This is a genomic window from Phenylobacterium soli, from assembly GCF_003254475.1.
Taxonomy (GTDB): Bacteria; Pseudomonadota; Alphaproteobacteria; order Caulobacterales; family Caulobacteraceae; genus Phenylobacterium; species Phenylobacterium soli.
Genome location: NZ_QFYQ01000001.1, coordinates 3,190,001 through 3,247,671, shown reverse-complemented (window position 1 = coordinate 3,247,671; position 57,671 = coordinate 3,190,001). Strand labels below are relative to the sequence as shown.

At 67.3% G+C, this 57,671-nt stretch carries 43 protein-coding genes (2 of these 43 running past the window's edge); 29 read left to right on the top strand and 14 right to left on the bottom strand.

Translation table 11 applies throughout. The features are described 5' to 3' along the window. Positions 1–744, bottom strand: partial view of an SIR2 family protein gene (locus DJ017_RS16035; RefSeq protein WP_133255472.1) — the start only. The gene continues 1,638 nt to the left of window position 1, outside the view; only the first 744 of its 2,382 coding nucleotides appear in the window; the start codon lies at positions 742–744; the stop codon falls past the left edge of the window. 438 nt (positions 745–1,182) lie between these two features. On the opposite strand from DJ017_RS16035, the gene DJ017_RS20855 reads away from it, so the two are divergent. The 6 genes from DJ017_RS20855 (at position 1,183) to DJ017_RS16010 (ending at position 7,681) form a co-directional block, all read left to right on the top strand. After that, positions 1,183–2,202, top strand: coding sequence for a DUF6998 domain-containing protein (locus DJ017_RS20855; protein WP_227000169.1), 1,020 nt, complete (start codon positions 1,183–1,185; stop codon positions 2,200–2,202). A 445-nt stretch (positions 2,203–2,647) separates the two neighbouring features. Continuing rightward, positions 2,648–2,818: a hypothetical protein gene (locus DJ017_RS20470; RefSeq protein ID WP_165830653.1), complete on the top strand. Its 171-nt coding sequence runs from the start codon at positions 2,648–2,650 to the stop codon at positions 2,816–2,818. Between the two features lie 574 nt (positions 2,819–3,392). Further along, on the top strand, positions 3,393–4,661 hold the full coding sequence (locus DJ017_RS16025; protein ID WP_111529655.1) for a phospholipase D family protein: 1,269 nt from the start codon (positions 3,393–3,395) through the stop codon (positions 4,659–4,661). Positions 4,662–4,976: 315 nt separating this feature from the next. Then, the gene (locus DJ017_RS16020; RefSeq protein ID WP_111529654.1) at positions 4,977–5,288 is read left to right on the top strand and encodes a DUF736 domain-containing protein; all 312 of its coding nucleotides are present in this window, start codon (positions 4,977–4,979) and stop codon (positions 5,286–5,288) included. A gap of 68 nt (positions 5,289–5,356) precedes the next feature. Beyond that, positions 5,357–6,271, top strand: a complete 915-nt coding sequence (locus DJ017_RS16015) for an ArdC family protein (RefSeq protein ID WP_111529653.1) — start codon at positions 5,357–5,359, stop codon at positions 6,269–6,271. A 150-nt stretch (positions 6,272–6,421) separates the two neighbouring features. Further along, on the top strand, positions 6,422–7,681 hold the full coding sequence (locus tag DJ017_RS16010; protein ID WP_193540004.1) for a tyrosine-type recombinase/integrase: 1,260 nt from the start codon (positions 6,422–6,424) through the stop codon (positions 7,679–7,681). Here DJ017_RS16010 and DJ017_RS16005 read toward each other — a convergent pair. The 3 genes from DJ017_RS16005 to DJ017_RS15995 all read right to left on the bottom strand — a co-directional run bounded on the left by DJ017_RS16005 (position 7,668) and on the right by DJ017_RS15995 (position 9,839). Then, complete coding sequence (locus DJ017_RS16005) at positions 7,668–9,242, bottom strand: type IV secretory system conjugative DNA transfer family protein (RefSeq protein WP_111529651.1); 1,575 nt, start codon at positions 9,240–9,242, stop codon at positions 7,668–7,670. The two genes, DJ017_RS16010 and DJ017_RS16005, sit on opposite strands and share 14 nt — an antisense overlap. Continuing rightward, positions 9,239–9,493 (bottom strand): conjugal transfer protein TraD, encoded by a 255-nt coding sequence (locus tag DJ017_RS16000; RefSeq protein ID WP_227000168.1) that lies wholly within the window; start codon positions 9,491–9,493, stop codon positions 9,239–9,241. Before DJ017_RS16000 ends, DJ017_RS16005 begins: the two co-directional genes overlap by 4 nt. 64 nt (positions 9,494–9,557) lie before the next feature. Then, complete coding sequence (locus DJ017_RS15995; RefSeq protein ID WP_111529649.1) at positions 9,558–9,839, bottom strand: conjugal transfer protein TraD; 282 nt, start codon at positions 9,837–9,839, stop codon at positions 9,558–9,560. A gap of 167 nt (positions 9,840–10,006) precedes the next feature. Here DJ017_RS15995 and traA point away from each other — a divergent pair, with 167 nt between their 5' ends. From traA to DJ017_RS15955, 8 genes are all read left to right on the top strand, one after another. Beyond that, positions 10,007–12,490, top strand: a complete 2,484-nt coding sequence (gene traA / locus DJ017_RS15990; protein WP_111529648.1) for a Ti-type conjugative transfer relaxase TraA — start codon at positions 10,007–10,009, stop codon at positions 12,488–12,490. Between the two features lie 206 nt (positions 12,491–12,696). Further along, the gene (locus DJ017_RS15985) at positions 12,697–14,274 is read left to right on the top strand and encodes a type I restriction-modification system subunit M (protein ID WP_111529647.1); all 1,578 of its coding nucleotides are present in this window, start codon (positions 12,697–12,699) and stop codon (positions 14,272–14,274) included. Further along, entirely contained in the window at positions 14,271–15,473 is a 1,203-nt protein-coding gene (locus DJ017_RS15980) for a restriction endonuclease subunit S (protein ID WP_133255471.1), read from the top strand. The genes DJ017_RS15985 and DJ017_RS15980 overlap by 4 nt, the downstream gene beginning before the upstream one ends. 7 nt (positions 15,474–15,480) lie before the next feature. Further along, positions 15,481–16,158 (top strand): hypothetical protein, encoded by a 678-nt coding sequence (locus DJ017_RS15975; RefSeq protein WP_111529645.1) that lies wholly within the window; start codon positions 15,481–15,483, stop codon positions 16,156–16,158. Beyond that, positions 16,145–19,036, top strand: a complete 2,892-nt coding sequence (locus DJ017_RS15970) for a type I restriction endonuclease subunit R (RefSeq protein ID WP_111529644.1) — start codon at positions 16,145–16,147, stop codon at positions 19,034–19,036. Before DJ017_RS15975 ends, DJ017_RS15970 begins: the two co-directional genes overlap by 14 nt. 259 nt (positions 19,037–19,295) lie before the next feature. After that, positions 19,296–19,640 (top strand): DUF2958 domain-containing protein, encoded by a 345-nt coding sequence (locus tag DJ017_RS15965; protein ID WP_111529643.1) that lies wholly within the window; start codon positions 19,296–19,298, stop codon positions 19,638–19,640. A gap of 203 nt (positions 19,641–19,843) precedes the next feature. Next, the gene (locus tag DJ017_RS15960; protein WP_227000167.1) at positions 19,844–20,743 is read left to right on the top strand and encodes a restriction endonuclease; all 900 of its coding nucleotides are present in this window, start codon (positions 19,844–19,846) and stop codon (positions 20,741–20,743) included. Positions 20,744–20,973: 230 nt separating this feature from the next. Further along, on the top strand, positions 20,974–21,765 hold the full coding sequence (locus tag DJ017_RS15955) for a helix-turn-helix transcriptional regulator (protein ID WP_111529641.1): 792 nt from the start codon (positions 20,974–20,976) through the stop codon (positions 21,763–21,765). A gap of 378 nt (positions 21,766–22,143) precedes the next feature. On the opposite strand, the gene DJ017_RS15950 is transcribed toward DJ017_RS15955, so the two are convergent. The 5 genes from DJ017_RS15950 to DJ017_RS15930 form a co-directional block, all read right to left on the bottom strand. After that, positions 22,144–24,144 (bottom strand): protein-L-isoaspartate(D-aspartate) O-methyltransferase, encoded by a 2,001-nt coding sequence (locus DJ017_RS15950; RefSeq protein WP_111529640.1) that lies wholly within the window; start codon positions 24,142–24,144, stop codon positions 22,144–22,146. A gap of 91 nt (positions 24,145–24,235) precedes the next feature. Continuing rightward, positions 24,236–24,919, bottom strand: a complete 684-nt coding sequence (locus DJ017_RS15945; protein WP_111529639.1) for a superoxide dismutase — start codon at positions 24,917–24,919, stop codon at positions 24,236–24,238. A gap of 229 nt (positions 24,920–25,148) precedes the next feature. Further along, on the bottom strand, positions 25,149–25,604 hold the full coding sequence (locus DJ017_RS15940) for a nuclear transport factor 2 family protein (protein WP_111529638.1): 456 nt from the start codon (positions 25,602–25,604) through the stop codon (positions 25,149–25,151). Positions 25,605–25,746: 142 nt separating this feature from the next. Next, entirely contained in the window at positions 25,747–27,906 is a 2,160-nt protein-coding gene (gene scpA, locus DJ017_RS15935) for a methylmalonyl-CoA mutase (protein ID WP_111529637.1), read from the bottom strand. Continuing rightward, a complete protein-coding gene (locus DJ017_RS15930; protein WP_111529636.1) occupies positions 27,903–29,318 on the bottom strand; it encodes a methylmalonyl-CoA mutase family protein in 1,416 nt (471 codons plus the stop codon). Before DJ017_RS15930 ends, scpA begins: the two co-directional genes overlap by 4 nt. 167 nt (positions 29,319–29,485) lie before the next feature. On the opposite strand from DJ017_RS15930, the gene DJ017_RS15925 reads away from it, so the two are divergent. The 4 genes from DJ017_RS15925 (at position 29,486) to DJ017_RS15910 (ending at position 38,565) form a co-directional block, all read left to right on the top strand. Continuing rightward, positions 29,486–30,490, top strand: a complete 1,005-nt coding sequence (locus tag DJ017_RS15925) for an NAD(P)H-dependent flavin oxidoreductase (RefSeq protein ID WP_111529635.1) — start codon at positions 29,486–29,488, stop codon at positions 30,488–30,490. Positions 30,491–30,609: 119 nt separating this feature from the next. Next, positions 30,610–34,446 carry a family 16 glycosylhydrolase gene (locus DJ017_RS20670; RefSeq protein WP_111529634.1) on the top strand — a complete coding sequence of 1,279 codons (3,837 nt, stop codon included), beginning with the start codon at positions 30,610–30,612 and terminating at the stop codon, positions 34,444–34,446. Positions 34,447–34,692: 246 nt separating this feature from the next. Further along, positions 34,693–38,229, top strand: coding sequence for a family 16 glycosylhydrolase (locus DJ017_RS15915; protein WP_111529633.1), 3,537 nt, complete (start codon positions 34,693–34,695; stop codon positions 38,227–38,229). 69 nt (positions 38,230–38,298) lie between these two features. Then, complete coding sequence (locus DJ017_RS15910; RefSeq protein WP_133255470.1) at positions 38,299–38,565, top strand: hypothetical protein; 267 nt, start codon at positions 38,299–38,301, stop codon at positions 38,563–38,565. Here the strand turns inward: DJ017_RS15910 and DJ017_RS15905 are convergent. Then, positions 38,562–38,795, bottom strand: a complete 234-nt coding sequence (locus tag DJ017_RS15905; RefSeq protein WP_111529631.1) for a hypothetical protein — start codon at positions 38,793–38,795, stop codon at positions 38,562–38,564. The genes DJ017_RS15910 and DJ017_RS15905 overlap by 4 nt on opposite strands. 320 nt (positions 38,796–39,115) lie before the next feature. Here DJ017_RS15905 and DJ017_RS15900 point away from each other — a divergent pair, with 320 nt between their 5' ends. Further along, on the top strand, positions 39,116–39,352 hold the full coding sequence (locus tag DJ017_RS15900) for a DUF5961 family protein (RefSeq protein ID WP_227000166.1): 237 nt from the start codon (positions 39,116–39,118) through the stop codon (positions 39,350–39,352). Between the two features lie 34 nt (positions 39,353–39,386). Here DJ017_RS15900 and DJ017_RS15895 read toward each other — a convergent pair whose 3' ends face one another. The 3 genes from DJ017_RS15895 to DJ017_RS15885 form a co-directional block, all read right to left on the bottom strand. After that, complete coding sequence (locus DJ017_RS15895; protein WP_111529630.1) at positions 39,387–40,859, bottom strand: MFS transporter; 1,473 nt, start codon at positions 40,857–40,859, stop codon at positions 39,387–39,389. After that, entirely contained in the window at positions 40,856–41,296 is a 441-nt protein-coding gene (locus DJ017_RS15890) for a MarR family winged helix-turn-helix transcriptional regulator (RefSeq protein ID WP_111529629.1), read from the bottom strand. Before DJ017_RS15890 ends, DJ017_RS15895 begins: the two co-directional genes overlap by 4 nt. Before the next feature lie 108 nt (positions 41,297–41,404). Beyond that, entirely contained in the window at positions 41,405–42,172 is a 768-nt protein-coding gene (locus tag DJ017_RS15885) for a PhoH family protein (protein WP_111529628.1), read from the bottom strand. A gap of 314 nt (positions 42,173–42,486) precedes the next feature. On the opposite strand from DJ017_RS15885, the gene DJ017_RS15880 reads away from it, so the two are divergent. The 8 genes from DJ017_RS15880 (at position 42,487) to DJ017_RS15845 (ending at position 53,469) form a co-directional block, all read left to right on the top strand. Continuing rightward, positions 42,487–43,014 (top strand): gamma carbonic anhydrase family protein, encoded by a 528-nt coding sequence (locus DJ017_RS15880; RefSeq protein WP_111529627.1) that lies wholly within the window; start codon positions 42,487–42,489, stop codon positions 43,012–43,014. A 64-nt stretch (positions 43,015–43,078) separates the two neighbouring features. Next, positions 43,079–43,861 (top strand): enoyl-CoA hydratase-related protein, encoded by a 783-nt coding sequence (locus DJ017_RS15875; protein ID WP_111529626.1) that lies wholly within the window; start codon positions 43,079–43,081, stop codon positions 43,859–43,861. Positions 43,862–43,954: 93 nt separating this feature from the next. Then, positions 43,955–45,613, top strand: coding sequence for a choline dehydrogenase (locus DJ017_RS15870; RefSeq protein WP_111529625.1), 1,659 nt, complete (start codon positions 43,955–43,957; stop codon positions 45,611–45,613). Between the two features lie 197 nt (positions 45,614–45,810). Next, complete coding sequence (locus DJ017_RS15865; RefSeq protein ID WP_133255469.1) at positions 45,811–47,982, top strand: TonB-dependent receptor; 2,172 nt, start codon at positions 45,811–45,813, stop codon at positions 47,980–47,982. Between the two features lie 72 nt (positions 47,983–48,054). After that, complete coding sequence (locus tag DJ017_RS15860) at positions 48,055–49,662, top strand: AMP-binding protein (protein WP_111529623.1); 1,608 nt, start codon at positions 48,055–48,057, stop codon at positions 49,660–49,662. Positions 49,663–49,709: 47 nt separating this feature from the next. Continuing rightward, positions 49,710–50,384, top strand: coding sequence for a TetR/AcrR family transcriptional regulator (locus DJ017_RS15855; RefSeq protein WP_111529622.1), 675 nt, complete (start codon positions 49,710–49,712; stop codon positions 50,382–50,384). A gap of 173 nt (positions 50,385–50,557) precedes the next feature. After that, positions 50,558–51,847 (top strand): spinster family MFS transporter, encoded by a 1,290-nt coding sequence (locus DJ017_RS15850; protein ID WP_111529621.1) that lies wholly within the window; start codon positions 50,558–50,560, stop codon positions 51,845–51,847. Next, positions 51,844–53,469 (top strand): carboxylesterase/lipase family protein, encoded by a 1,626-nt coding sequence (locus DJ017_RS15845; protein WP_111529620.1) that lies wholly within the window; start codon positions 51,844–51,846, stop codon positions 53,467–53,469. Before DJ017_RS15850 ends, DJ017_RS15845 begins: the two co-directional genes overlap by 4 nt. Before the next feature lie 23 nt (positions 53,470–53,492). Here DJ017_RS15845 and DJ017_RS15840 read toward each other — a convergent pair whose 3' ends face one another. Next, the gene (locus tag DJ017_RS15840; RefSeq protein WP_111529619.1) at positions 53,493–56,399 is read right to left on the bottom strand and encodes a M16 family metallopeptidase; all 2,907 of its coding nucleotides are present in this window, start codon (positions 56,397–56,399) and stop codon (positions 53,493–53,495) included. Positions 56,400–56,565: 166 nt separating this feature from the next. Here DJ017_RS15840 and DJ017_RS15835 point away from each other — a divergent pair, with 166 nt between their 5' ends. Further along, the gene (locus tag DJ017_RS15835; RefSeq protein WP_165830652.1) at positions 56,566–57,288 is read left to right on the top strand and encodes a rhomboid family intramembrane serine protease; all 723 of its coding nucleotides are present in this window, start codon (positions 56,566–56,568) and stop codon (positions 57,286–57,288) included. Between the two features lie 136 nt (positions 57,289–57,424). Beyond that, positions 57,425–57,671 carry the 5' portion of a CBS domain-containing protein gene (locus DJ017_RS15830; protein ID WP_111529618.1) on the top strand. Its footprint extends 182 nt past the window's final position, so 247 of the gene's 429 nt are visible here — the first part of the coding sequence; it begins with the start codon at positions 57,425–57,427; the stop codon falls past the right edge of the window.

The window sequence follows — 57,671 nt, the reverse complement described above, 5'->3', positions numbered from 1 at the left end:
CGCGAAGCCATTGGTCCCGATGAAGGCAACCCGCCCGTATCTGGCCGTACGCCGCCGAAAGACTTCGTCAGGCGTCGGTCCCTGAATGAAGACGGTCCTGGTCGCGACCTCGGGGTCTTCTAAAAGTAAAGCGGCGATGTGATAGTCCGCAAGGCTGTAACCTATGATGTACAAAGCGCTTGCAAAAGCAATGTCGCGCTGGAATTGATCGTACCAAGGCGATTTAACAACATATTGGTTGACGTAGGATGCTTCACCTAAAACCAAGCTTTCGGTCACATTTTCAGCCGTGACCTTGCGGATGCTTCCATGAAGGTGAATCACTGCCCCTGGTGACAACCTTCCCGGCAGCGCTTCCGAGACGTCGAATGAATTCGGACTCGCCTTCCTGTTGAGACGATGAAGCTCGACCAAGTCGTCGTAGTTGGTGGTGTAGATGCGGCGCCAGGGCTCGTCGAGGATTGCCTCCTGTGATCCGTCCAGGCCTCTCATGCGAAATGTGCGGTATAGTTCCTCGGCCAGTTTCCCGGCGTCGTTTTCCGCGAATTCCTCGGTCAGGACCTGTAGGTCATAGGGTGTGTCGACCGGGAGCTTCAAACGCCGGAGAAAATGCCGACGAAGCTCAGCTCCATTTGGGGGATTTTCCCCGTCGAGGTTGCTGGCGCCCAGGCTGAAGCCCGAGCCGAGAAAGAGAACCGAGGATTCGGGGTCTATCGCCTCAAAACCTTCGAAATTTTTCGTCACGATTGCCCCCGCTCAACGCGCCCCCAAACAAGCATAGCAGCTTCGCCGGGGCGCCCGCAGATCCTTGATTGGACCCGCCCGGAACTGCCCTGATCCCTACTTTCGCTGGTGATGCGAGACCTCAGTGCGGAGCACGAGGATGACCAGATATCTGTAAACCGTCCGAGCTGCGGGGCGGGGGCGCCTCAGTTCGGATGAGATCGCCTAGAGATCTGCTGCCACCGACGGGACTACAGCCGTCAGCCGTGCGACTGGAGGCCTTATTTGACATGTGAGGACCCGCGAGCTCGCAATAACTTCTGAACTCAAGGCGCGTCAGCATCCCAGAAAATTGCTGTTTGGGGGGGGGTGGGTTTGCGTGAGGATGAATTTCGCCGCTTCCTAGCTGGCCGGCTGGGTGCTCGCACAATCGATAGCTACGTGTCCAATTGCAGGCGCGTGCGCAAGACGGCTGCTGTCGATCTCGACGAGTGTGATCTCAGCGAGGTCGGCCTGTCGAATCTCCGCCGAAAGCTAGAACGAGAGGGCGTCACGTCGCAGAGCGCGAGTGACTGCATCTCGGCCCTCAAGGCCTATGCCGATTTTCGCGGTAAACGCCATTCAGCTGCAGCGGGGCGGACGATGCAGGTAACTCCGGAACAGCGCCAGGCGTGGGCGGACAATACAGCTGTGCGGCCGTTCAACCGCTGGCTCGACGAACAGGTTCGCGACGACAACGGCAAATTCAGTCTGGAACGCCTCTACGCCGTGGCGGAGCGGTACGGCATCTACAAGCGCGCTGAATATGCGCAGCTCAATGCCGGGCAGCAGCGCATGAACATTGGCAACATACTACGACGTCTTGTTCCGCTGTCGGCATACGAAGAGCGCGCGCCAGCGAACAGCGTCCTTCCCGAGGCCGGGCGTTCGGTTTCGCCAGCGACCCTTCATGCCGATGAGTCTGCGGCGTTGAAGGCCGCCTCGGTGCCTGCGCTCATCAGAGAGGCAGGCGTGCGTGACCTCCTCGTCCTCTATAGCCAGATCATGGATGAACTTCGCGTGCGCAAAGTCGTAAGGACCAGCAACTCGCCGGTTGGCGACTACGGCGAGTTGCTCTTCGCGAAGGCCTTCGGTTGGCAGCTTGAAAGCAACTCAGCGGCGGGGCACGACGCTACAGATGGGCGGGGGACCCGGTATCAAATCAAGGCCCGACGCCTCAGTGCACCCAGCGGATCTCGCCAACTCAGCGCGATCCGCCGGTTGAATGACAAGACGTTCGACTATTTAGCCGCGGTTCTGTTCGACGCTAATTTCAAGGTGTCGCGGGCGGTCATCATCCCACACTCGGTTGTAGCGAGCCGGGCTCGGCGGAGGGAACATACCAATAGTTGGCTGTTTATGCTCGAAGATCGGGTGTGGCTGGTGCCCGGGGCACGCGACGTGACTGCGGAGCTAGCGGTTGCGGCGGCGGCCTTTTAGGGAGAGCCGATGCCCGAGCGCCCGCGGACGCAGGACTGTCACCACATGCATTGAGCTCCGATCCATCATTGGCATGCGAGCGCCTCCTATGGCATTCCGGCAAGCGTGCGGGCGTGGCGAAACTGGTAGACGCAACGGACTTGAACTGAAGCTCTGAGTGCGCCGGGGGAAATCCCGGACGTAGAACCGCTCAAATTCGGGGAACCCTGTCACATGGCGATCCCGAGCCAAGCCCTGGCGGCGCAGCCGTAGGGAAGGTGTAGAGACTAGACGGGCGGCGCCTAAGCCTCGGCCTCAGGCCGGGGTATGGCGAAGGGATAGTCCAGACCACGAACGCCCCCTGCGGGGGTGGCGGCGAAAGCCGAAGTGGTACGAAAATCCGTAGGGCCGAGAGGCTCGTGCCGGTTCGATCCCGGCCGCCCGCACCAGATTGCAGGAGGTGATGATGACCGCGCGTCGAGTCACTACCGCCGGGCCGTCGCGTCCCGGCTTCTACAGGGGCGTGCGCCTGCAGAAGCCGGTGAACCCGCCTACACGACCGCTGGCGGAGCTCGAGGCCGTCGTGCGCGAGGCGATCCGAAAGAACGCTGAGGCGCTTCGAACCAAGGATCGCTGAGCGCCCGCGGAAGGCTCGACCGTTCGTGCTGAGAAAGCCCATAATGGCGACGCGCTTTGTGGAGACGGTATCGATGGCGAGCTCCAAATCCCGCGGAGGGATCCTCGGAACGGTCGTTCGCACCGCGGAGGGCCTCCGCAACGCCGGCGCCGTGAGCGACGCTTCCGCCGATCGCGTCGTTCAGGCGGCTAAAGGCTCGGTGCAGCCGAAGGCCGCTCGGAAGCCTTCGAAGTCGTGAGGGCTTAGGGCTCCGCCCTCGGCGCGCTTCGGAGCGGCTTCCGCCCAGCTTCGGTCCCCTTCGCCGGGCATCACGGGGCAGAGCCTCAGGGGCCCTGCAGCCGGTTCCCCGCGAAGCCGCCCCTCCGTTTGCACACCCGGTCTCGCCGACGGGCAGGGTTGCAGGCGGGGTGCGCCAGCAACCCGCCCGAACAAATATGAGCGGCTTCATTTGCAGGATGCGGCGCTAGGCTGCGCGGATCTCTCCCTTGTCTCTGAAGAGCGGGCGCAACCGATCACGTTGCTTGGCTGCTGCCCCGATCGCGGGCAAGACTTGTCTCGGAGCGAGGGACGATAATTGAAGCGCATCTATTCCAACGGTGCATCCCGCGACTACGTCATCAAGCCGTTCGAGCGCCTCATTGCCAGGGCCTCACGGCTGCACCTGGCGGCACCCTATTTCACTGCTGCCGATACCGTCATCGCGGCTGTCGCTGCCGGAAAGTCAGTGCAGCTGCTTGTCGGCCTCAACAGCGCCACGAGCCCTTCTGCACTGGCCCAGGTCCTGCGCGCGCCGAATATCAGCATCCGCTATCTGACCCACCGCTTTCACGCCAAGATTTACCTGTTCGACGACGCAGCAATCCTCGGATCTGCGAATCTGACGGACGGTGGCCTAAGATCCAATCGCGAGGCGATCATCTGCCTGGACCAGCCCGAGGATCGCGAGGCCATCGAAGAGGTCCGAGCTCTGTTCCTCGATCTCTGGAACGATGCCAAAGTGCTCACGCCCTCCGACCTCCAGACCTTCAAGTCGGCTTGGGAGGCGACGCGACAGAAGGGCCGCAGCCCCGACGAGCTCATTGAAGAGGCGGTCGGTCGTGCCGAGCCCCGCAACGTCTCCCTCGCCAGTCAGACGAAGAGCCGCGAACGCCTGTTCCTCGATGATCTGCAGCGACAGGTCTACGAACAGTACCGGCCCGCTTTCTCTGAGGTTAGCGACCTTCTGGCCGGAAGAGGCTTCCGGCGTCCCGATCTCGCGGTCATCGGGCTGGCCAACGAGACCAACCGGTTCCTCAATTGGGTGCGGCGAACCTACGTTATCGGTGACGAAGCCTGGCGTTCAGCACCCCTGCGGCCGCCGCAGGAGCGTCAGAAGCTGATTGCAGAGCTTGGGGCCGAGTGGGCGGTCACAAGCAACAGCAAGGTGCCCGAAACGTATATCGACTGGCTAGCGACGATCGGACGAATCTTCGGGACGCGCGAGGGAATCGACGCTGCGTCGAAGGAAGACCTCACCGAGGGCTTGATGTCTCTTCATGCATTCACCGAGCAGTTGCGGTTCGTCAAAGGCGGTCTAGCCGCTCTGCCAACAGCGTTCTGGGCAGCCAACGATGAGGACGTCGAAAAGGTGCGCCGGACCCTTGCCTACCTGTTGCACGGACCGGGAGATTTCGTGCCTCGCCTGCACGATGTTCTGTACGACCCGCGGATGAAGCTGGGCCTCTTCGGGTTCTTCTGCGCTCTGGAGCTCTACGGAACGGTCAGGCCTGACGACTGTCCTCCGATGAACGGACGCATGGCCAAGGCGCTCCGGTTTCTGGGCTTCGACGTCAGAGCCGCCTGACCGCCGCCACTGCGGTAGGACGATGCCGGGTGGGCGGGGCTAGCTCCTGCCTCGGACCGGCACCCATGCGGCCTCCGATGGCTTGATCTCGGCCGAGGGGGCAGGGCCGAACGGCCCCGTCCACGCCCGCAACGGCGGCCGGCGACTTCTTTCCCCTGGCGGCTGCGCCGCCATTCCTCGCGGACCAAACAAGTCGCCGTCCGCCGTCCTCCGCTGCGCTGCGGGGCTGACGCCTGCGGGCGCGGCCGCCCCTCGGCTCCGGATCGCCATCGAGGCCGCGATGGGCGCGGCCGAAGGACGACAGGAGACTTCCCCATGGCCACCATCGGCACCTTCCACAAGCAGGCCGACGGCTCCTACAGCGGCGCGATCAAGACCCTCAGCCTCAACGTCAAGTCCGCCCAGTTCCGGGCTTCCGACAAGGACAACGACAAGGCGCCCGACTTCCGCATCTTCGCCGGCCAGACCGAGTTCGGCGCGGCCTGGAAGAAGACCTCCCGCGACAACCGCGACTACCTCTCGGTCAAGCTGGACGATCCGAGCTTCCCCGCCCCGATCTACGCCAGCCTGGTCGACGCCGACGACGGCTACAGCCTGATCTGGTCCCGCAGCCGCCCCGCCGACTAGCCGCCGCGAGCGCCCCGCCCGCGCGGGGCGCAGCTCCCCCGACAATCTTCCAATCAGTGGAGGCCGCCATGTCGCGCCCCAACGAAACCTCACGCCCCGATCTCTACGCCCGCGTCACCGACGCCATCGTCGCCGAGCTGGAACGCGGAGTCCGTCCCTGGACCCAGCCCTGGTCCGCCGAGCACCTGGCCGGCCGCATCAGCCGCCCGCTCCGGTCCAGCGGCGAGGCTTACAGCGGGATCAACATCATCCTGCTCTGGGCCGAGGCCTCCACGCGAGGCTACACCGCCCCGATCTGGATGACCTTCCGCCAGGCCCTCACGCTGGGCGCCCACGTCCGCAAAGGCGAGCGCGGCGCGCCGGTCGTCTACGCCAACCGCATCAAGCGGACCGACACCGGCGACGACGGCCACGACGTCGAGCGCGAGATCCCGTTCCTGAAGGCCTACACCGTCTTCAACGTCGAACAGATCGACGGCCTGCCGCCGCACTTCTACGCCGTCGCCGAGCCCCAGCTCGATCCACAGGCGCGCATCGCCCACGCCGACGACTTCTTCGCAGCTCTGGGCGCCGACATCCGCCACGGCGGCAACAGCGCCTATTACGCCGCTGGTCCCGATTACGTGCAGGTCCCTCCCTTCGAGACCTTCGTCGATCCGGAGGCCTACTACGCGACCCTGGCGCACGAGTGCACCCACTGGACCAAGCATCCGACGCGCCTCGATCGAGACTTCGGCCGCAAGCGCTGGGGCGATGAAGGCTATGCCCGCGAGGAGCTCGTCGCGGAGCTTGGGGCGGCATTCCTCTGCGCCGACCTCGGCCTGGAGCTCACGCCCCGCGAGGACCATGCCGCCTACATCGAGAGCTGGCTTGAGGTGCTGAAGTCCGATCGGCGGTTCATCTTCTCCGCCGCAGCCCACGCTCAGCGCGCCGCCGATTTCCTCCACGGCCGCCAACCGGTCCAGCAGGAGCACGCCGCCTGAGCGACTGGAGCGCCGCCGCGACGCGGCGGCGCTCCGCTACTTTGCCGAATCCATCTTGCCCTGCGCAGCCAGGGCGCGATTATTTATGTGGCTCGAGGGGGCGCGACCGAGAGGAGACGCGCCATGGTGGTCGCTGACCACCACACGCTCATGGACGGCCGGCTGCACGTCTACCGCCGGCCCAACAGCCGTTTCTGGCAGTGCTCGACGTACCTCGGCGGCCGGAACCTCCGGCAATCGACGCGCCAGGACAATCTAGCGGTCGCGACCGAATTCGCCCGCGACTGGTATCTCGACGTGCACGCCGAGCATCGCGTCCGCCGCCGAGGAGGGGAGATCGTCGACCCCGGCCAGCTCAATGGCGAACCCCGGTCGTTCCAGCCGCGGCTGCGCGCGCGCGCCGGTCAAAGATTCAAGGACGCCGCCGAAGGCTTTCTCGCGGAGTACAGGACGCTGACCATCGGCGAGCGGAACCAGAGCTACGTCGAGACCAAGGCCAGGCATGTTCGGCGGGTCCTGCTGCCGTTCTTCGGCGACACGCCGGTCGGGAGGATCACGGCCGGCCGGATCCAGGAGTTCCGCGTCAGCCGCCTTACGCCGCCGGAGGGCGTCGAGCTCGCGGCGTTCCGCAAGCCGGCCCGCAGCACGCTGCACCAGGAGTTCGTCACGCTGCGCCAGATCCTGAAGTGGGCGAACCGGAACGGCTGGATCTCGGCGCTTCCCGACATGAGCGCGCCCTACAAGCAGTCGGGCAAGGTCTCGCACCGGGCCTGGTTCTCGCCCGAGGAGTACCGGCAGCTCTACGAAGCCACCCGCGAGCGGGCCCGATCGCCCAGGAACGAGCGATGGCGCCCCGAGTGCGAGCGGCTGCACGACTACGTCCTGTTCATGGCCAACACGGGCCTGCGCCCGGACGAGGCCTCACGCCTGCAGTTCCGAGACGTGTCCATCGTGGCCGACGAGCGGACCGGCGAACGAATCCTGGAAATCGAGGTCCGGGGCAAACGCGGCGTCGGCTACTGCAAGAGCATGCCCGGCGCTGTGGTCCCCTTCGAGCGCCTGAAGAAGAGGGGCGCGTCGGCCGCCACCGACCTGATCTTCGGCAAGGTGCAGCGAGAGCTGTTCAACACCGTGCTTGGGGAACTCGGCCTCAAGCGCGACCGGGAGGGCACCGTCCGCACCGCCTACAGCCTTCGCCACACCTACATCTGCCTGCGCCTGATGGAGGGGGCGGACATCTATCAGATCGCGAAGAACTGCCGCACGAGCGTGGAGATGATCGAGAAGTTCTACGCCTCACACATCAAGAACACGCTCGACACCAGCGCCATCAATGTCCGGAAGATCCCAGCGCCGAAGGCACGGCGGCGTGGTTCGAAAGAGGCCGGCTCTCCCGCTACGGCCGCGTGAAAAGCCCCGTGAACTCCGGATCCTCGAAGTAGCGCACCTTGCGCGCCACGATCGGCGGCTCACCTGGCCGGAGAAGGATCTCCAGCGAGCGGTCGAGCCGCATGACCTCGTCGGGCGTGAGAAGCTCGCGGCGGACCAAGTGCTGCGTCGTGGATGTGCCGTGGGTGGCGAGGAGCTGGTTCGGGGCGCGGGACGAACTCGTGCCCGCGGTCTCATAGGCGACCGTCGCGGCGCCGATCCACCTGGAGAGCCAGGTCGCTGTCTCGATGTCCGCGACGTTGAAGATCTGCACCAGGCCGGCGTTCGACAAGAACGTGCCGGCGCGCTGTTCACCGTAGACGCTCCAGAGCTGATGCATGTCCTGGAGGATCGGCCAGAGCTGCACGCCATAACCGGCCATCAGGCCGAACGCGCGCTCGACGGGCTCCAGGCGGCCGAGCGCCGCGAATTCGTCGAGTAGGAAGAGCACGGGCGTATTCAGCTTGGATGGCGCTCGCGCCAGCTCGTGAAGCGCCTGGACCACCAGTAGCCGAAGCCACCGCGCATAGGTGTCCAGGCGCTCCGGCGGGAGCACCAGGAACACCGTGTGCTTCTCCGCCTTCAGATCGGCGAAGCGGAAGTCCGAGCGCGCCATGCAGCCGTTGATACGCGCGCTGTCGAGGAAGTGCGTGTGGCGCTGGGCCGACGAGAGCACGCCCGCGGCTTCCCTGTCGCTCTTGCCGAGATGCCGGTTGGCCGCGCGCCGCACCAATCCGCCGGCCCCCTCGCTCTTCTGCATCGCCGCCAGCGTTGCGTCGAACTCGTCCGGACTGTCGGTGAGCAGATCGCGGACGGCGGCCAGTGTGCGTTCTGCGGCCGGCTTGGTGCAGATCACGTGGAGCATGAGGCCCGCGATCAACGCCTTGGCCTCTTCGTTCCAGTGCGCCTCGCCGACATGGGCTGGCGGATCGTAGACCAAGGCCTCCGCGAGGAGCGCGGCGTCGTCGCCGACGTCCGGGCTCGCTGGATCGAGCAGGTCCATCGGATTGTAGCCCGCTGACGGGACCTCGCACACGCCGAAGGGATCGAGCACATGGACGGGGCCTGCCCGAGCGCGCGCCTCGTACGTGACGCGGGTGTTCTCGCCCTTTGGATCGACGCAGAGAACCGACCTGTCGAGCGTGAGCAGGTTCGGGATGATCGCGCCCACGCCCTTGCCCGAGCGCGTGGGCGCGATCGTGAGCAGATGGCTGGGTCCGTCATGCCGGAGCAGGCGTCCATCCCCACGGTCCTCCCGACCGACGATGAGGCCGTCGTCGATGGCCAGAGTCCGCCTGATGCGCCCGTGGTCGGCGAACCGCGCCGACCCGTGCACGTCGCCGGTCTGGCGCTCGTAGCGCAATCGCCAACTGCCGAAGGCGAGGAGAGCGCCGACCGCAGATCCGCCGTAGATCGAGAGCCGTCGGCCCGCCTCGCCGAAGTGCACGATCCAGTCGAGCACCATCCCGGCGAACCCGCCCGCGACGTTGCCGACGAACAGCCCCGCGATCACATAGCCGGCCAGGACGAGATAACGGCTCATGGCGGCTCCGCGCGCGTCTCAATCCCCGCGGCCGCTTCGTGCTGGGTTTGGTCGGCATCGAAAGCCCGCCGACCGCGCCGTCTCCACAGCGCCAGGTTTTCCTGCCGCTGGGGACCGTTCAGCGCGTCGGCGATAGACAGGAGTGCGCCGTAGAGCGTGGCGCGGTCATCGTCCGTCAGATCGACGAGGCCGGCTTTCTGCACCAGGCCGCCAAGTTCGATCAGCTGGTGGGTGCGTTCGCGGCGTTCCAAGACCCAGCTCCGCGTGTCTGTGCGCGCCCGGTAGGCTTCCGCGCGGTGGACCGCGGCGGAGTTCCTACGGAGCGCCTTGAGCGTGTTGAGCAGCTCGGCTGCGCGACGCGCCGCCGCCGCGTGCGCGCTGAAAGAAGTCGGCGCCCTTGCGCCGCCACTCCTCCTTCGCGCCGTCCTTCGCCTCGACGGCGGACAAGAGCACGCCGGCCAGCGTCTCCACGTCCAGCGCGTCCGCGCCGGTCGCGGCGACCACCTCGCCGAGCTGTGTGATCTTGCGGGCCTTCAGCCCCTTCGTCTTCTCCGCCAGCGCGCGGAGCTCTGAATCGATGTCGCGAGGTTTGCGCATGAGAACGCTCGTCCTTTGCGGTTCGCGCCCCCAGCCAAGATGCTACCAAACGTTGTGTTCGCGCGCCAGTTGGAGGATCATCGGTCTCCCGCCAGTCACGAACGGCCGCAGGTCTGAGTGCGCGCTTATACGTCGTGACCGACGTGGCTCGCGAGTGGTGTGCCGGCATGGCGATCTATCACTTCTCGGCGAAGGTGATCAGCCGCGCGAACGGCTCCAGCGCGGTGGCGGCCGCCGCATACCGATCTGGATCCCGACTGCACGACGAGCGTCTGGGCCGGGCGCACGACTTCACGAACAAAGCTGGCGTCGTCCATTCGGAGATCCTGGCGCCGGACGGCGTTCCGGAGCGCTGGCGTGATCGCGAGACCTTGTGGAATGAGGTCGAGGCCGGGGAAAGGCGCAGGGATGCGCAGCTCGTCCGCGAGGTGGAGTTCGCCATCCCGCGCGAGCTCAGCCAGGCAGACGGGATTCAGTTGGCACGGGACTTCGTGAAGCGCGAGTTCGTGGACCGCGGAATGGTGGCCGACCTCAATGTCCATTGGGACGTGGCGGCCGATGGCACCCCTAAGCCGCATGCACACGTGATGCTGAGCATGCGCGATGTCGGCCCCGATGGCTTCGGGGCGAAGGTCCGCGCGTGGAACCGGCCCGAGCTCCTGATGGAATGGCGCTCCTCCTGGGCCGAGCATGCCAATGCGCGGCTTGCGGCGCTCGACATCGACGCCGCCATCGACCACCGGAGCCTCAAGGCGCAGGGGATCGACCTCGAGCCCCAGAACAAGATCGGGGCAGCCGCATCAGGACGAGCGGCGCGAGGTGAGCTGGCCGAGCGCATCGCCGAGCACCGCGCGATCGCCCGGCGGAACGGCGAGCTGATCGCGGCCAACCCGTCCCTGGCCTTCGACGCCATCACCCGCTGCCAGAGCACCTTCACGGACTATGACCTGATGCGCTTCGCGCACCGGCACACCGATGACGCCGCGCAGTTCCAGCGGGCGGTGTCGGCGCTGAAGACCTCGCCGGAACTGGTGGGCCTGGGTAAGGACGCCGCGGGACGCGAGCGCTTCAGCACGCGGGATATGCTCCGCGTGGAGGAGGCGCTGGAGGCTTCAGCGGCGAGGCTGGCGGACCGCGGCGGCCATGAGGTGAGGGAGTGGAGTTCGGCCGGGCCTGGGCTCGGCGACGAGCAGAGCGCGGCGATGGCCCATGTCACGACCGGCGCGGACCTGGCGCTCGTCGTCGGCTACGCAGGATCCGGCAAGACGGCGATGCTCGGAGCCGCGCGCGAGGCTTGGGCGGCGGATGGGCTCACGGTCCGTGGCGCGGCCTTGTCCGGCATCGCGGCGGAGAGCCTGGAGGCCGGCTCCTCCATCCCCTCGCGGACCCTGGCGAGCCTGGAGCACAGCTGGGCGAACGGCCGCGACCTGCTGCGCGCCAACGACGTGCTCGTCGTGGACGAGGCGGGGATGATCGGCTCGCGACAGATGGCGCGGGTGGTTGCTGCGGTCGAACAGGCTGGCGCGAAGCTCGTCCTGGTCGGCGATGTCGAGCAGCTGCAGGCGATCGAGGCGGGGGCGGCATTCCGCGCGCTCGCGGAACGGCATGGCGCCGCCGAGATCACCGAAGTCCGCCGTCAAGCGGAGGGCTGGCAGCGTCATGCCACGCGCGAACTCGCGACGGGGCGCACGAGCGAGGCCCTGGCGCGTTACGAGGCGGCCGGCGCGGTGCACGACTACGCGACGACAGCCGACGCACGCGCGGGCCTGGCGGCGGGGTGGGAGAGGGCGCGCGTCTCGCAACCCCAGGCCAGCCAGCTCATGCTCGCGCACACGCGCGCCGATGTCGCCGAGCTGAACCGCCTCGCCCGAGCGAGCCTACGCTCCGCCGGCAGCCTTGGTGAGGACCAAGCGGTCGCGACCGAACGGGGCGAGCGCATGTTCGCGGCGGGCGATCGCATCATGTTCCTGCGCAACGAGAAGTCCCTGGGCGTGAAGAACGGCACGCTCGGCCGCGTCGAGCGCATTGAGCGTGGCGACTTGGTCGTCCGCCTGGACGGCACGGACCGACGCGAGGTGACCTTCTCGATCTCCGAATACGCCGACATTGATCACGGCTACGCCGCAACCATCCACAAGGCGCAGGGCGTGACGGTCGACCGCGTCCACGTGCTGGCCACCAGCGGGCTCGACCGGCACGCGGCCTATGTCGCCATGACGCGGCACCGCCAGGCGATCGCGGTGCACTTCGGCCGGGACCAGTTTAGAGATCGTGTCGAGCTCACCCGCACCCTCAGCCGCGAGCGACCTAAGGACACGACACTGGACTACAGCGCCGGCTTCGCCACTCGGCGCGGCATCCGCAGGGCCGACGACCTGGAGCTGCGCGTGGCCGCGTTCGTGAAGGAGTGGGCGGCCCTCAGTTTGCGCATGGGGCGGGGGGCAGGCAGGGACGTCTTGGAACGCCGTGCGCTCGAACGCGACCTCCGCCGGCTCACCGATCGGGTTGATCGCGACCCGGCACTTGGCGCCGCGCTTTCTGCGCGGCGTGCGGATTTGGGCATCGGCGATTCGGGCCGGGCTCAGCGACGCCTTGTCGATGACCTGATACGCTCCGTCGGACGGAATCGCGGGCTTGACCTCGGCCGCTGAGGCACCGCGTGGATTTCGCTCAGTGTGAGCTCGTCCTAACGGGTGGATTTTGGGGGAACGCGTACCACGCCATCGCCCCGCGGCGAGCGTCCTGCTACCCTTGATTCCGGTCCGCCTGGGTATGAGCGGATATGAGAATCTTGTGACAATGAGCGAGCCGGATAGCCGGCGGGTCTCGGCGAAACCGGCTAGTCCTGGGGGCGTATATGACGGACGCGCAGAAGCGCCAGCTGCAAGCGGCGCTCTGGGGGATCGCTAATGATCTCCGAGGCAAGATGGATGCCGACCAGTTTCGGGACTACATACTCGGCTTCATCTTCTACAAGTATCTGTCCGAGCGTATGCAATTATACGCTGACCGGCTGTTGCAACCTGATGGGCTCAAGTTCCAAGATCTTCGAGAGGGATCGGCCGAAGGCGAAGAGTACCTCGAGGCGCTACGAGCAGAGGCGATCGATGAGCTTGGCTACTTTCTTCGCCCGTCGGAACTTTTTTCTGCGATGGCGGCCAAGGGTGCGCGGAAGGGTGACAATTTTATTCTGGATGACCTGAATAGGATCTTGGCGAACATCCAGCGCTCGACCATGGGCGCTGACAGCGAGGAGGACTTCGACCACCTCTTCGAGGACATGGACCTCGGATCAACCAAGCTCGGACGCACCGTCAGCGAGCGAAACCTGCTCGTGACGAAAATCTTGGCCCGGCTCGACGACGACCGGGTGGATTTCCGGCTGGACCAAGTCGACAGTGACGTGCTCGGGGACGCGTACGAGTATTTGATCGCCCAGTTCGCCAGCGGCGCGGGCAAGAAGGCCGGCGAATTCTACACTCCGCAGCAGGTCTCGACCGTGCTCGCCAAGATCGTAACGAGTGGCAAGGTCCGGCTGCAGAACGTGTACGACCCCACTTGTGGGTCGGGATCCCTCTTGCTCCGCGTGGCGCGCGAGGTGGGGATCCGCAACATCGCCGACGGCTTCTACGGCCAGGAGGCGAACCGGACGACCTACAATCTCGCGCGCATGAATATGATTCTGCACGGGGTGAACTACCGCAAGTTCAGCATCAAGCAGGACGATACCCTTGAGCGGCCTCAGCATCTCCATAAGCGTTTCGAGGCGGTAGTCGCCAACCCCCCGTTCTCAGCGAATTGGAGCGCCGACCCACACTTCGCCCAAGATGAAAGGTTCAGCGCCTACGGCCGCTTGGCTCCCGCATCCAAGGCGGACTTCGCCTTTGTGCTGCACATGGTCCATCAGTTGGCTGACAACGGGGTTGCCGCGGTCATTCTGCCCCACGGGGCGCTATTTCGTGGGGCGGCTGAGGGGGATATCAGACGGATCCTCATCGCAGAGCGGAACTACCTCGACGCAGTGATCGGCTTACCCGCCAACATCTTCTACGGGACAGGCATTCCGACCTGCGTGCTAGTGCTCAAGAAGCACCGGGAGTCGCCGGAGAATATCCTCTTCATCGATGCTAGCCGGCGGTTCGATCGCGGCAAGAACCAGAACCTTCTCCTCGATGATGACGTCGAAGCGATTGTGCAAGCCTATGTCTCGCGATCTGAGGAGAAGGGGTTCAGTCACCGCGCGTCGCTGAGCGAGATCGAGGAGAACGACTACAACCTCAACATTCCTCGCTATGTGGACACCTATGAGCCAGCGCCGGAAATCGACCTGGCGGCTGTAACCGCTGATCTCAAGGCTCAGGAATCGGGCCTCGCCGAAATCAATCGGGTCATCGCGGAGTTCTGCCAAGACCTCGGCGTGGAGGCGCCAGTTTGAACGAGCGGAGCTCTCCGGATCTGCGACTCCCCGGCTTTTCCGCTGCGTGGCAAAGCCTGCGTGCTGGCGACGCGTTCGGGCAGCGGCGTACCCGCGGTGAAGCGGGATTGCCGATCTACGCGGTGACAATCGATCGCGGTATGGTTCGCCGGGACAGCCTCGAGCGAGAAATCGCTGCAAATGCGAGTGACGAGGACAACCTCCGCGCAAGAGCCGGAGACATCGTCTACAACATGATGCGAATGTGGCAGGGTGCCTTCGGCCGTGCGCCTGAGGATTGCATGGTGAGCCCCGCCTATGTGGTCCTGTCGGCCAGGAAGGGTCACTCTGCGCGCTTCTTCAATCACTGGTTCAAGCAGCCGCGCGCCTTATACTGGCTCTGGGCATACTCCTACGGTCTCACGAACGACCGCCTTCGCCTCTACTACCGCGACTTCGCCCGCGTCCCTATCCGTGTGCCCGAATTCGAAGAGCAGGAGAGGATCGCTGACGTCCTCGATGCGCTCGACGCGCGGATCCAGGCGCTGGAGCACCGGGCCGAGACGCTCGTTCGCTTTAAAGAAGGCACCATGCAGAAGCTGTTCTCGGAGCAGCTTCGGTTTGATCCGCCAGGAGGCGGCGCCTACGATGATTGGGTTGATATCCGGCTTGGCGATGTCGCGGATTTCTCCAAGGGACGGGGGGTATCGCGAGACGATGTCGTTACCGACGGCCTGACGCCGTGCATTCGCTACGGCGAGCTCTACACCACGTACGGAGAGACGATTCGCGACGTAGTCTCGCGAACAAATGCGGATCCGCGCGGGCTGGTCTTAAGCCAAGCCGGTGACGTCATCGTACCGGCCTCCGGAGAAGATCCTCTCGAGATGGCCTCGGCAGCCTGCGTGACGCTGGATGGCATTGCCCTCGGAGGCGACCTCAACATCATCCGCTCGTCGTTAGATGGCGTCTTCCTTGCTTACCTGCTTCGCAGCGCCAAGCGCCGCGAGATCGCACGCCTCGCGCAGGGCTATTCGGTCGTGCATCTCTATGGTCATCACTTGAAAAGCCTGAAGATCCGCGCTCCGGCTCAGCTCGAAGAGCAGCGCCGCATTGCCGCCTTCCTACGGGCGATCGACGAAAAAATTGCCCTTGTCCGCCACCAGGCCAGCTCCACGCGTACCTACAAGGCGGCCTTGGCCGCGCGTCTACTAGTGTAGGTGATCCGTGCAGAGCCTTCGTGAGCTCATCGAGCGACACAGCGACGAGAACAGCGAATTCCGCTACTACATCGGCAACATCGAGAAGGCCGAGCGGAACGAAATCGATCATCCGGACGTGACGATCGAGTGTTGTGCTGCCCTCTTTCAGGGCATCGCTAAGACAATCGTGAAGCGCCTAGATCCGGAGCAGTTCGGTCCCGAGTTCGAGAACCTCTCCATCGGTCGACAAGTGAAAGCAGCTCTCCGCTGTCTCGCCGCCGGTGACGCCACTGTCGAGCTCGCTTTTCCGGTTGCGGCGGAGAACCTCGTGCGGGTCGTAGGAGAGCTGCGAAACCAGCGAGGGGATATCAGCCATGGCCGGGTCGTACCCAAGGAGCTACAGAGCGATCGCAGCCTTGCGCGTCTGGTGTTGAACCTCACCGAGCCGCTCCTTCGCTACATGCTCGCCACCTTCTTCGCGCTGCAACCCGAACGACCGGTGATGCCAGATTACGACGACAATGCCGGTTTTAACTCGTGGCTTGATGACCAAAATGCTGTTCCCGGCAGGGTGCTTTACAGCCGAGCTCTCTATGACCAATACCCCGAGGACTACCTGATCCAGCTGAAAGATTATTTGGACCAGTCGGCGGAATTCGAAGCGGACGGTACGGGGGAGGGTTTGTCCGATGACGCAGACTGAGGCCCAACTCGAGGAAAGCCTCATTGGCCGTCTCGAACAAATGGGCTGGACCAAGGTCCGGATCCAGGACGAGCCATCTCTCATCGCCAACTTTAAGGCCGAGCTCGAGGCGTATAACGGCGTGAAGCTGACGGCCGGCGAGTTCGAGCGGGTGCTCAACCATCTGGATCGTGGCGGCGTATTCGACCGAGCCAAAATCCTACGCGATCGTTACGAGCTCACACGTGAGGACGGCAGCCGAGTCTTTTTGGAGTTCTTCAATTCGCGGGAGTGGGGGCGGAATCGCTATCAGGTGGCTCAGCAGGTGTCCCAGGCCGGCACCTACAAGACCCGCTACGATGTTACTCTCCTCGTGAATGGGCTACCTCTCGTTCAGGTAGAGCTGAAGCGACGAGGGGTTGAAATCAAAGAGGCGTTCAACCAGGTAAACCGCTATCATCGACACAGCTACTCGGCTGGCCGGGGGCTATTTCAGTACGTTCAGATCTTCGTTATCTCGAACGGGATGAATACGCGATATTACGCCAACAATCGAAAGCAGAGTTTCCGTCAAACTTTCACCTGGAGCGGCCCCGATAACCAGCCGCTGAGCCAGTTGAGCGAGTTCGCGGACGCTTTTCTTGGGCGGTTCCAGGTGGCGAAGATAATCTCGCGCTACATGGTGCTCCATGAGGGTGACCGACAGCTCATGGTGCTGCGGCCATACCAGTATTATGCCGTCGAAGGGATCTTGGAGCGAGTTGCCGCTGGGGGAGGCGGCGGCTACATCTGGCATACCACTGGCTCCGGAAAGACGCTTACGAGCTTCGCGGTGGCGAAGCTCATTACTGAACAAGAAGGGGTGGATAAGGTCGTCTTTGTGGTCGATCGGGCCGACCTAGATTACCAGACTACACGTGAATTCAACGCGTTTAGTGATGGTAGCGTCGACGGGACTCACAATACGCACAAGCTAGTCCGGCAATTTACGGACCACACGAAGCTGATCGTTACCACCATCCAGAAATTAAACGCGGCTATCTCGCGAAATCAGTTCCTGGAGCAGATGGCCCCGTTGGCTGAGCGACGGGTCGTGTTCATCTTCGACGAGTGCCATCGGTCCCAGTTTGGGGAGACCCACAAACGGATCACCGGGTTCTTCCACAAGCACCTACTGTTCGGCTTCACGGGTACCCCCATCTTCCGGGAAAACGCCAACCGCAGCGAAGCGGTGCCGCGTACCACGGCCGACCTGTTTGGCGAGTGCCTGCACAAGTACGTGATCACCGACGCCATCCGTGATGGCAACGTGCTGCGCTTCTCCGTCGAGTACTGGGGAAGTCTTCGGCGGCGAGACGGTTCCCTAGTAGATGAGAAGGTAGCGGGGATTGACACGAAGGAGTTCTTTGAGGACTCCGTCCGGATCGAAAAGATCGTTGACTGGATCATCGCGAACCACGCTCGAAAGACGCACGATCGTGACTTCACTGCGATGCTTGCGGTGGGTAGCGTCGACGCATTGATTGCCTATTATGAGGCGTTCCGCGCCAAGAAGGCTGTCGGATCTCACGACCTGCGCGTCGCGACCATCTTCACTTACGGTGCCAACGAGGACGATAAGGACGCCAACGGGCTGATTGGTGAGCCCGAGTTTGAAGTTGGGCCGGAGACGCCGCAGAATAGACATAGTCGAGATGCTCTCGACAGCTTCATAGCCGATTATAACGCTATGTACGGGACCTCGTTTTCAACGAAGGACAGCCTGAGTTTCTACAATTATTATAGAGATATTGGGAGAAGGATTAAGCTGAGAGAGCGGGAGGATGCGAAGCCGTCTGACCGCGTCGATATACTCCTCGTCGTCGGGATGTTCCTGACCGGGTTTGATGCGAAGAAGGTCAACACGCTCTACGTTGATAAAAATCTTCAGTACCATGGCCTTATTCAAGCATACTCTCGCACCAACCGAGTCCTTAACGAGGTAAAGTCGCAGGGTAACATCGTCGCGTTTCGTAATCTAAAGTCTGCGACAGACGATGCTATTCGGCTCTTCGCCAACAAGGGTGCCGAAGAACAGATCCTCATTCCGCCATATTCTTCGTTCGTCACGCAGTTCAATAAGCGCGTGGGTGAGCTATTGGCGATCGCGCCCACGCCCGCCGACGTCGATCGGCTGGCGGACGAGAATGCTCAACTGCTGTTTATCCGGTCGTTCCGCGAGTTGGCGCGACTGCGGAATGTTCTAGCTAGCTTCGCGGAGTTCGACTGGGCGGATCTGGCCATGAACCCTCAGCTCTTTGATGATTATCGGAGCAAGTACACCGATTTGCACGAGCTGACCCGACAGACGCGACAGGAGGGGGTAGTCTCCATTGTCGGCGACGTCGACTTCGAATTGGAATTGATCCGGCAGGATCGCATTAACGTCGCCTACATCCTCCAGCTTCTTCGGGAGATTAAGGAAGAGGAGACTTCCGGAGCCCCGACTGAGGAGAGCCGTGCCCGCCTGTCGAGCGCGCTCGACATGATCTCGGGCGAGGCTCAACTGCGAAGCAAGCGCGAACTTATCGAGAAGTTCATCGAGAAGAACATGCCACCGCTTCGCAAAGGCGACGACGTGCAGCCGGCGTTTCGAGCATTTTGGCTTGCGGAGCGGTCCGCTGCGATGAACGCGCTTTGCGACGAAGAGGGACTTGAGCGGGCCAAGTTCGAGGAACTCATGCGAGCTTATGTCTTCTCGCAGACAGTAATGCGCGAGGACGTGGTAGCAGCGCTGCGGGTGCCTCCAAGCCTGCTCACGCGCCGTAAGGTGGTCGACCGGGTCCTTGAGCGCCTGGACAATCTCGTGCGGACGTTTGACGACGATCTCGACGGGATCGATGAGCCTGTCGCGGCTTAGGTGTCCCTCTCCGACCATCCCCTTGCTTCAGTGCTTTGTCCCAGCTCGGATGCACTGCGGAGCCCGGCGGCAAACGATCGACGCCGGCATCTCGGTATTCGAGCGGCGTAAACCCCTTAGCCCTCTTTCGAGAGTTACGAGGCTGGCCGCTGTCCGCGACCGATCAAGCCTCCCCTTCGGCGCGGCGCGGGCCTGACCGGCCGCAGCGCAGCGGCCCGGTGCCTCCTCACCCTCGCAGTCGAGGGCCAAGGAGGTTCCGATGCCGCTTCTCACCCAACTGCAGATCCAGGTTCTACTCGCAAACGGTCGCCGCCGAACCCGTGGGCACGACCTCGACCTCGTCCCTGTGGTGAAGTTGTTCACGCCGGACGCCAGCGCAACGTGGCTTCTCACGGAGCTCGATACAGAGGATCCCGACATTGCATTTGGTCTATGCGATCTCGGCCTCGGCGCGCCCGAGCTTGGCACCGTTCGCTTATCCGAACTCGCCGCCGTGCGTGGTCCCTTGGGGCAGCCTGTCGAGCGTGATCGATACTTCAAGGCCACCGAGCCGCTCACCGCGTACGTCCGGCGGGCACGGCGGCGCGGGCGTATCGACGAATAGGCCCGGCTGGGTGCCCAGGTTTCCCTTCAATGTAGCCACCGGGCCCGGGCCTGAATTGTCCATCGTGTCCGCTCCCGGTGGCTCACCGACGAACAGCGGCCCCTCCACGCACCTGGACTGTTTGTGCTGGCCGCCATACTTCAATCAACGGTTGCCTACGCTGCGGGGGAATACGCGTGCCTGTCCCTGACTATCAGTCCCTGATGCTGCCTGTCTTACAGAGAACTGCGGAGCTCACGCACCCGGCGAGGGTGGTTGAACTGGAGCCAGTGATCGCGTCCGACCTTGGGCTAAGTGCTGATGAGCGTGCGCAACGCCTGCCTAGTGGGCGTCAGGGCTTGCTGCACAATCGGCTGCATTGGGCCAAGCAGTATCTAACGAGAGCCGGGCTGCTCGAGGCAACTGAACGTGGTCGGTTTCAGGTCACCAATCGAGGTCAAGCGCTGCTGGCTGAACGTCCGCCAGTGGTGAACAACAAGACACTCGCCAGATACCCAGAATTTGTGGCGTGGCTCAGAGCGCGTGGCGACACTGTGACCGGAAATGAGGTGGCCGGTGCAGCCGAATTTGAGCCGCCAGGCGCAACGCCGGAAGAGCGAATCGAAGCCGCCCGGCAGGAGCTTGAGGCCAGTCTCAAGGCTGATCTCCTCGACCGCGTCCGTGCAATGCCGCCAGCGGAATTCGAGGAGCTCGTCGTCACCCTGCTCCTAAGGATGGGCTATGGTCAGGGCCGTGAGGAGATGGCGCAGGCACTCGGAGGCGCGGGGGACGGCGGTGTTGATGGCGTAATCCACCAGGACCGCCTGGGGCTCGATCGGGTGTACATACAGGCCAAGCGATATCGTGATGGGAATACCGTAGGGCCTGACGCGATCAACAGCTTCATCGGAGCTCTGAACATCAAGCGGGCGAATAAAGGCCTGTTCGTAACCGCGTCCACATTCTCGAAGCAGGCGCGTGAACACGCGGAGCGGTCGACCACTCACGTTGTGCTGGTCGACGGTGACCGTCTGGCCGATTTAATGGTCCGTCACGGAGTGGGCGTCGTCGTTCGGCATACCGTCGAGATTAAGGCCATCGACGAAGGCTTTTTCGCTGAATGACATGAGGTTCTACCCCAAGAAAAGCCGAGTGCCGCAGGCTTCGATTACCTTGGCGGTAGGCGCTGCTCCCCAAGCGGAGCTTTCTCGATCGATTGTGCGTGGGGTGGGCCGGCAAAATGCGCGTTGGCGCTGTCCCAGTTCCTAGCCAACGAAGAGTCTGGGCAGTGTCTTGATCTGTACTCATTCGGGGCGTCCAGATCCGGATCGTGTGATCCATAGATGGGTTGGCCATGAACAATGTCGCTAGATACCGGGCGAAGGCAAAGCTCAGCCAACGCGCCCTCTCTGCCATGGTGGGGGTCTCGCAACAGACGATCCAGCGGATTGAGGCGGAAGCGCAAACCGTTCGGTTCGAAACGGCGATGGCGCTTGCAGGAGCCCTGAAGGTTGGGCCGAGGACGCTGTTCCCCGAAATCGGCCCGCCGAACCGAAGGGGCGACCACAAGCCGGACGAGACCATCGACTACAGTGGCTGTTCCCATGCCCTGAAGATCCGGTTCGCGGGCGGGCTGGCGAAGTACTACTCGGTCAATGCCGCCACGGCGCGCCGCGTGCGATCGGCCCTCGCGAACGGAGTTCAGGGCTTCCTGGCGTTCGACACGGATCGGGAGGCGGTGGTGGTCAATTGCGGGAAGCTGCTCTGGACCACCGTGCTCTCCGATCCTGGCGTGGACGTCGAGGAGCATGAGGCCGTCGGCGAGGCGGTGCTCGATTGCCGGCTGAAGCTTTACTTCGATGGCGAGCCCGACGCCCACGAGTTCGAGGTGGAGCCCGACCAGGTCGACATCGCCGATGACGCGGCCGAGCGCGACGCCGAGCTGCAGTGGTTGCTGACGACGTTAGAAGCCACCGGCGATGACCAGGAGGCGATGACCTTCGTGGACGCCGAGGGCGAAGAGGTGATCTTCAGCCCTGGTCGGCTGACGGTTCTGGAGGCCCCGCTCGTCGCGGTCCGCCCGAAGCTGCTGGCGGCCGTCATGGAAGGGCTCGGCGAGGACGAAGCCGAAGGAGTGCGTGTCTGAGCCCGAGGCCGGACTCTTACACATTTCCTTTCACAGTCGCTGGTTCTGTGGAAAAAACTCTCGTATAATCAGCGTTCTATCGCAGGCGTGTGGGACTTAAAATCGCTCGGGCTTGGCCCGTCCGGGTTCGATTCCCGGTGTCCCCACCAGCGGCCCGTCAGCCGCATCGCCCCTTGCGACCGCCCGATTCCAATCGCAGGAGAAAGGGTGGCCCGCCGGATGCGTCCGTCGCCGGGGAGGGCTGCGGAGCGGGGGCGTGATCCGCGGAGCGTCGGCGGGCCAGTTTGGGGATAGTGCAGTTAAAACTATACTCAATCGGACGCCGCGCCAAGCGTCAATTCGGCCGGGCGGCGAGCAGCCGCCCGCCCGCAGATCCGCTCAGAGCCCGAAGGGGTAGGTCTCCTCGGCGCCCGGCCGCGCCTCGGTGAGCAGCGGCTTCACCGCGGTGGTCTCGTCGAACCAGACATAGGCGTCGAACTGCTGGGGCAGGGAGCAGGCCACATAGTGGCTCCAGCGCTCGGTCTCGGGGCGGTAGATCACCCCGATGAAGCGCTCCAGCCGCGGCTCCAGGAGTCGGTGGCGCAGCTCGTCGTGCGCGCCCTCCCGAAGATCCAGCAGGAAGCGCCCGACGCCGGCCTCGTGCGCCAGCCGCTCGTAGCTGTCGGGAAGCGAGGCGTTCACCGGCTTGACCTCCATCGGCTCGTCCCAGTCGCTGGCGCAGGCCACGGTCCCCGCGTGCGTGCCGAAGCCGATCAGGGCCGCCTCGGCGCCGAACCGCTCGCGGCAGAGCTGGCCGATGTTCAGCTCCTCGCGCTCGGTGCCCATCTCGGTCTTGGAGGCATCGCCGATGTGCGAATTGTGGGCCCAGACCACCGCTTTCGCGTCCGGACCCTGGGAGTCGAGGATCGAGCAGAGGGTCTCGAACATGTGGGTGTCGCGCAGGTTCCAGCTCTCCGCCGAACCGTAGTACATGGCCCGGTAGTAGGCCTCGGCGTTCTTCACCAGCCGGGCATTGCCCATGGCGTCGAGGAAGGCCGTTCCGTCCGCCTTGACGTATTCGGGCCTGTTTCCAAGCAGCTCCGTCAAGGTCCTGACGACGCCTTCCTCGCAGGCCCGGTAGCCGGCGGAGAGCGCCATCCGGCCATAGCTCTGCGGGTTCTTGGCCCACGGCGTCAGGCAGCCGTAACGCTGGCGGGCGATGTCGCCGGCCTGCGGGTCCACGCGGTCAAGATAGTCCAGCACCGCCCGGATCGAGGCCGAGAGGTTGTAGAGATCCAGCCCGTAGAACCCGGCCCGCGCGTCCGGCGCCCGCGCCAGGTTCCATTCGCGCAGGCCTTCGATGAAGCCCTCCACCTCGGCGTTGCGCCACATCCAGGTCGGGAAGCGGCGGAACGGCGGCTCGTCATGCTTCGGGGGCGGCAGGTGGCGCACATAGCGGTCGAAGTGCGCGGCGTCGGGCCAGTCGGCTTCGACCGCGACGATCTTGAACCCGTGATGCTCGATGAGGCGTCGGGTGATCGCCGCTCGCGCGCGATAGAATTCCGAGGTGCCGTGGCTCGCCTCGCCAAGCAGCACGACCTTGGCCTTGGCGAAGCGGTCGAAGAGGGCGCCGAACGCCGGGTCGTCGAGGTCGGGCAGGGGCTCTGCGGCGTGGGCGATCAGCTTCGGGATCGAGGCCGCAGGCGAAGGCGCGCGGAAGCTGCGCGGCTCGGGCGGCCGGCGCTGCTCGTCCTCTCCCCAGCCCTGTTCGCCGATCAGCGGGACGAAGGTCACCTCTCCGAGGTCTTCTTCGCGGAACTCGGCCTGCGAGATGCGGGTCAGCTTCTTCAAGCGCTGCAGGCGCGGCTCCTCGCCCACCGGCATCACCAGCCGTCCGCCGATCGCCAGCTGCGCCTTCAGCGCCGCCGGGACCTCAGGTCCGCCGGCCGCGGCGAGGATCGCGTCGAACGGCGCGGCGTCCGCCCAGCCCCGCGTGCCGTCGCCGGTCTTCAGATGGATGTTGTCATAGCCCAGCCTGTCGATCCGCGACTGGGCCAGCCGCGTCAGCGGCTCGTGCCGCTCGATGGCGTAGACCGCCTGGGCGATCCGGCTCATCACCGCCGCCGCGTAGCCGGAGCCCGCGCCGACCTCCAGCACCCGCTCGCCGGGGCGGATCCCCGCGGCCTGGATCATCAGGCCGACGATATAGGGCTGCGAGATGGTCTGGCCGGACTCGATAGGGAGGGGAGAGTCCTCGTAGGCGAACTCCTCCATGCCGTCCGGCACGAAAGCCTCGCGCGGAACCTCGCCCATGGCGTCGAGGACTTGCCGGTCGCCGACGCCTCTGGCGGCGAGCTGCCGTTCGACCATCCGGTGGCGGGCGTAGGCGAAGTCGAGCATGCGGCGTCTCCCGCGGGCAGGGCGCCAACCTAACCGGGAACGCGGGCGCCCGGTTTGCGCCCGCTCAATTCCCGCCGCCTGAAAACGGCCTTCAGGCGGTCTGGCCCGGCTGTTGGCCGGCCTCGCCGCCGCGGCCGGCGCCGCCGCCCGGGGCCGGATAGCGGAAGCCCTCGCCCTGGCCCTCGGCCGCCGCCAGCTGGCGTTCGGCGAAGTCCCAGTTGGCCGCCTTGTCGAGCCAGGACTTCAGGAACCCGGCGCGGTCATTCTGGTAGTCGAGGTAGTAGGCGTGTTCCCACAGGTCGCAGACCAGCAGCGGGAAGACCCCCTCGCGGACGAGCGTGTCGTCGGCGTCATGGGTGGAGATCACCTTCAGCCCGTCCGCGCCGGTCACCAGCCACACCCAGCCGGAGCCGAAGTGGCCGACGCCTTCCTTGGCGAAGGCTTCCTTGAAGGCGTCCATGCCGCCGAACGCCTTGTCGATCGCTTGGGCGAGGGCGCCGCCCGGCTGGCCGCCCTCGGGGCCCATGGAGTTCCAGAAAAAGGCGTGGTTCCAGGCCTGGGCGGCGTTGTTGAACAGGGCGTTGTCGCCGCGCTTCCTCGCCTCGCGCACCACGTCCTCGAGCGGACGGCCGTCCAAGCCGGCCTTGGCGGCGAAGTCGTTCGTCTTGTCGACGTAGGCCTTGTGGTGCTTGTCGTGGTGGAAGTGGAGGGTCTCGGCCGACACGGTCGGCTCCAGGGCGTCGTAGGCGTAGGGAAGCGGCGGCAGCTCGTACATGGGGGACTCCTGGCTTTGACCTTGCGTCTCTGGTCCTGCGTCTCTGGCGTGCGGCGCATCTCGCGCGCGTCGTTCCGGCGCCGGGCGTGCGCCATCGCGGCCGCCCCCGCACGCGCCACTGCAACCGACAGGGCGAAGCTGGTGTTCCGACCGCGCCGGACTTAAGTCAAGTCATATCGTGGAACGATGTAATGCCAGTCGCCGCGAGCGCCGGGAACGGGCCGCTGGCCTAGTCCGGAAGCGACAGTGAGGCCTGGCCGAAGGCGTAACGCCAGCCCTGCGGGGTGCGCACATAGGTGTCGCTGAACCACAGGCGCCGGTCATAGCCCTTGCCGCCGGCCATGTACTTCAGCCGCAGCTTCGCCGTGACCACGGCCGTGTCGCCGAACAGGCGGACCGTCTGGGTGCCCGGCTCCTCGTCCTGGATCTCCCAGGCGATGGACTTGGCCCGGGCCTCGCGCAGCAGGTCCTCACGGCTCGCCGCCGCGCCGGAGCCGACCACCAGCACGAAATCGGGATGCAGGATCCGCCCCATGGACTCGGCGTCATTGGCCTTCACGGCCGCCTGGTAGGCGAGGTCGAGGGCCGCCACGGTGGCGCGGTCGTCGGGCGCCGCTACCGCCATCCCGGCGAAGCCCGCCGCCAGCGCCAGTCCCAGCCCAACGCCCATCATGATCGCGCGCATCGCCACCTCCCTCTCGAGGAGGTCCGCATACCGGAGGTCGCCGAAAGCCGCTGGCGGTTACCGGACATCATAGGCGCCGGCGGCCCAAGCCTGACGTCATGACCCGCACACGGGCCAGCCATGACACAGCGATAGACCGGCTTTACTGCGCCGCCTGCTCCTGGGCGTAGCCGAGCAGTTCGTTCAGCCGCTCCAGCATGACCACGGCGCTTTCCGGGACCACGGTGCCGGGGGTGAAGACCGCCGCCACGCCCATGTCCTCCAGGGCCTTGAAGTCCTCCGGCGGGATGACGCCGCCGACGACCACCATGATGTCGGGCCGGCCGAGCTTGGCGAGCTCCGCCTTCAGCTCGGGGACCAGGGTCAGGTGGCCGGCGGCCAGCGAGCTCGCGCCGACCACGTGGACGCCTTTCTCGACAGCCTCGGCGGCCGTCTCGGCGGGGGTCTGGAACAGGTCGCCGATCACCACGTCGAAGCCGAGGTCGGCGAAGCCGGAGGCCACGACCTTCTGGCCGCGGTCGTGGCCGTCCTGGCCCATCTTGGCGATCAACACCTTGGGCTTGCGGCCGTCGGCGTGGACGAAGGCTTCGACCATCTGCTTGGCGCGCTGGGCCGCCGGGGTCTCGCCGCTCTCGCGCAGATAGACGCCCTTCACCGCGTCGGCCTTGGCCTTGTGGCGGTTGAACACCTTCTCCAGCGCGTCCGAGATCTCGCCGACCGTGGCCTTGGCGCGGGCCGCGTTGACCGACAGCTCCAGGAGGTTGCCGTTGCCGGCCGCCCCGTTGGTCAGGGCCTCCAGCGCCTGGCGCAGGGCCTCGGGGTCGCGCTCCGCCTTCAGGCGCTTCAGCTTCTCGAGCTGCCGCTCGCGCACGGCGGTGTTGTCGACTTTCAGCACCGGGATCTCGTCGGCGCCTTCCGGCCGGTAGCGGTTGACGCCGACCACGCTCTGCACGCCGGAATCGATCCGCGCCTGGGTGCGGGCCGAAGCTTCCTCAATGCGGCGCTTGGGCAGGCCGTCCTCGATCGCCTTGGTCATGCCGCCAAGCTTCTCGACCTCGGCGATGTGCTCCAGGGCGCGGGCGGCGAGATCGGCCGTCAGCCGCTCCACGTAGTAGGAGCCGCCCCACGGGTCGACGACCTTGGTCTGACCGCTCTCGAGCTGGATGAAGAGCTGTGTGTTGCGCGCGATCCGGGCCGAGAAGTCGGTCGGCAGGGCCAGCGCCTCGTCCAGCGAGTTGGTGTGCAGGCTCTGGGTCTGGCCGCTGGTGGCGGCGATCGCCTCGACGGCGGTGCGGGCCACGTTGTTGAACACGTCGTGGGCCGCGAGCGACCAGCCCGAGGTCTGGGTGTGGGCGCGCAGGGCGAGGGAGCGGGCGTCCTTCGGGTCGAACTCCTCCTTCATGAGCTTGGCCCAGAGGAAGCGCGCGGCGCGCTGCTTGGCCATTTCCATGAAGACGTTCATGCCGGCGTTCCAGAAGAACGACAGGCGCGGCGCGAACTGGTCCACCGTCATGCCGGCGGCGACCCCGGCGCGGACGTATTCGATGCCGTCGGCGAGGGTGTAGGCGAGCTCCAGGTCGAGCGTCGCTCCGGCTTCCTGGATGTGATAGCCGCTGATCGAGATCGAGTTGAACTTCGGCATCTCGGCGCTGGTGTAGGCGAAGATGTCCGAGATGATCCGCATCGAGGGCGACGGCGGGTAGATGTAGGTGTTCCGGACCAGGAACTCCTTGAGGATGTCGTTCTGGATCGTGCCCGACAGCTTGGCGTGATCCACGCCCTGCTCCTCGCCGGCCACGATGTAGAGCGCCATGATCGGCAGCACCGCGCCGTTCATGGTCATCGACACGCTCATCTTGTCGAGCGGGATGCCGTCGAACAGCGTCCGCATGTCGAGGATGGAGTCGATCGCCACGCCGGCCATGCCGACATCGCCCTTCACCCGCGGGTGGTCGGAATCGTAGCCGCGGTGGGTAGCCAGGTCGAAGGCGATGGACAGGCCCATCTGACCGGCCGCTAGGTTGCGGCGGTAGAAGGCGTTGGAATCCTCAGCCGTGGAGAAGCCCGCGTACTGGCGGATGGTCCACGGGTTGGTGAGGTACATGGTCGGATAGGGCCCGCGCACGAACGGGGCCAGGCCCGGGTAGCCGGCCAGGGCCTCGAGCCCCGCCGCGTCGGCCGCAGCGTAGGCGGGCTTCACCGCGATGCCTTCCGGCGTGTTCCAGGGCGCGCCGGTGGGCGCAGGGGCCGCGGCGGCCTCGCCGTCGAACGACAGGGTGGCGAAATCGGGGAAGGCGCTCATTGGACGGCCTCGTGAGCTTGCGACAGCCGGATGGGCTTGAGCGGCGGACAGGCGCCGTCGGGTCCGGGCAGGCGGGGCGAGGGCGCCTCGACCGGCTTGGCCTGCGCCGTCTCGACCTCCACCGGCGTCTCCTTCTCCGGCGGGAAGGCGGTGACGCCGACGATCTTCAGGGGGCCGCGCGCGGCGTTGGCCTTGGCCACGGTCTCGGCGACGAGGCCGGCGCTCAGGGCGGCGATGATCCCGCCCTTGGCCTCGATCGCCTGGAACGCGGCCCAGGCGGCGCGGGCGATCTCCTCGCTCAGGGTCTCGATGTAGCCGGAGCCGGCGGCCGGGTCGGCCACCCGGCCGACATGAGCCTCTTCCATCAGCACCAGCTGGGTGTTGCGGCTCTGGCGGCGGCCGAAGGCGGTGGGCAGGCCGAGCGCGTCGGTGAAGGCGCCGAGCACGATCGCGTCGGCGCCGCCGACGGCCGCGCCGAAGCCGGCGGCGGTCAGGCGGATCATGTTGGTCCAGGCGTCCTTGGCGGCCAGCATCCGGCGCGACGAGCGGGCCTCGATGTGGGCCAGGGGCTCGGCGCCGCAGGCGCTGGCGATCCGCGCCCACACCAGGCGCGCCGCGCGCAACTTGGCGATGGTGGCGAAGTAGTCGGCGTCGGCCGACAGGCCCAGGGTGATGCGCTTGAACGCCTCGGCCACCGGCATGCCGGCGCGCACCAGCGCCTTGGCGTAGGCGAGGGCGGAGGCCGCCGCGAAGGCCACTTCCGCCGCCTCGCCGCCGCCGGCCTCGTGGACCACGCGGCCGGAGGCCATGAAGAGCTGCGCCTTGGGATAGGTCTCGCCCAGCCGCACGGCGACGGTGGCGGCGGACACGAGGTGGCTTTCGACCGGGCCCGGGCTGACGCCGGTCTCGGCGAAGGCGCTCAGGGGATCGAGGTTGAAGGCCAGGAGGGCGCCGGGCGAGGCCTTGGCGAAGGCGCCCAGCCAGTCGGCGGCCTTGGGTCCCAGGAAGCCGCCGTCGAGGCCAAGGGTGGCGAACTCCGGAACCACGCCCTTCAGCACCTGGGCCAGGCCGTCGGCCGAGCCCACGGCGACGCCGGACTGGCCGGTCGGATCGATCCGCACCACCACCGAGGCCGCGCCGCCCTCCAGGTCGCGCAGGATCTCGGCGTTGGCCGCGACGGCGTCCGGATGGGCCGTCAGGACGCGCAGGTCCCAGGCCCGCTCCGCGTCGAACGGGCGGGTCGGGAATCGCGCCGGCCCGCTCGCCGCCTCGTAGAGCGGTTCGATCGGCAAGCCCTCGACGGTCGTCTTGCGCAAGCTCTCGAAGGGCGCATCCTTCAGCGTCTTCTCGACGAGGGCGCGCCAGGCCTCTTCGGAGGCGGGCGGAAAGGGGGAAGTCAGGGCTTCGGCCATGGGGCGACATGGGCCGCGCGGGCCGCGGGCGTCAAGGTCCCGCAAGGTCAGTCAGGCGCGCGTGGAATCCCGCGCCGCGGGCGTGGCGCGACGATTAGCCGGTTGCCTGACGCTCCGTGACCTGCGTACGTTGTAAATCCAACATCCGTTCGAGGACCTGACCGCCCATGGCCCTGCCGCCCGTGCTCCGCGACCGCCTGCGTCTGCCCGTCATCGCCAGCCCGCTGTTCATCATCTCCGGGCCCGATCTGGTGATCGCCCAGTGCAAGGCCGGCATCGTCGGCTCCTTCCCGGCGCTCAACGCCCGGCCCGCCAGCCTGCTCGACGAGTGGCTGCACCGGATCACCGAGGAGCTGGCCGCCTGGGACCGCGACCATCCGGACACGCCCGCCGCGCCCTTCGCGGTGAACCACATCGTCCACAAGACCAACGACCGCCTGGAGCACGACCTCGAGGCCTCCACCAAGTGGAAGGCGCCGATCGTCATCACCTCCCTGGGCGCGCGCGAGGACGTCAACGCGGCGGTCCATTCTTACGGCGGCGTCGTGCTGCACGACGTGATCACCGACCGCTTCGCGAAGAAGGCGGTCGAGAAGGGCGCCGACGGCCTGATACCGGTGGCGGCCGGCGCCGGCGGCCACGCCGGCCGGCTCTCGCCCTTCGCCCTGGTCCAGGAGATCCGCGAGTGGTTCGACGGCCCGGTGGCGCTGTCGGGCTCGATCGCCAACGGCCACGCCATCCTCGGCGCCCAGGCGATGGGCGCGGACCTCGCCTACATCGGCTCGGCCTTCATCGCCACGCAGGAAGCCAACGCCGAGCAGGACTACAAGCAGATGATCGTCGACAGCGCCGCCGACGACATCGTCTATTCGAGCCTCTTCACCGGCGTGCACGGCAACTATCTCAAGCCCTCGGTTATCGCCGCCGGCCTCGATCCGGACAACCTGCCCGAATCCGATCCGTCGAAGATGAACTTCGGCTCCGGCGGCAACCAGAAGGCCAAAGCCTGGCGCGACATCTGGGGCTGCGGCCAGGGCATCGGCGCGGTCAAGGACATCCCCACCGCCGGCGAACTCGTCGCCCGCCTCTCGGGCGAGTACGACGAAGCCATCGCCGAGCTCCAAGCCAAGGTCGCGCTCACGCACCGGCGTTTTGCGATGGCCGCCGAATAGGCCGGCTTTCGGGGCCTAAAGCCCCGATCACGCTAATGTTTTGAATGGCCAAGCCGGCGCCGGGGCAACCCTGGCGCCGCTTTTGGGTTGAGCCCCCGCGCGCGCTGGGAGCCTAACCTATGTCATACCTGAACTACCTCGGTCAGCCGATGCCGGAGACCGCGCCCGAGGACAACGGCAAGAACAATATCCTCGGGACCTCGGCCGGCAACGAGACCCTGCAGGCTCCGGAGGTGAATTCCTCGGTGGCCGGGGCCGGCGGCGGCGACAAGCTGATCGGCGCCTCGGGCGATACCACCTTCTGGATCACCGACCCCAAGGACATCGTCGTCGAGCAGCCCAACGCCGGCATCGACACCGAGATCGGCTGGATGCCGATCAAGCTCGCCGACAACGTCGAGAACCTGAAGGTCTACGGCAGCTACGACTACGCCTACGGCAACAGCCTCGATAACCTGATCATCGTCGGCGACGACCAGAACCAGTGGCTCTACGGCGGCGCCGGCAACGACGTGCTGGTGGGCGGCGCGGCCCAGAACACCTTCCTCGTACGGGCCGGGGAGGGCAACGACGTCATCTACAACTGGGACCAGTACGACCAGCTCAAGCTGGTCGACTACGGCTTCACCACCGCCGCCCAGATCCGCGGGGCGATGAAGCAGGTCGGCCCCGACACCGTCATCCAGCTCTCGCCCGCCGAGACCCTCACGGTCCGCAACACCACCCCGGCGTCCTTCGCCGACAAGCAGTTCCTGCTGCCGCTCGACCGCGCGAAGGTGGGGGCGCTCACCTTCGACGACGAGTTCGACACGCTCAAGCTTTACGACCCCTCGAAGAACACCGGCCTGTGGCGCACCGACTTCGGCGGCAACCTCAAGGCCTCCGGCACCTACACCCTGCTGCAGAACGGCGAGAGCGAGGTCTACGCCCACGCCGGGTTCCAGGGCCTCGCCGACCACGACCTCGGGCTGAACCCCTTTTCGGTCTCCGATGGAACCCTGACCATCCGCGCCGAACAGCTGCCGAGCGAGCTCGCGCCGCAGGTGTGGGGCGCCTCCTATTCCTCGGGCATGCTGAACACCTTCGGCGCCTTCGCCCAGAAGTACGGCTACTTCGAGATGCGCGCCGAGCTGCCCACCGCGAGCGGGGCCTGGCCGGCCTTCTGGATGGCGCCCTATCCGATGAACGGCCAGGGCGAGGCCGACATCATGGAGGCGCTCGGCTCGACCCCCAACGTCGACTACCGCCGCGCCTACGGCGGCAGCGAAAGCGTCTTCGACAACGGCATCAAGATCGACCCGTCCGGCTATCACACCTACGGGCTGCTCTGGACGCCCCAGACGGTCACCTTCTACTACGACGACACCGCCGTCCTGCAGGGTCCGACGCCCGCCAGCTGGACAGGGCCGATGGCCCTGATCCTCAACATGGCCGTGGGCGGCTGGGGCGGAACGCCCGACCCCACCCAGTTCCCGGCCGACATGCACGTCGACTATGTGCGCGCCTACGCCCTGGCCGACGGCTCCAGCCAGGTGACCACCGGCCAGTTCGAGGAGCCGCTCGGCACCCTGCGCGCCGACGGCGGCCCGACCTCCGGCGTCGCCGCGACGCCCGCGGTCTTCCAGGACACCGGCCAGCCGGTCACCGCGGCGCCGATCCTGATCTTCAACGCCCGGCCCGACGCCAGCCAGCTTCCGGACGGCAAGGCCTTCGTCGTCTGGCAGGATTCCGGCGCGGTGTTCGGCGCCGTCTCCAACGGCAAGGTGCTGGACCAGCCGACCGGCCTGATGGCCGGCGACACCTCGCCCCTGATGGGGGCCGGGACCTTCCTCACCGACGGCAAGGTGGTGCTGGGCTATTGGGGATCGGGCGTCCACGGCCAGTCGGCCTGGGCCCTGGTGTTCGATCCGGCCACCCACACCCTGAGCCGCAACGAGCTCGGGGCCGCCACCGGCGACGTCCATTTCGTGGCGACCGCCTATGGTGACTTCACGGCCAGTTGGCAGGATCCGTCCGGCGCCCACCTGGGCCGCAGCTATGACAGCTTCGCCTATGACGGCCACGGCTGGTACGGCGCCACGACCACCCTGACCGGCGACGTCAGCGGGGTCACCGCCAACAACGAGGTGATCGCCGCCGCCGGCTCGGGCCAGCAGCTCTACAGCCTGTTCAACGCCTATCTGAACACCGTCGGCGCGGTCTCCTTCTCCGCGCCCAGCGTCACCCAGGCCGAGCCAGGATCTGGCGTCGGCGCCATGACCTTCACCGTCAACCGGGCCGGGGACCTCTGGCAGAAGGCGACCGTCGCCTGGAAGGTCACGCCCAGCGGCGACCATCCGGTCAGCGCCGCCGACTTCCCCGGCGGCGTGCTGCCGAGCGGGGTGATCACCTTCGATATCAACGCCGGGTCCGAGACCTTGACGGTGCCGATCGCCGGCGACGCCCTGACCGAGACGGACGAGCAGTTCACCATCACCCTCTACAACCCGATCGGCACGGGCTTCGGCGCCCAGGCCAGCGCCACCGGCGTCATCACCGACACCGCGCCGAACTCGCCGCCACCCCCGCCGCCACCGCCACCGCCCCCACCTCCTCCGCCGCCACCTCCGCCGCCACCTCCGCCGACGGGCGGTCAGGTCATCACCGCGGCCACGGCGCCGGACACCCTGACCGGCGGGGCCGGCGACGACACCCTCAACGCCAGCCAGGGCGGTGACCAGCTGACCGGCGGGGCGGGGGCTGACGCCTTCGTCTTCGCCCACGAGCCGTGGGCGCCGACCCACGTCACGGATTTCGTGGTCGGGACCGACCGACTCGACCTCTCGGGCCTCTTCCGCGACGCCGGCTACACGGGCGCCGACCCCGTGGCCGACAAGGTCATCTGGTTGCTCGACGACGGCCAGGGCGGGACCGAAGTGCTGTTCGACCGCGACGGGACCGGCGCGGCCCAGCAGTGGCCCGACTACATCATCGACCTGCAGCACACGCCGGTCTCGGGCCTGACCTGGTCGCAGCTTGCGGGCTCCAGCGTCAGCCCGCCGCCACCGCCTCCGCCCCCGCCGCCTCCACCCCCGCCGCCTCCACCCCCGCCGCCTCCATCCCCACCGCCGAGCGGCGGTCAGGTGATCACGGCCTCCAGCGCGCCCGACACCCTGACCGGCGGCGCCGGCGACGACACGCTCAACGCCAGCCAGGGCGGCGACCAGCTCACCGGCGGGGCCGGGGCCGACGCCTTCGTCTTCGCACACGAGCCCTGGGCGCCGACCCACGTCACCGACTTCGTGGTCGGAACAGACCGACTCGACGTCTCGGGCCTGTTCCGCGACGCCGGCTACACGGGCGCCGATCCGGTGGCCGACAAGGTGATCTGGCTTCTGGACGACGGGCACGGCGGGACCGAGATCCTGTTCGACCGCGACGGGACGGGCACGGCGCAGCAGTGGCCGGACTACGTCATCGACCTGCAGGGCGTGCCGGTCTCCGGCCTCACCTGGTCCCAGCTCACCGCAGCCGGGATCAGCCCGCCGCCTCCGCCTCCACCGCCGCCGCCGTCCGGCGGGGTCACCCTCCAAGGCCAGGCCGGCGGCTCCAACCTCACCGGCGGGGCGGGGAATGACACCCTGATCGGCGGCACGGGTCCGGACACCATGACGGGAGCCGGCGGCGCCGACCACTTCACCTTCCAGGCTGTCCCCTGGCAGGCCGGCCACATCACCGACTTCACCCACGGGACCGACAAGATCGACGTCTCCGGCCTGCTCGCCAAGGTGGGCTACGCCGGCTCGGATCCGATCGCGGACGGCTACATCAAGCTGATCGCCGACGGGCAGGGCGGCAGCTGGGTCTACTTCGACAGCGACGGGCCCGGCAGCGGCGACCCGTGGGGGACGCATCTGACGACCCTCGACCACGTCGATCCCGCGAGCCTCACCGCTGGGGACTGGATCATCCGGTAGTCGCGAACCCTCGCCGTTCGGCCGAGAGCCGAGCGGCGGGGACCTTCGGCAGCCGCCAAATATTCCCGTTCACCGCGGGAACAACGGCAGCGCTCGATCGGTTGTCATCGCCCCGCGAGCTTGGCCGTGTGGGCGATCTCAAACCCCTGAGATCGCAACGGAAAAAATTGCGCAGGTTGGCCGAAATCCGGCGAACCGGAGCCGTGGCCCGACAGTTGTGCTTCCCGTCTTTGGAGGCTTCCGATCGTGCCCTATCTCAACTACCTCGGCCAGGTGATGCCCGAGAGCGCATCGCCCACCAGCAATGTCTACGGCACCTCTGCCGGCAACGAGACCCTGACCGCGCCCACCGGCCCGTCGTCTGTCGATTCCAACGGCGGCACCGGCGACCTGCTGATCGGCTCGAACGGCGACAACATCTTCTACGTGAAGGACCCGAGCGACATCGTGCGGGTCGACAACGGCCTGTCCGGCATCAAGACGATCGTCGCCTACAACTCCTTCACCCTGCCGGCGAACGTCCAGAACCTGACCTCGTCCGGGGCCTTCAACTATGCGGTGGGCAACAGCCTCGACAACCTGATCGTCGTCGGCAACGACGCGGAGACCATCTACGGCGGGCCCGGCAACGACGTGCTGGTGGGCGGCGCCGGCGCCAACACCTTCATGGTCAAGGCGGGCGAGGGCAACGACGTCATCTATGGCTGGAACGCTCAGGACCAGATCCAGCTGATCGGCACGGCCTTCAAGTCGTACGCCGACGTCCAGGCGGCCATGACCCAGCAGGGCCAGGACCTGGTGCTGAAGCTCGACCCGACCGAGACCCTGACCTTCCGCAATGTGACGGCCTCGTCGTTCACCGCCGGCCAGTTCCTGCTGCCGCTCGACCGCTCGAAGCTGGGGCCCCAGACCTTCAACGACGACTTCAACAGCCTGCAGCTCTACGACTTCTCGAAGGGAGCCGGGCTCTGGCAGGCGACCTTCGGCTTCGATCCGCACAATCCGAACAACTACAGCCTGCTCGGCAACGGCGAGCTGCAGATGTACACCAGCGCCGATTTCCAGGGCACGTCCGACCACCCCCTGGGGCTCAACCCGTTCAGCGTTTCCGGCGGCGCCCTGACGATCACCGCCCAGCCGATCCCGCAGGACCTGCAGCAGTACGCCTATGGCGGCAGCTACTCCTCGGGTCTTCTCGATACGCGCGGCATCTTCGAGCAGAAGTACGGCTTCTTCGAGATCCGCATGGCCCTGCCGACCACGGCGACGGGGACCTGGCCCGCCTTCTGGATGGCGCCCGACCCGAATTACTCGGGCATCGAAGCCGACATCACCGAGAACATCGCCCGGCAGTCGAACATCGACTTCGTCCGCGGCTATGGCGGATCCGGCCAGGCCGCCGCCTTCTCCAATGTGCTCAAGACCGGCGACCTCACCGGCTTCCACACCTACGGCATGATGTGGACGCCGGGCACGGTGACCTTCTACTACGACGACCAGGCGGTCTATCAGGCCCCGACGCCCTCCACCTGGACCAACCCGATGTACCTGATCGCCAACATGGCGATCGGCGGGTTCGGCGGCACGCCCGATCCGGCCAAGTTCCCCGCCCAGATGCAGATCGACTACATCCGGGCCTACGCCCTGCCGGACGGCTCGAGCACGGTGGAGCACCTGACGCCCCTCGCGCCCGGCGGCACGCTGAAGGTCAACGGCGGCGTCGTCGCCGGCCAGCCGACGCTCGGCGTGCAGACCTTCGCCGATGACGGGACCGCGGTGACGACGCGCCACGTGGTGCAGATCTCGTCCGATCCTCAGCACGCCTCGCAGGCCGAACTCGACGCGGCCGGGACCAAGGCCCTGCTGATCTGGGACCAAGGCGGGGCGGTCTTCGCGTCGTACAAGGACGGGACGACCTATTCGTCCAACACCGCCGTGGCGACCGGCACGATCGCCGGGCTGCAGATGAAGGGCGCCTTCCTTTCCGACGGCAACGCCGTGCTGACCTGGGTGCAGAGCGACAGCGGCGTTCAGAACGCCTGGGCCGACGTCGTGAAGACCTCGGACATGAGCCAGACCAAGCAGCAGCTCGGCGCCGCCAGCGGCCCGATCACCGAGGCGGCCACCGCCCACGGCGGCTTCGCGGTCTCCTGGCACAACGGCGCCGAGATCGACGCCCGCGGCTACGACGGCTACGGCTACTTCGGTTCCAAGGTGGTGGTGCAGGGCGACGTCGCCGGCATCGACGCCCAGGGCGATGTGGTGGTCAGCTGGACCGACGGTTCGGGCCAGCACTCGCAGCTCTATGACGTGTGGGCCGACCCGTTCAACGACCACACCGGCACGGCCTCGCCCCCGCCGCCGCCCAGTCCTCCTCCCCCGCCGCCGCCACCGCCACCGCCGCCGCCACCACCGCCTCCTCCGCCGCCGCCGAGCAGCGGCGGGCAGGTGATCACCGCCGCCACGGCGCCGGACACCCTCACCGGCGGGGCTGGCAACGACACGCTCAACGCCAGCCGGGGCGGCGATCAGCTCACCGGCGGGGGCGGGGCCGACGCCTTCGTCTTCGCCCACGAGCCCTGGGCGCCGAGCCACGTCACCGACTTTGTGGTGGGGACCGACCGGCTCGACATCTCGGGGATGTTGCGCGATACGGGCTACACGGGCTCCGATCCGGTCGCCGACAAGTACGTCTGGCTGATGGACGACGGGCAGGGCGGGACCGAGGTCCTGTTCGATCCGGACGGGACCGGCACGGCCCACCAGTGGCCGGACTACGTCATCGACCTGCAGCACGTGCCGGTCGCGGGCCTGACCTACGCCCAGCTCACGGGCGGGGCGAGCGCCAGCCCGCCGCCGCCTTCACCGCCGCCTCCGCCGCCCCCACCGCCTCCGCCACCTCCGCCTCCGCCCCCGAGCGGCAGCGGCCAGGTGATCACGGCGACGCGCGCGCCCGACACCCTCACGGGCGGCGCCGGCGACGACACCCTCAACGCCAGCCAGGGCGGCGACCAGCTCACCGGCGGCGGTGGGGCCGACGCCTTCGTCTTCGCCCACGAGCCCTGGGCGCCGAGCCACGTCACCGACTTCGTGGTCGGGACCGACCGCCTCGACGTCTCGGGCCTGTTCCACGACGCGGGCTATACGGGCTCCGATCCGGTGGCCGACAAGGTGATCTGGCTGCTCGACGACGGGCACGGCGGGACCGAGGTGCTGTTCGATCCCGACGGGACCGGCACGGCGCACCAGTGGCCGGACTACATCATCGATCTGCAGGGGGTGCCGGTCGCGGGCCTCACCTGGTCGCAGCTCACCGCGGGCGGCGCGACGAGCCCGCCGCCGCCTTCGCCGCCGCCGCCGCCGCCGCCGCCGCCCCCATCCGGCGGGGTCACCCTCCAGGGTCAAGCCGGCGGCTCGAACCTCGTGGGCGGCGCGGGGAACGACACCCTGATCGCCGGCACGGGCCCGGACACCATGACCGGGGCTGGCGCCGCGGACCACTTCGCCTTCCAGGCTGTTCCCTGGCAGGCGGGTCACGTCACCGACTTCACCCACGGGACCGACAAGATCGACGTCTCCGGGATGCTCGCCAAGGTCGGCTACGCCGGCTCGGACCCCATCGCCGACGGCTACATCAAGCTGCTGTCGGACGGACAGGGCGACACCTGGCTCTACTTCGATCGCGACGGAAAGGGCACGGCGGACCAGTGGGGAACCCTGGTCACGACCCTCGATCACGTCGGCCCATCGAGCGTGACCGCCGGGGACTGGATCTTCCGCTGATCCGGCGGCGCCTGAAAAAAAATCCCGCGGCGTCGGCAACCCGATGCCGCGGACGGCGTTTGTGCCCCTATGTCGGAAACCCAACATTCGAAGGGTGGGGATCTGTCGGGGAGGACTCCTGCGGAGCGCGCCGATCGCTACCGCGAACTCGCCGACATGCACCTGCGTATGGCTCAGCGCGTATCTGCGCCCGAGGCGCGCGCCTCCCATCTCGAACTGGCCGCGCTCTGGACGCGGCTCGCCGCCCAGGCGGATCACCAGATCGATATCGGCCCCGAGTTTGCGGGCGAGGCGGACGAGCTTCCCGAAGCGGCGCTTCCGCGCCGGCAGGGTTAGCGCTTGGGGTTGCGGATCTCGCGCTTGCGCTGATGGTCCCGCAGCGTCTCCTGCGCATCGCGCACTTGCTGGCGCAGGGCGGCGATCTGTTCGCGCAGGCCCTCGGCGGCCCGGTCGGCCTCGGCCTGGTTCTCGACGTGGGACGAGTTCGCTGTCTCCTCGGCCCCGAGTTCACCCGTTTCGAAGCCCTCGGCCTCGCTCTGCGCTTCTGAATTCGTCTCGTCGTTCATCCAATTCACACCCGGGAAAACGGCCCCCGTAGTGGGCGTCGCCCCGATCGACCATGGTCGTTCGATCCCGAGACACCACACATGTCGCCGACCCGGAATCCAGATCAGCCGACGATCATTTCGCTACCGACGCATGAAAGATAAGACAACCCCTTTTGAAGCCACTTGACGTTGGGGGTCGCCCGACTTCCAACGAGGGGTTTCAAAGGTCCGGTTTGTAGTTCCATCGGCAAGCTCAACAGTAGAGAAGCCATGAGCGGCGCGAGCGTTCCTTTGAATCCATCGCTCGGGTGAGGCGTTGTCCCCAAAAGGAGGACTCCATGGCTCCAAACGCCACCCTGCGCCGCTTTTCCGTCCATGGCGTCGAGGATGCGCCCTCGAGGGGACGCCAGCTTCAGGCGGCGAGTTTCGAGGCCGCCGCGCTCGAGTTCGTGGACGCCCACCCGGTCGCCGATGAGGACGGCGAGGTCGCCCTGATGGTCGAGGACTGCGAAACGGGCGAGCGCCAGTGTTTTCGCGTCGACGTGGCGAGTGGCGAGACCGAGCCCTGCGACTGATCCGACCAGACTTCGCCTGACCCGACCCGACCGATCAAACCCGCCGGCGCGGACGGCCGTGCAGCTCGGCGCCGGCGTCGGCCGGCAGGCGGGCGTACCAGAGGATCGAGACGAAGGTGATGGCGCCGATCGCCGCGAAGGCCGGCGCCACGGCATGCCAGGTCAGGGTGCGCGCGCCCTGCCATTGGCCGATGAAGTGGATCAGCATGGCCGCCAGGCCGATGCCCACCGACTGCACGAGCTGTTGGGCCATGGACGAGGTCGTCGAGGCGCGGCTCATCCGGTCCTGGTCGATCTCGGCATAGGCCAGGCCGTTCAGGCTGGTGAACTGCAGGGAGCGGAAGAAGCCGCCCCCGGCCAGCACCGCCATGATCAGCCAGTGCGGCGTCGTCGGCCGGAAGAAGGCGTAGGCGATGAAGGTCGCCCCGCAGATGACGGCGTTGGCGATCAGCACCCGCTTGAAGCCGAAGCGGCGCAGGATCGGCGGGGCGGTGGTCTTCATGACGAGGGCGCCCGCCGCCGAGATGAAGGTCATCAGGCCGGCCCGGAAGGCCGACATGCCGAAGCCGATCTGCAGCAGCATGGCCAGCAGGAAGGGCGTCGCGCCCATGGCGATGCGGAAGAAGCCGCCGCCGACCACGCCGGCCTGGAAGGTCTGCACCCGGAAGATCGAGAGGTCGATGATCGCGTGCGGATTGCCGCGCGCGTGTCGCCAGTAGAGGCCGAAGCAGACGGCGGCGAGGGCGAAGAGGCCGGCCACCTCGCCGGGCGGCAGGAAGTCCCGCCCGAGGTTCTCGAAGCCGAAGATCAGACTGGCGAGGCCGACGCCGGTGAGCGCGATGCCCGCCCAGTCGAGGGGCGAGACCTCCTGCTCCTTCACGTTCGGCACGAAGGCGCGCACCAGCGCCACGCCGACGAGGGCGACCGGCAGGTTGATGTAGAAGATCCAGCGCCAGTTGAAGAAGGTGACGATGGTGCCGCCGAGGATGGGTCCGATCACCGGGCCGACCAACGCCGGCATGGTCAGCACCGACATGGCCCCGACGAGCTCGCTCTTGGGCGTGGTGCGCAGCAGCACCAGGCGCCCGACCGGCGCCATCATCGAGGCTGCGACGCCCTGGAACATCCGTCCGACGATCAGCTCGGGCAGGTTCTGGGCGAAGCCGCAGCCGGCCGAGGAGACGGCGAACAGCACCATCGAGGTCATGAAGACGCGCTTGGCGCCCAGCTTGTCGGCCATCCAGCCGCTGACCGGCAGGCAGACCGCCGAGGCCAGCAGGAACATGGTCATGGTCATGTTCAGCCGCAGCGGGTCCTCGTGCAGCGCCCGGGCGATGGTCGGCAGGGCGTTGGACATCACCGTCGCTTCCAGCGTCTGCATCAGCAGGGCCGAGCCGATGATCGCCGGGATCAGCCAGCCGCGCGCGAGCGCGTCGGCCTCGCCGGCTCGTTCGAGAGCGTCGGAGGTGATCTCGGGGGCTTCCAGGACGCGGTCGGCAGGGCTCATGGCTCGAGGCTCACGAGCTGGAGGAGGGGTTCGGCGGCGGCCGCGAGGCGCTCGCGCTCGGCGGGGCCGAGCCGGGTAAGGCGCGCGGCCAGCCAATCGTTCCGCAGGCGCCGGATGGCTTCGATCTGCTTGGCGCCGGCGGGGGTGACGACCAGCCCCGCGCGCCGGGCGTCCTGGGCGTCGCCGCGACGCTCGACCCAGCCGGCGGCCTCCAGCCGCTTCACGTGCGCCGACATGGTGGGCTTGGAGGTCTGTTCCAGGTCCGCGAGCTCGCTGACCCCGATGCCCGGGCGCTTCAGGATCGCGCCCAGCAGCAGGGCGTCCTGGGCCGAGAGGCCGACGCGGTTGGCTTCCTGCCTGAGGCGCCGGGAGACGCGCAGCAGCGCCGGCCGAAGGGCGTCGGCCAGGCGGGTGATGTCGGGATCGCTGTCGGGCATGTGGGTAGTTAGGTAGGCTAACTACCTTTTCGGCGCAAGCGCCATTCGGCCAAAAGAAAAGCGGGGTCCGCGAGGACCCCGCTCGCAGGTCTGGTCCAGGATGCCTGCCTAGAGGACGCCGAGCATGTCGGCGACCAGCGGGTGGCGCACGATGTCGCGCTCTTCCAGCCTGACGACCGAGATGTTGGAGAGCTGCTCCAGCCGCTCCGACACGGGCGCGAGGCCCGACAGCTCGGGCAGCAGGTCCGACTGGTTGGGGTCGCCGGTCACCACCATGGTCGAGTGCCATCCCAGCCGCGTCAGCAGCATCTTCAGCTGGACGTAGGTACAGTTCTGGGCCTCGTCGATGACGACGAAGGCGTTGTTGAGCGTCCGGCCGCGCATGAATCCGACCGGCGCGATCTCGATGGCGCCTTCGGCCATCAGCGCCCGCACCCGCTTCATTGACAGCCTGTCCGAGAGGGCGTCGTAGAGCGGCCGCAGGTAGGGCGCGAGCTTGTCCTCCGCATCGCCGGGCAGGAAGCCGATCGACTCGCCGGCCTCGACGGCCGGGCGCGACAGCACGATGCGCCCGACGCGCCCGCTCTCCAGCGCCTCCACCGCCTTGGCGATGGCCAGGTAGGTCTTGCCGGTGCCCGCAGGACCCAGCGCCAGCACCAGGTTCTTCTCGTCGATCGCCTTGATCAGCTCTTCCTGTCCGGGCGACTTCGCCTTGATCGTCTTGAGGTAGCCCTGCTCGCGCTCGTCGTTGTGATGTCCCAGAGGCGTCCAGCCGCCGCGATCGACCGGCAGCCGGCGGATCTTATCGTCCCCCTCGAACTGACCAGCGTCGAAGGCGCCTTCGCGCAGCTGTCGCTTCAAGGCTCGTTTGCTCATCAAGGCCTCCGTGGGGACAAGAAAAAAGGGCGTATCCGCAACGGATCGCCCTTGGGGGTGACTGGGAATGAAGGAGAGCGGCGGCGGCATGCCCGGCCCGGCGGCTCGGTAGGCTCTGGTCCGGGCGGTGAGGCCCCGAAGGACAACAGACGCGACGCCATCAAACTCCGTCCAGCGCGAGGCGTGGGACCGATGAAGGTTCCCGCGGCGAGCCGAGGCGGCTATCACCCCCTCGAATCGCCCGACTAGAATGATCCTATCGTCCTTTCGGAACGGTTAAACAGCGCTATTGTCGCAAGAAGAGGGGAGTTCGGATGGCTGTCTACAATTTAGGAAACGTGACACCTGAATTGCCGAATGATGACGAATACTGGATTGCGCCGAGCGCGGCCGTGATCGGCCGAGTCGTGCTCAAGAAAAACGCCTCGATCTGGTGGGGTGCGACACTTCGGGGCGACAACGATCCCATCGTCATCGGCGAGGGTTCGAACGTCCAGGACGGAAGCGTGCTGCACACCGACACCGGCTCCCCCCTGACCATCGGCGCCAACGTCACCGTCGGCCACATGGTGATGCTTCACGGCTGCACGATCGGGGACAATTCCCTCGTCGGCATCGGCTCCATCGTCCTCAACGGCGCGAAGATCGGTAAGAACTGCCTGATCGGGGCCAACTGCCTGATCACCGAGGGCAAGGAGATCCCGGACAATTCGCTGGTCATGGGCGCCCCCGGCAAGGTCGTGCGCGAGATCACCCCGCAGCAGGCGGCGATGATCGTCGGCGGCTCGGCGCACTACGTGGAGAACTGGAAGCGCTACAAGCGCGAGATGGCCGGTGGCTGAGGCCGGTTGACGGACCTAGCGGCGCCTGACGAAGCGTCGCTGCCAAACCTGACGGAGGGCGCTCATGGCGTACGAATTCATCCGCGTGGAGCGGGACGGCCCGATCACCACCATCATCCTCAACCGGCCGGAGGTGATGAACGCGCTGCACTCGCCGGCGCACTTCGAGCTGGACGAGGCGTTCAACGCCTTCCGCGACGACCCGGAGCAGTGGGTGGCGATCGTCACCGGCGCCGGCGACCGGGCGTTCTCGGCCGGAAACGACCTCAAGCACCAGGCCGGCGGCGGCAAGATGGGCAGCCCGGCCTCGGGCTTCGCCGGCCTGACCTCGCGCTTCGACCTCAACAAGCCGCTGATCGCGGCGGTGAACGGCGTGGCCATGGGCGGCGGCTTCGAGATCGCGCTCGCCTGCGACATCATCGTCGCCTCGGAGGCGGCGACCTTCGCCCTTCCGGAGCCGCGGGTCGGCCTGGCGGCGCTCGCCGGCGGCCTGCACCGCCTGCCCCGCGAGATCGGCACGAAGCGCGCGATGGGGATGATCCTCACCGGCCGCCGTGTTTCGGCAGCCGAGGGCAAGGAGCTCGGGTTCGTCAACGAGGTGGTCCCCGCCGCCGACCTGATGGCCGCGGCCAAGCGCTGGGCGCAGCAGATCTGCGAGCTGTCGCCGATGTCGATCCGCGCGTCGAAGGAGGCGGTATACACGGGCCTCGCCGAGCCGAGCCTCCAGGCAGCGATCACCGCCCAGAACAAGTATCCGGCGATCCGCGCGCTCTTCACCTCGGAGGACTTCGTGGAGGGGCCGAAAGCCTTCGCGGAGAAGCGCGCCCCGCAATGGAAGGGCCGCTGAGGGAGGGCCGCAGACGGCGCCTCTTGCCAGAAAGTGACGCCTCCGTCACTTTCGCGCGCCAATAACCACAGGTCTCCGACATCGGGAAACGCCATGGATCGCTACGACTACATCATCATCGGCGCCGGCTCCGCCGGTTGCGTCCTGGCCGCCCGACTGTCGGAGGATCCGTCCGTCAAGGTCCTGCTGCTCGAGGCCGGCGGCAAGGACAATTCGCTGATGGTCAAGATGCCGGCGGGCGTCGGCGGCCTGATCGGCAAGCAGGGGCCATACAACTGGGGTTTCTGGACCGAGCCCGAGCCGAACCTCGACGGCCGGCGTCTGTGGTGGCCGCGCGGCAAGGGCTGGGGCGGCTCCTCGTCGATCAACGGCATGATCTATATCCGCGGCCACGCGCGCGACTATGACCAGTGGCGGCAGATGGGCCTGGCCGGCTGGTCCTATGCGGACGTGCTTCCCTACTTCAAGCGGGCCGAGAGTTTCGAAGGCGGCGCCGACGCCTGGCACGGCGGGGAGGGGCCGCTCCACGTCTCCAAGGCGGCTTCGCCGAACCCGATCTACAAGGCCGCAATCGAGGCCGGCCGTCAGGCGGGCTATCCCGTCACGGGCGACTTCAATGGCTTCCAGCAGGAGGGCTTCGGGCCCTACCAGATGACCATCAAGGACGGTCAGCGTTGGAGCGCCGCGCGGGCCTACCTGCATCCGGCGCTGAGCCGGCCGAACCTCACCTGCCTGACCGGCGCGCGGACGACCCGCATCCTGGTCGAGAACGGCCGCGCCGTCGGCGTCGAGGTCGTCGAGGGCAAGTCGCAGCAGCCGCGCGCCGTCTATGCCGACGCCGAGGTCCTGCTCTCCGCCGGTGCGGTGCAGTCGCCGCACATCCTGCAGCTTTCCGGGATCGGCGATCCGGACGAGCTCGGCAAGCTCGGGATGAAGACCGTGCACGCCCTGCGCGGCGTGGGCGCCAATCTCCAGGACCACCTGGACGTGACGATCAGCTGGGAGTGCCCCAAGCCGATCACCATCTATTCGATGCGCAAGGGGATCATCAAAACCCTCGGCGTCGGCCTGAACTACGCCCTGTTCAACAAGGGCATCGGCCGCGAGAACTTCCTGGAAAGCGGCGCCTTCCTGCGCTCACGTCCCGATCTCGATCGCCCCGACCTGCAGATCCACACCGTCCTGGCGATCATGCAGGACCACGGCAAGGTGCAGGTGAACAAGGACGGCTACACCTTCCACGTCTGCCAGCTGCGTCCGGAGAGCCGCGGCCGCGTAGGCCTGAAGAGCGCCGATGCGCTCGCCGATCCGGCGATCTTCGCCAACTACCTCGCCACGGAGGAGGATCGCCGGGCCATCCGCGAGGGCGTGAAGATGATGCGCGAGGTGGGGGCCCAGGCCGCCTTCGATCCCTATCGCGGGCCGGAGTTCTCGCCGGGCAAGGACGTCCGCACCGACGCCGAGATCGACGCCTGGGTGCGCCGCTCCGCGGAGACGATCTATCACCCGGTGGGCACCTGCAAGATGGGCGCGGCGGGCGACGCCATGGCCGTGGTGGACGGCGAGCTGAGGGTGCAGGGCATCGCCGGCCTGCGCGTCGTCGACGCCTCGGTCATGCCGACCCTGGTCGGCGGCAACACCAACGCGCCGACCATCATGATCGCGGAGAAGGCGGCCGACATGATCCGCGGCCGCGCCGCGCTGGCGCCCGACGACGCGCCGGTCTTCGGAGACGGTCAGAAGGCCGCCTGAGGCCGGCTCAGCCCTTCCAGCACGGAACTCCAGAGCACGCGGGCCGGTCTCCGGCCCGCGTGTTTTCGTATGCGCGATCGTCCACTGCCCGCATGATATTCGTTCACGCGTGAATTAGTATTGACGTTCTCGCGAACTCAACTAGCGTCACTGCGCGCGCCGAAGAGCGCTGGCGAATTTGGGTTGGGGAGGGAATCGTGAGGATCCACGCAATGTGGTTGAGCGCCTCTGTGCTGGCGCTCGGATGGGGCGGGCTGGCTCAGGCTCAGACCGCGCAATCGACCAAGGCGGTCGACGCCAACACCCTTCAGGAGCTCGTGGTGACCGCCGAGCGGCGGACCGAGAACCTGCAGTCGACGGCCATCGCGGCCACCGTTCTGACCGGCGACGACCTGGCCAAGAAGGGCGTCGTCACCGTCGATCAGCTGCAGTTCGTCAGCCCCTCGATCACGGTGAACAACTTCGGTCAGGGCAACAACATCAACATCCGAGGCATCGGCAAGGGCGAGCACAACACCCAGACCTCGACCGGCGTCGTCACCTATCGCGACGGCGCGACGACCTTCCCGGGCTACATCCAGGAGGAGCCGTACTTCGACATCTCAGGGGTGGAGGTGCTGCGCGGCCCGCAGGGCACCTTCAGCGGCCAGAACGCCACCGGCGGGGCGGTCATCGTCAACACCAACGACCCGAAGATCGGCGGCGGCCATTCGGGATACCTGCTCGGCCACTACGGCAACTATGACGATGTCGGGCTGCAGGGGGCGGTGAACCTTCCCATCAACGACACCACGGCGGCGCGGGTCGCCTTCTTCACCAACTACCGCGACAGCTTCTACCACATCTCCGGACCCTGGACGGGCGATCCGACCCTGAAGTGGGGCGCGGTCCGCCTGTCGCTGCTGTGGACGCCCAGCGACAAGCTCAAGGTGCTGTGGAAGACCGACTACGATTACCTGCAGAATGGCGGCTACTTCGGCGACGCCATGACCAAGCCGACGACGGACAGCCTGTTCCGGTTCGCGAACAACACCCACACCTTCGCCACCGATCAGTTCATCCGCTCGACGGCCAAGGTCGACTACGTGGCCGACAACGGGATCACCTTCCGCTCGATCTCCAGCTACGCCAAGGGCCGCACCGCCTGGAAGGGCGACATCGACGGCACGGCCGCGGCGGCTCCCAACTACTGGATCGCCGAGGCGGTGAACGAGCGGCTCTGGAGTCAGGAGTTCAACCTCATCTCGCCCGACACCGGGCCGATGAAGTGGGTGCTGGGCGCCTACTATCAGAGCAACGACTACACCTTCCCAAAGAACCGCTTCCTGATCGGCGTGCCCCCGGGCGTCGTCGACGAGCGGCTCGACGGCGTCAACAAGACCTACACCGCCGCGGCCTTCGGCCAGGTGAGCTTCGAGCTGCCGCGCGGCTTCGAACTGCAGGTGGGCGCCCGGTATTCGAAGTGGAGCACGGTCAACCACGTGCGCTGGTACGTGCCGCAGTTCCCGACCATCGACTATCCCGACAACGAGACCGAGGTCGGCTACAACCTGACCGGCAAGGTCACGCTGAACTGGCAGCTCGACCCGAACAACTTCCTCTACGCCTTCGTGGCCTCAGGGGCGAAGCCGGGCGGCCTCAACGGTCCGCTCTACTTCGGCGGCGGCGTGCTGCCCCCGCCGTTCCGCCAGGAGCTGGTCTATGACTACGAGGCCGGCTGGAAATCGAACCTGCTCGACAACCACCTGCGCACCCAGATCGGCGTCTATTACAACACCTTCAAGCACTTCCAGGTGATCCTGCCGATCCCCAACAATCCGCTGCAGACGACCGAGCAGAATAACCCCAATCCCAGCAAGCTCTACGGGATCGAGGCCTCGGCCCAGGCCGTGTTCGGCGACCTCTCCTTCGATCTCGGGGCGGGCTGGACGAAGAGCGAGATCGGGACCTTCTGGACCCAGGATCCGCGGCTGCCACGCTCCGGGCCCTGCGATCCCCGGACGGGTCCGGCCAGCGCCAGCTGCATCAATCTCGGCGGCAATCCCCAGACCTACGCGCCGGAGTTCACCTTCAACGCCAGCGCCCGCTACAACTACCACCTGGCCAATGGCGACACCCTGACGCCTCAGGTCACCTACAGCCACATCTCGGAGCAGTGGGGCACCCTGTTCGACAATCGCGCGGCCGGGGACCATCTCGACCCGCGCGACATCGTCGGCGCCTCGCTCGCCTGGACGCATGGCGATCTCGTCACGACCCTCTACGGCTACAACCTGACGGACGATCACTACGTCGCCGCTCTCCTGTCGCCGATCCGCATCGCCGGCGCGCCGCGGCAGTTCGGCATCAGCATCATGAAGCCGTTCTGACGACGCTCCCCACGGCCGCCGCGCTGGTCCCAGCCGGCGGCCGTCTTCTTCTCCGGTTCGTAGCCAAGGTTCATGCAGTCCTACTCCCTTACCGTCGACAAGTTCCTGGACCACGCCGCCAAGTGGACTGGGGATCGAGAGATCGTCGCGGCGCATGGTGGAAGGGGGCCAAGCCGAACCAGCTACGAAGACCTGCGCGCCCGCAGCAATCGCCTGTCCGGCGCCCTTCTGGCGCTCGGGCTGAGGTTCGGCGATCGGATCGCGACGCTCGCCTGGAACACCCAGCATCACCTCGAGACCTACTACGCCGCCATGGGGGCGGGGATGGTCTGCCACACCCTGAATCCGCGCCTGACGGCGGCTCACCTCGCCGCCATGGTCAACGAGGCCGAGGACCGGGTGCTGGCGGCCGCCGGCAATCTTCAGCCGCTGGCGGCGGAGCTCGCCGCCCTCTGTCCTCGTCTCGAGCACATCATCCTGCTCGATGATCCGGTTCCGCCTTCCCTTGATCTGGCCGGCCACGCGGCGCGGGTCTGGGGTTACGAGGCGTTGCTCTCCACCCTGGGCGCCGAAGCCGCGTGGGGCGGCTTCGACGAGGAGACGCCGGCCGGGCTCTGCTACACGTCGGGAACGACGGGGCAGCCGAAGGGCGTGCTCTACACCCACCGGTCCAACTACCTGCACACCCTCCGGTCCCTGCAGGCCGACGCCATCGCCCTGACCGGAAGCGACAGCCTGCTCGTGGCGGTGCCGATGTTCCACGCCAACGGCTGGGGCCTGCCGTTCGCCGCGCCGGCGGTGGGGGCCAAGCTGGTCCTGCCCGGACGCCAGGCGGACGGAGCGAGCCTGGCGAGACTGATGCGCGACGAGGGCGTCACGATCGCCGCGGGCGTCCAGACCGTGTGGCTGGGCGTCGTCGACCATCTGGACGCCACGGGCGGCGAACTGCCCGACCTCAAGCGGGTGCTGATCGGCGGCTCCAGCTGTCCGGAGGCGCTCATCCGGCGCCTGGAGGATCGGCTCGGGGCGCAGGTTCAGACCAGCTGGGGCATGACCGAGCTCTCGCCGGTGGGCACGATCGCGCCGCCCGATGCGCCGGCGAGCGCTGTCCGCGCCTCGGGGCGGCCGCCGATGGGGCTCGACCTCAAGCTCACCGATGCCGACGGCGTGACCTTGCCGCGCCAGCGTGGGGTGGTGGGCCATCTGAAGGTCAAGGGGGCGAGCGTCGTCGACCGCTATTTCAAGGCGCAGAGCGATGCGCTCGACGACGAGGGCTATTTCGACACCGGCGACCTCGCGAGCATCGACGAGTCCGGCGCCCTGACGATCTGCGGCCGCTCGAAGGACCTCATCAAGTCGGGCGGCGAGTGGATCAATCCGGCGGAGATCGAGGACATCGTCGGCCGGGATCCCGCCGTCGGACAGGTGGCGGTGATCGGCCGTAGCGACCCCAAATGGGGCGAGCGCCCGGTCCTGATCGTCGAGCCGCGGCAGGGGCAATCGATCGATCCTCGCGGCTTGGTGGAGGGGCTGCGCGGCAAGGTCGCCGACTGGTGGCTGCCGGACGAGGTGGTGCAGATCGGCGCCATGCCGCTGGCGGCGACGGGAAAGATTGACAAGAACAGGCTGCGTGCCGACTACGCAGAGGGGAACTTGGCGCAGCACGGCTCCGGATCTTGAGGGGCGGCGCGAGCCTGGATCCCGCGTGAAGTGAAGGGGTTGGCGGGATGGCCGAGGGTCCTACGGCGAAGCGCGTTCGCCGCACCAAGGCGGAGCAGCGGGCGGAGACGCTCGAACAGATCCTCGATGCGGCCGAGTACCTCTTCTCGCAGCATGGGCTGCACGGCGTGACGCTGCGCGACGTCGCCGAGCGCGTCGGGGTGCACACGACGCTGCTGCACTACTACTTCGATGACAAGCCGAGCCTGTTCGAGGCGGTCTTCGCGCGGCGCGCGAGCACGACGAGCGGCCGTCGGATGGCGGCGCTGGAGGCCTACGAGGCGGAGGCCGGCGACAAGCCGACCGTGGAGGGGGCGCTGCACGCCTTCCTCGACACCGACCTCGACCTCTACGTCGAGGGCGGCGAGCCGTGGATGAACTACGCGGCCTTCTGCGCGCGGGTCAGCAACACCCCGGAGGGCGCGGCGCTGATGGACGTCCACTTCGATCCGGTGGTCCTGAAGCTGGTGTCGATCCTCAAGCGGGCGCTGCCCGACACCCCGGAGGAGGACATCTTCTGGGGATACCACTTCGTCACCGGGTCCCTGATGAACACCCTGGCGCGGACCGGACGGATCGACCGCTTGTCGGGGGGGCTGTGCCACTCGGACGACTTCAAGGCGGTCAAGCGGCGCATGGCCAAGTTCATGGCGGCGGGGTTCCTGGCGCTGCAGGAGACCTGACCCTTCTCAGCGTTGGATGGGCAGTCCGAAATACATTCATCCTCGCGTGAGTGAGTATTGACGCCGCGCGCCGAGGGGCGGCATGCTCCACCAGAGCGTCGGCGGACAGATCGATGCGGCAACCAATGGGGGAGGGCGCCGGGTTGACGAGCCAGGTATCCGAAGGCGTGCCGATGGCCGCTGCCGAGCAGCGGACCGGTGCCAGGGCGTGGGTGGTTCTGGGCATCCTGGCCTTCGTCTATGTGCTCAACTTCCTGGACCGGCAGCTCCTGTCGATCCTGGCCAAGCCGATCCAGGACAGCCTGCACCTCAGCGACAGCCAACTCGGCAAGATCGGCGGCCTCTACTTCGCGCTGTTCTATTGCCTGATCGCCATCCCGGTGGGCTGGCTCGCCGACCGCACCAACCGCGTGCGCCTGCTGGCGGTCGCCTGCGGCCTGTGGAGCGCGGCGACCATGGCCTGCGGCCTGTCGGCGAGCTATCCGCAGCTCGTCGCCTCGCGCATGGCGGTGGGGGTCGGCGAGGCCGGCGGCGTGCCGCCCTCCTACGCCATCATCTCAGACTACTTCCCGCCGGGCCGCCGCGGCACGGCGCTGAGCATCTTCAACCTCGGTCCGCCGGTGGGGCAAGCCCTGGGCGTCGCCATCGGCGCCTCCATCGCCGCGGCCTACGGCTGGCGGCCGGCGTTCATCGTCCTCGGCGCCGCCGGGATTCTGGCGGCGCTCATCGTCGTGAGCGTGGTGCGCGAACCGAAGCGCGGCGGCCTCGACGCTCCGGCCAAGGCGGACGTCGGCGCGGCGAAGGCCGGATTCTGGCCGACCGTGAAGGCGTTCTTCTCCAACCCTGCCCTGGTGCTCGTCGCCCTGGGCGGCGGGGTCACCCAGATCATCACCTACGGCGCCGGCAATTTCTCCACGCTCTTCCTGATGCGCGAGAAGGGCATGACGCTGCAGGAGGTGGCGCTCTACTACGCGATCCTGGTGGCGATCTGCATGGGCGGCGGGATCTTCGTCTCGGGCCGGGTGCTCGACCGCTACGCCACCCGCTGGAAGCCGGCCTACGCCCTCATTCCGGCGGTCTCGCTGCTGGCCGCCGCACCCTTCTTCTTCGGCTTCATCTTCGCCCCGACCTGGCCCGTGGCCCTGGCCTTCCTGGCCGGACCGACGACGCTGAACTACTTCTATCTCTCCGCCTCGGTGACCCTGACCCAGGAGGAGGTCCGGCCCGACCGGCGCGTCCTCTCAGGCGCCCTGCTGCTGCTGATCATGAACCTGACCGGCATGGGCGTGGGACCGACCTTCGTGGGCGCCGTGAGCGACGCCTTGCGGCCGGAGCATCCGACCAACTCGCTGCAGCTCGCCTTCCTGAGCCTCACGCCCTTCTACGCCCTGGCGATTCTGATCTTCCTGGCCCTGACCTGGGTGCTGAAGCGCGAAGCCGACGCCCAGGCCGCCCGGCCATGAACCTGCGCGGCGCGCTCCTCGCGGCGGGCGCCGCGCTTCTCGCCCTCACCGGGCCCGCCCTCGCGGCCGCCGGCCCGGTGGCGCGGGCGCCGGTGGGCGCTGTCGAGGGCCGGCTGGACGGGACCGTGGAGGTCTTCAAGGGCATCCCCTACGCCCAGCCGCCGGTCGGCCAGGCGCGTTGGCGGCCGCCGACGGCGGCGCCCGACTGGCAAGGCGTGCGCAAGGCCACCGCGTTCGGCGCGGCCTGTGTCCAGCCGGTGGCGGCGCCCGGCGGCATCTACGAAGACCCGATCCCGCCGATGAGCGAGGACTGTCTGTCGCTGAACGTCTGGACGCCGAAGGGCGCGGCCAAGGCGCCGGTGCTGGTCTGGATCCACGGCGGGGCGCTGACCACTGGCGCGAGCGCCGAGGCGATGTACGACGGGAGGAAGCTGGCCGAGCGCGGCGTGGTGGTGGTCTCGATCAACTACCGGCTCGGCGTGCTGGGCTGGCTGGCCCACCCGGGGCTGAGCGCGGAGTCGGCCGGGGGCGTCTCGGGCAACTACGGCCTGCTGGACCAGATCGAGGCGCTGCGCTGGGTTCGCCGCAACATCGCAGCGTTCGGCGGCGATGCCGCCAATGTCACCATCGCCGGTGAATCTGCCGGCGGCCTGAGCGTCATGTACCTCATGGCCTCGCCGCCGGCCCGCGGCCTGTTCGCCAAGGCGATCGCCGAGAGCGCCTACATGATCTCCACGCCGGAGCTGAAGGCGCCGGCGCACGGCCACCCATCGGCGGAGCAGTCGGGCCTGGCGCTCGCGGACAAGCTCAAGTCGCCGGATATCGCAGCCCTGCGGGCGATGGACGCCCAGGCCCTGACCCGGGCGGCGGCTGCGGCCGGGTTCGCCCCCTTCGGCGCAGTGGACGGCAAGGTGCTGGCCGGCCAGCTCGTCGACGTCTTCGACCGCGGCCAGCAGGCGCCCGTGCCGATCTTGGCCGGGTTCAACGCCGGCGAGATCCGCTCCCTGCGGATGCTGGCGGCGCGGCCGCCGGCGAGCGCGGCGATCTACGAGGCGGCGATCCGCGAGCGCTACCGCGACCTGGCCGACGCCTACCTGCGCCTCTATCCGCCGACCAACCTCGAGGAGAGCATCTTGGCCGCGACGCGGGACGGGCTCTACGGCTGGACCGCCGAGCGGCTGGCGGCCAAGCAGACCGCGATCGGCCAGCCGGCCTATCTCTATCTGTTCGATCACGGCTATCCGGACGCGGACTTCGCCGGCCTGCACGCCTTCCACGCCAGCGAGCTTCCCTATGTGTTCGGGACGGCCGACCGCGTCGGGCCGCATTGGCCCAAGCCGCCCCGGGCGGACGCGGAGCAGCGGCTTTCGCAGGCGATGATCGGCTATTGGACCAGCTTCGCGAAGACCGGCGCGCCGACGGCCGAGGGGCAGCCGGCCTGGCCGGCCTACGACCGGTCCCGCGCCTACATGGCGTTCCGCGACGCGCCTCGCCCGGCCGACGGCCTGATGCCCGGCATGTACGACCTGCACGAGGAGGTGATCCGCCGCCGGCGCGCGGCCGGCGACCAACCCTGGAACTGGAACGTCGGCCTGTGGTCGCCGGTCCTGCCGGGTCGCTAGGACCCGGCTACTTCGCCGACTGGCTACTTCGCCGACTGGGCGCGGACCTCGAGCTTCCAGGCCTTCGCATCCTGCAGGAAGGTCGCCGCGGCGCGCTGGACGTCGACGGCGCTGACCCGCTCGGTGCCCGGCACGAGCTGGCGGATGAAGTCGAGGTGGCGCGGATCCTCCTGGGCGCCGGACAGCTCGCTCAGCCAGTACTGGTTGGTCACCTGGGATTTGCGGATGGCGTCGATGCGCGGTTTCTTGGCCCGCTCGAGCTCGTCGGCGGTCGGGCCCTTGGCGGCAAGGTCGGCGGCGATCTTGGCGACGTCGGCGAAGAAGCCGTCGAGCTTCTGCGGCGGCACCTCGACCGCGGCCGAGACATAGCCCCAGCCGGTCCAGACCAGGCTGTGCGAATAGCTGACCGACGGGGAATAGGTCGCTCCTTGGACCTGGCGGATCTGCTCGATCAGCCGCAGGCCCATGACCTCGCCCATCACCGCGTCCTCGCGGGCGCGCTGCGGATTGGACCAGAAGTCGGCGGTCGGCCAGGCCATGTAGGCGATCGCCTGATCGGCCCGGCCCTTGTGCGTCAGGACCAGGGGCTGAGCCGTCGGCGCAGGGAACGCGACCTTTTCCTGGGCGGGGTCGAGCGGCGGCAGCGGCTTGCGCGGCGGCAGGGCGCCGAAGGTGCGGGCCACGGCGTCCGTGGCGGCCTCGACGCTGACGTCGCCGACGACCACCAGCTCGATGGGGTCCTGGGCCAGGTGGCCGGCGACCTGGGCCTGCAGGTCGGCGAGGCTGGCGCTCGCCATCTCGGACCGGCTGGGGAAGGTGAAGCGGCGGTCGCCGCCATGCAGCAGGCCCGACAGGTCGCGGCCGAGGACGCCGGAATCGGTGGCCTCGTACTGGTCCTGCAGGGTCTTGGAGGCGGCCTTGATCCGCTCGAAGCCCTGCGGACGCCAGCCGGGCTCGGAGGCGTAGGCGGTCAGCACCTGGAGCTCGGTGTCGAGATCCTCGCGCCGGGTCGTGCCGGAAAGCACGAAGGCGTCCTCGCCGACGCCGAAGGTGGCGCCGAACACCTTCGAGGCGAGCACGCGCTCCATGTCCTCGTTGCTGATCTTCTTGAGGCCGCCCTCGATGACCGCCCCCGAGGCCCACTTCAGGCTCTGGCGGTCGCGGGGCAGGTCGAGCATGCCGCGGCCGATGTTGACCCGGACCAGCACCTCGTCGTCGCGGAACTTGGTCGGCTTCACCGTCAGGCGCACGCCGTTCTCGAAACGGACGAAGGTGGTCTCGAGGTCGGTGATGTCCTTGCTCTCGGCGACCTTGCCGGGCGGGCCGAAGCTCTCATAGGGCCAGGTCACCTGCGCCTGCGCGGCCGGGGCCGAGACCTCCGTCTTCTGGAAGGCCTTGAGAGCCGTCAGCAGGGCCTGGTCGCCGCCCTCCACGGGCTTGGGCGTGGAGACGAACAGCAGCGGGCCCGCGCCGTTGAACAGCGACTTCAGCGCCTCGGACACGTCCTTGGCTTTCAGGTCCTTCACGGCGGAGTCGAAGAAGGCGAGATCCTGCGCCGGATTGGTCACTACCTCCTGGTCGTCGAGCGATCCGACGATCTCGTCGGCCAGCTCGGCCTGGCGACGGGTGGCCGCGCCGGCGGCCGCGGCCTTCAGGCTGGCGCGCAGCTCGACGATCTCGCGGTCGAGCTCGTCCTGGCGCACCCCGTACAGGGCCGCGCGGCGGGTTTCCTGCTCCATGGCGTCGAGGGCCGGCTGCCAGCGGTCGGGCGCGGCGTTGGCGACCACCATGGTGACCTCGGCCGAATGCTCCTGGTCGGCCTTGAAGGCGCCGGCGGCGAGGAACGGCGGCTGCGGCGAGCGGGCGAGCGCCTGGAACCGGCGGTTCAGAACCTGGAACCCGAGCAGGCGGACGATCTCGCGCCGGCGCTTGGCGAGGGTGTCGGCGGACAGGTCCGGCGTCCGCACCCAGGTCATCTGCAGGCCGAGCGGCGCGCCCGGCTCGACGATGAGCCTGGCCTCGGTCTCGCGCGGCTTCACCTTGCCGAGGTCCGGATCGGTCCCGGCCGGGCCGACCGGCGTCCAGTCGCCGAAGCGGGCCTTGATCTTGGCTTCCATGGCGGCGGGGTCGAAGTCGCCCACCACGACCAGCACGGCGCGGTCGGGCCGGTAATAGCGGTGATAGAAATCGGCGATCTGGCTGACCGGAGCCGTCTTCAGCACATCCACCTGGCCGATGGGATAGCGGGTCGGCAGGCGCTGGCCCGGGAAGAGGAAGGAAAAGCGCGACTTCAGGATGCGGTAGCTGGGGGTGTCGCGGGTGCGCTCCTCGGAGAGGACGACGCCGCGCTCATGGTCCATCGCCTCCTGCGAGAGGGTCAGGTTGGAGGCGATCTCGCGCATCAGCATGAGCGAGGTGTCGACGGTCTCGTCGTCGGTGTGCGGCAGGTCGAGCTTGTAGATCGTCTGGCTGAAGCCGGTGGACGCGTTGGTGTCGGCCCCGAACGCCAGGCCATGGCGCTGCAGGATCTTGATCATGTCGTTCTCGGGCACCGCCTTGGAGCCCTTGAAGGCCATGTGCTCGAGGAAGTGGGCGAGGCCCTGCTGGGCGTCGGTCTCCTCCAGCGACCCGGCGTCGATGTAGAATCGGACGGCCGCCTGTCCGGCGGGAATGGACTGCTTGCGGATGGCGTAGCGCATGCCGTTGGGCAAGGCGCCGAAGCGGATGTCGGGGTCGACCTGGACGTCCGATCGGGCCTGAGGCCATTCGCCGGGCTTCAGCCTGGCGGCCCGCGGCGCGGTCTCGCTGGCGTGCGGCCCGACGCGCGGAATGTGCGGAAGGTGGGGAAGGGAGAGGGCGAAGGCGCCGCTGACGGCCAGAAGCGAGAGCGTGGCGGCGAGCGCGAGGCTCGCGCGCAGGGGACGGGTCATCGAGCGGTCCTGAAACTCTGAAATGTCTCGGAGGCCTGCAACAAAGCGGAGGCTCGTGGCGCCCGCAAGGCGAGAAGCGGGCGGGCGGCGACATTGAATGGCGAGTCCCCTGCGGCGAGCCCGTCACGCCTCGCGCGTTCGAGCATTAGCGCCTAAATGGGAGGGGATGCCGATCCACCCGCCACCGATCCATCTGTTCCAAGAGACGCCCGCGCGCGGGCCCTGGTCCAGGCCCGAGCCGACGCCGGAAGAGCGCGAACCGGTTCGGGAGCCGATCTTCAATGCGCCGTGGCCGGCGCTCCTGCTCGTGGCGATCATCCTCGGCGGCTATGCGCTGCAATCGCGCTTCTCGCTGGATCTGGTGGCGGCCAGCTTCGCCTTTTCGCCGGCGGGGTTGGACGAGGGGCGCTGGTGGACCCTGCTCACCGCCCTGTTCCTGCATGGCAACTGGGGCCATGCCCTGATGAACGCCGCCTTCGGCCTGGCCTTCGCGACGCCGGTGGCGCGATTCTTCGGGACGGGCGCCAAGGGTGCGCTCGCCTTCTTCAGCTTCTATCTGGTCTGCGGGGTGCTCTCGTCCCTTGGATATGCCGGCCTGCACCTCGGCAGCCCCATGCCCCTGGTCGGGGCCTCGGGGGCGATCTCGGGCCTGATGGGGGCGGCGTCGCGGCTGATGGCCGGCGGCGGGCGGGTCGGGAAGATCATCTCGTCGCCCGTGCTCGGCATGGGCGGGGCCTGGCTGGCCGTGAACGTCCTTGTGGGGGTGATCGGCTCCGGCTTCGTGCCCGGCGCGGCCGGCGCGGGGATCGCCTGGGAGGCCCACGTGGCCGGCTTCGTGGCCGGCGTGCTGCTGTTCGGACTGTTCGCGCGGCTCTTCCGTCGCGGCTGAACGCCGGGTCTTCCCCCCGATATTCCAAGGGAATTCCAGATAACGAGCGGGACCAGATCACGAGCCCGTGCTTTGCCCGTCCCCGGCGATTGCGTGACAGTGTTCTTCCAACGGACGGAAGAGCGAGGGAGACAGGATGCTTGTCTCGCAGATCCTCAAGACCAAGGGCGACCTGGTCTTCACCGTGGCCCCCACAGAAGCGGTGAGCGCTGTCGCCGGCCTGCTGCACGCCCGGCGTGTCGGTGCGCTGGTGGTGCTGGAAGCCGAACAGGTGGTGGGCATCGTCTCCGAGCGGGACCTGGTGCGGGCGCTGGCCGAAGACGGCCCGGGCGCGCTTGGCGTGCCGGTGGCGCGCTACATGACCAGGGACGTGCTGTTCGCCG

What these genes read in the sequence shown, in the direction of transcription:
- DJ017_RS15855 (WP_111529622.1), top strand. Translation starts at nt 49,710, where the DNA reads ATGGCCGAGGGTCCTACGGCGAAGCGCGTTCGCCGCACCAAGGCGGAG.
- DJ017_RS15930 (WP_111529636.1), bottom strand. Translation starts at nt 29,318, where the DNA reads ATGGCCGAAGCCCTGACTTCCCCCTTTCCGCCCGCCTCCGAAGAGGCC.
- DJ017_RS16020 (WP_111529654.1), top strand. Translation starts at nt 4,977, where the DNA reads ATGGCCACCATCGGCACCTTCCACAAGCAGGCCGACGGCTCCTACAGC.
- DJ017_RS15910 (WP_133255470.1), top strand. Translation starts at nt 38,299, where the DNA reads ATGTCGGAAACCCAACATTCGAAGGGTGGGGATCTGTCGGGGAGGACT.
- DJ017_RS15995 (WP_111529649.1), bottom strand. Translation starts at nt 9,839, where the DNA reads ATGCGCAAACCTCGCGACATCGATTCAGAGCTCCGCGCGCTGGCGGAG.
- scpA (WP_111529637.1), bottom strand. Translation starts at nt 27,906, where the DNA reads ATGAGCGCCTTCCCCGATTTCGCCACCCTGTCGTTCGACGGCGAGGCC.
- DJ017_RS15965 (WP_111529643.1), top strand. Translation starts at nt 19,296, where the DNA reads ATGCCGCTTCTCACCCAACTGCAGATCCAGGTTCTACTCGCAAACGGT.
- DJ017_RS15895 (WP_111529630.1), bottom strand. Translation starts at nt 40,859, where the DNA reads ATGAGCCCTGCCGACCGCGTCCTGGAAGCCCCCGAGATCACCTCCGAC.
- DJ017_RS15970 (WP_111529644.1), top strand. Translation starts at nt 16,145, where the DNA reads ATGACGCAGACTGAGGCCCAACTCGAGGAAAGCCTCATTGGCCGTCTC.
- DJ017_RS15880 (WP_111529627.1), top strand. Translation starts at nt 42,487, where the DNA reads ATGGCTGTCTACAATTTAGGAAACGTGACACCTGAATTGCCGAATGAT.
- DJ017_RS16010 (WP_193540004.1), top strand. Translation starts at nt 6,422, where the DNA reads ATGGACGGCCGGCTGCACGTCTACCGCCGGCCCAACAGCCGTTTCTGG.
- DJ017_RS15940 (WP_111529638.1), bottom strand. Translation starts at nt 25,604, where the DNA reads ATGCGCGCGATCATGATGGGCGTTGGGCTGGGACTGGCGCTGGCGGCG.
- DJ017_RS20470 (WP_165830653.1), top strand. Translation starts at nt 2,648, where the DNA reads ATGACCGCGCGTCGAGTCACTACCGCCGGGCCGTCGCGTCCCGGCTTC.
- DJ017_RS15870 (WP_111529625.1), top strand. Translation starts at nt 43,955, where the DNA reads ATGGATCGCTACGACTACATCATCATCGGCGCCGGCTCCGCCGGTTGC.
- DJ017_RS15840 (WP_111529619.1), bottom strand. Translation starts at nt 56,399, where the DNA reads ATGACCCGTCCCCTGCGCGCGAGCCTCGCGCTCGCCGCCACGCTCTCG.
- DJ017_RS16015 (WP_111529653.1), top strand. Translation starts at nt 5,357, where the DNA reads ATGTCGCGCCCCAACGAAACCTCACGCCCCGATCTCTACGCCCGCGTC.
- DJ017_RS15885 (WP_111529628.1), bottom strand. Translation starts at nt 42,172, where the DNA reads ATGAGCAAACGAGCCTTGAAGCGACAGCTGCGCGAAGGCGCCTTCGAC.
- DJ017_RS16005 (WP_111529651.1), bottom strand. Translation starts at nt 9,242, where the DNA reads ATGAGCCGTTATCTCGTCCTGGCCGGCTATGTGATCGCGGGGCTGTTC.
- DJ017_RS15835 (WP_165830652.1), top strand. Translation starts at nt 56,566, where the DNA reads ATGCCGATCCACCCGCCACCGATCCATCTGTTCCAAGAGACGCCCGCG.
- DJ017_RS15850 (WP_111529621.1), top strand. Translation starts at nt 50,558, where the DNA reads ATGGCCGCTGCCGAGCAGCGGACCGGTGCCAGGGCGTGGGTGGTTCTG.
- DJ017_RS15905 (WP_111529631.1), bottom strand. Translation starts at nt 38,795, where the DNA reads ATGAACGACGAGACGAATTCAGAAGCGCAGAGCGAGGCCGAGGGCTTC.
- DJ017_RS15900 (WP_227000166.1), top strand. Translation starts at nt 39,116, where the DNA reads ATGGCTCCAAACGCCACCCTGCGCCGCTTTTCCGTCCATGGCGTCGAG.
- DJ017_RS15925 (WP_111529635.1), top strand. Translation starts at nt 29,486, where the DNA reads ATGGCCCTGCCGCCCGTGCTCCGCGACCGCCTGCGTCTGCCCGTCATC.
- DJ017_RS15950 (WP_111529640.1), bottom strand. Translation starts at nt 24,144, where the DNA reads ATGCTCGACTTCGCCTACGCCCGCCACCGGATGGTCGAACGGCAGCTC.
- DJ017_RS15985 (WP_111529647.1), top strand. Translation starts at nt 12,697, where the DNA reads ATGACGGACGCGCAGAAGCGCCAGCTGCAAGCGGCGCTCTGGGGGATC.
- DJ017_RS15845 (WP_111529620.1), top strand. Translation starts at nt 51,844, where the DNA reads ATGAACCTGCGCGGCGCGCTCCTCGCGGCGGGCGCCGCGCTTCTCGCC.
- traA (WP_111529648.1), top strand. Translation starts at nt 10,007, where the DNA reads ATGGCGATCTATCACTTCTCGGCGAAGGTGATCAGCCGCGCGAACGGC.
- DJ017_RS20670 (WP_111529634.1), top strand. Translation starts at nt 30,610, where the DNA reads ATGTCATACCTGAACTACCTCGGTCAGCCGATGCCGGAGACCGCGCCC.
- DJ017_RS15945 (WP_111529639.1), bottom strand. Translation starts at nt 24,919, where the DNA reads ATGTACGAGCTGCCGCCGCTTCCCTACGCCTACGACGCCCTGGAGCCG.
- DJ017_RS15890 (WP_111529629.1), bottom strand. Translation starts at nt 41,296, where the DNA reads ATGCCCGACAGCGATCCCGACATCACCCGCCTGGCCGACGCCCTTCGG.
- DJ017_RS15860 (WP_111529623.1), top strand. Translation starts at nt 48,055, where the DNA reads ATGCAGTCCTACTCCCTTACCGTCGACAAGTTCCTGGACCACGCCGCC.
- DJ017_RS15960 (WP_227000167.1), top strand. Translation starts at nt 19,844, where the DNA reads ATGCTGCCTGTCTTACAGAGAACTGCGGAGCTCACGCACCCGGCGAGG.
- DJ017_RS15955 (WP_111529641.1), top strand. Translation starts at nt 20,974, where the DNA reads ATGAACAATGTCGCTAGATACCGGGCGAAGGCAAAGCTCAGCCAACGC.
- DJ017_RS15875 (WP_111529626.1), top strand. Translation starts at nt 43,079, where the DNA reads ATGGCGTACGAATTCATCCGCGTGGAGCGGGACGGCCCGATCACCACC.